This is a genomic window from Streptomyces sp. NPDC019937 (assembly GCF_040631655.1).
Classification (GTDB): Bacteria; Actinomycetota; Actinomycetes; order Streptomycetales; family Streptomycetaceae; genus Streptomyces.
In genome coordinates, this window is record NZ_JBEYAL010000014.1 from 1 (window position 1) to 57671 (window position 57671).

Consider the following 57671-nt stretch of genomic DNA (forward strand, 5'->3'; position numbering starts at 1 on the left):
GTCCTGACGGCCCCGGCGGGCCGTCAGGACGGACCGGCCGCCGCGAACGGCACCTGCGCGGCGGGCTGCGCGGCGGCGGAGGGACGGGCCGGATGGGACCACAGCCCCTGCTGCCGCAGGCGCGGCAGCACGCCCTCGCCGAACCAGTACGCCTCCTCCAGATGCGGATAGCCGGACAGCACGAACTCGTCGATCCCGATCCGGCGGTACTCGGCGATCCGCTCCGCCACCTCCGCGTGGCTGCCGACCAGGGCCGTACCGGCGCCGCCGCGCACCAGGCCGATGCCCGCCCAGAGATTGGGGTGGATCTCCAGCCCGTCCCGGCCACCGCCGTGCAGGGCGAGCATGCGCTTCTGCCCCTCGGACTCGCTGCGCGCCAGCCCCTCCTGCACGGACCGCACGGTCTCCGGATCGAAGCCGTCCAGCAGCCGCCCGGCCTCCGCCCACGCCTGCTCGCTGGTGTCGCGCGTGATGACGTGCAGCCGGATGCCGAAGCGGATCGTACGGCCCTCCTGGGCCGCGAGCCCCCGGATCCAGGCGATCTTCTCCGCGACCTGGGCGGGCGGCTCGCCCCAGGTGAGGTAGACGTCCGCATGGCGGGCGGCCACCTCACCGGCGATGGGGGAGGAGCCGCCGAAGTACACCTCGGGCACCGGATCGGGCAGCCGGGTCAGGGAGGCGTCCGCCACCTGGAGGTGTTCGCCCGCCAGATCCACCGTCTTGCCGTCCCACAGCCCGCGCACGACCTCCAGGAACTCCCCGGTGCGCCGGTAGCGCGCCTCCTTGTCGAGGAAGTCGCCGTACGCCCGCTGCTCATGGCTCTCGCCCCCGGTGACCACGTTCAGCAGCAGCCGTCCGCCGGTCTGCCGCTGATAGGTCGAGGCCATCTGCGCGGCGAGCGTGGGGGAGACGAACCCCGGCCGGAACGCCACCAGGAACTTCAGCCGCTCGGTGTGCTGGCTGACCATCGCGGTCGTCAGCCACGCGTCCTCGCACCACGCCCCGGTCGGCGTCAGCGCCCCGACGAAGCCCAGGTCCTCGGCGGCGCGGGCGATCTGGGTCAGGTAGCCGACGGACGGCGGCCGGTCGCCCCCGGCCGCGGTGACGGGCGTTCCATGGCCGCCGCCGACGACATGGCGGCTGTCGCCGTTGGTGGGCAGGAACCAGTGAAAGGTGAGGGACATGAGCTGCGGCTCCAATCAGGGGCGTTACAGAAGGCCGTGCCGGGGCGGCGGGGTGCCGTTCAGCAGGTAGCGGCCGATGTGCTGGACCTTCCAGCGGGGAGGGTCGTGCAGGGTGTGTGTACGGGCGTCCCGCCAGTGGCGGTGGAGGTTGAGGGAGTCCAGTGCCGAGCGGGTGCCGGACACCTCGAACAGCGCGCTGCCCGCCTCCACCGCCGCGGCGGCCGCCGACACCTTCGCGGTGGCCACGGCGATCGACGCCTCGGCCGCGGTGTCGTCGGTGAGATCCGCGCGGGCGGCGTCCACCGCCCGCGCGGCGGCGGACAGCAGCGCCTCGGCCGACCGCAGCTGGACGGCCAGTTCACCGAAGCGCTGGATGAGCAGTGGGTCCTCGGCGGCCGTCTCGAAGCCGCTCTCGAACCACGGACGGCTCTTGGTGCGGACGAACGCCACCGCCTCCGCCAGCGCGCCCGAGGCGATACCCGCGTCGATGGCCGCGTGCAGCAACTGGGCGACGGCGCCGTGCAGTTGGGGCCCGCGGAAGGTGAGGTGATGCGGTACCACACGGTCGGTGGGTACGGTCACGCCGTCCAGCCGTACGGTGCCGCTGGCGGTCGTACGCTGGCCCATCCCGTCCCAGTCGTCCACCACCGTCACCCCGGGCGCGTGCCGTGGCACGTACGCCACGTACAGCTCCTCGTTGTCTCCGCGCGCCAGCACCGGGATCCAGTCGGCGAACAGGGCGCCGGTGGAGTAGTGCTTGACGCCCGTCAGCCGGTACGAGCCGTCGGGGCGTGGCTCCAGGCGGGTGCGGATGTCCTGGACGTGCTTCGTCCCCGCCTCCGACTGGGCGTTGCCGAACCGCCTGCCCGCCAGCACCTCGGCGAAGAAGAACGCCCGCTGCTCCGGTGTGCCCTGGCGGCGCAGCACATTGACGTACACGAAGTGGCTCTGCGGAATCTGGGCGAGGCTGGCGTCGGCGGCGCCCAGCAGCCGGAACACCTCGGCGAGGGTGGTGGCCGGGACGTCCGCGCCACCGTGCCCGGCCGGGACGGTGATGGCCAGCAGCCCGGACGCGGAAAGCCGGTCCAGCTCGGCGCGGGGCAGCGCGCGGTCCGCGTCACGCGCGGCCGCGCCCGTACGGAACTCCTCGGCGAGCCGCGCGGCCACCTCCAGTGCCTCCGCGTCGTCGGCGATGCGGTGGGCGGTTTCGGGATGCGCGGACATCGGCGTCAGCTCGCCGCCGCGAGCACGGGCCGGTGCCCCAGCGCCACGGAGAACTGGTCGACGACCTGCTCCAGCGCCTCGGCCGCGCCGGGGGCGACGATCACCCCGCCGTCGGCGGTGGCGTCGATGTCCTTGTCGAGCGTGAACCAGCCCTGCACGATGTGCGCGGCGCCCATCGAGGACAGCACCGGCCGCAGCGCGTAGTCGATGGCCAGGACGTGTGCCGTGCTGCCGCCGGTGGCCAGCGGCAGCACGGTCTTGCCCGCCAGCGCGTACTGCGGCAGCAGGTCCAGCAGGGACTTCAGCAGCCCGGAGTAGGCGGCCTTGTAGACGGGGGTGCCGACGACGACCCCGTCCGCCTGCTCGACCAGCGTCCTGGCCCGCACGATGTCCGGATGCCCGAAGTCGGCGCCGAGCAGCGCGGTGGCGGGGATGGTGCGGACGTCGAGCGGGATCACCTCGTGGCCCTGGTCGGTGAGCCGGGCGTCGAGGTGGCGCAGCAGGCGGGCGGTGCGGGAGGTGGCGGAGGGGGAGCCGGAGACGGACAGGACGGTGGCCATGGTGGCCCCTTTCGGGAGGGTGGCGGGCGGTGTGGCGGGCGGGTCAGGCGAGCGCGGGCTCGGTGTCCGGCAGTTGTGCCTCCAGCTCGCGCACCAGCGGCAGCACGCGTTCGCCGAAGTACTCGACCTCCTCCAGGTAGTGGAGGAAGCCGAGGAGGAACAGATCGACGCCGAGCCGCTTGTAGGCGACGATGCGCTCGGCGATCTGCTCGGGGGTGCCGATCAGCCCGGTGCGGAAGCCGTCGTTGTACTGCACCAGGTCCTCGAACGAGGAGTCCTGCCACATGCCCTTGCCGTCGGCGGTGGACTGTCCCGCCTGCCGCACCGCGTCGCGGAAGCCGTGCACGGCGTCGGTGTCGGCCTTGGCGACGATCTCGCGCAGCGTCTCGCGGGCCTCCGCCTCGGTGTCGCGGGCGATGAGGAACGCGTTGAGGCCGAAGCGGGGAGCGGTGCGGTCCGCGGCGGCGGCGGAGGCGTGTACGTCCCGGATCTGCTCGGTGACCCCGTCGACGTCCTTGCCGTTGCTGAAGTACCAGTCGGAGACCCGGCCGGCCATGGCGCGGGCCGCGGTGGAGTTGCCGCCCTGGAAGATCTCCGGATGTGGGCGTCCGGCGCTGTTGAGGGGCTTGGGCTTGAGCGAGAAGTCCCGGATCCGGTAGAAGTCCCCGGCCAGCTCGGCGTGGTCCTCGGTCCAGATCGTGCGCAGCGCGCGGATGAACTCCTCCGCGCGGCGGTAGCGCTCGTCGTGCTCCAGCCACGGCTCGCCGAGCGCGGTGAACTCGCCCTTGAACCAGCCGCTGACCACGTTCACCGCGAACCGCCCGCCCGACAGCTGATCGGCGGTGGCGCCCAGCTTGGCCAGGACCCCCGGATGCCACAGCCCGGGGTGCACGGCGGCGATGACCTTCAGCCGCTGGGTGGCGAGCAGCAGCGCGAGGCTGAAGCTGGTCGACTCGTGCTGGTACTCGGCGCCGTAGCTGGCCATGTACCGCACCTGGCTGAGGGCGTAGTCGAAGCCGCTGTTCTCGGCGAGCACGGCCAGCTCGCGGTTGTAGTCGTAGCCCCAGTCGGTGCGCTGCTCGATGCCGCTGGTGACCAGACCGCCGCTGACATTGGGCACCCAATAGGCGAAACGCAGCGGGTCGTTGGGGAATTGGGCAGGGGGATGTGCGGGCATGGGGAACTCCCGGAACGTGAATACGGGCACGTGGGCGCACGTGAAAACGGCAGCCGCGGCGGGACATGACGCGGGTTATGCGGAAAGGCGGCGGCCGGAAGGAAACAGCCCTGGACCGTGCCTGGTCAGGTCAGGGGTGCTGAGGAAGGGGAGGGGCGGCGACGCGGAAGGAATCGAGGGAAGTCGAGGGATCCGAAACGTTCGCTCAGGCCCGACAGCAACAGGACGCGCTGGAGACACGCGCAAGGTCGACGTGGCGTCGCCGCGTGAGGTCCTGTCGCTTCATGCCATCGATACAAGCAGGGGAAAGTCCGGCAGGTCAAGAAGGCCCGGCCCGGATTCCATATCCCGGACACGCGGACGAAAGCGGCTGGGCCGCGGAAATCCCGTGGCCCAGCCGCCGTTCGCTCGCGTCGTTTCGCCGCTACAGCTCCCGGAGGGCGGGCAGCAGCTGCTTCTCGGCCCAGTCGAAGAAGGGCTCCTGGTGGTCCCCGCCGATCTGGACCAGGGCCACGTCCGTGAAGCCCGCCTCGACGAACGGGCGGAGCTTGTCCGTGAACTCCCCGACGTCATTGCCGCACGGGAGGGACGCGGCCACGTCCTCGGGCCGTACGTACTGCGTGGCGCCCTCGAAGGAGGCCGGGCCCGGCAGCTCGGAGTTGACCTTCCAGCCGCCGCCGAACCAGCGGAACTGGTCATGGGCCCGGGCGATCGCCGCGTCCCGGTCGGTGTCGTACGCGATCGGCAGCTGGCCGATGCGCGGCTTGCCCTCGCCACCGTGCCGCTCGAAGGCGTCCACCAGCTCGGGCTTCGGCTCGGTGGCGATCAGCATGTCCGCCTGCTGCCCGGCCAGCCTGCAGGACGCCTCGCCGGACGCGGCGAGCCCGATGGGCGGCGCCTCGTCGGGCAGGTCCCACAGCTTGGCGGAGTCGACGTCGAAGTGCGTGCCCCGGTGGTTGACGTAGCCGCCCTTGAACAGTGCGCGGATGATCTCCACGGCCTCCTCCAGCATCTCCTGCCGGATGTCGGCCGCCGGCCAGCCGCTGCCCACCACGTGTTCGTTCAGGTTCTCGCCGGACCCCAGCCCCAGCCGGAACCGGCCCTCGGACAGCAGCTGCAGCGTGGCGGCCTTCTGCGCCACCACCGCCGGGTGGTAGCGGACACTCGGGCAGGTCACGAACGTCGTCAGCGGGATCCGCGACGTGGCCTGCGCGGCCGCCCCGAGCACACTCCAGGCGTAGGGGGAGTGCCCCTGGGACTCCAGCCACGGAAAGTAGTGGTCGGACGTCACCGAGAAGTCGAAACCGACCTGCTCGGCCCGGACCACGTCCTCCACGAGCTGACGCGGTCCGGCTTGCTCGGTCATCATCGTGTATCCCCATCGCATGGCTCACGGGTACCGGTTTGCCCCGCTTTCAAACCCGCCTCCCGAGGATGAACGCCAGGCCCCGGCACCCGGGCCCGGATAACCATTTCCCGGAGTGCGATGGCGTGCCAGGGTCGGACGAACTCAGGTCAGGTCGAACTGCCAGCGACGGCACCTGGGTGCCGGACTGGGCCGACACCGAGCCCGACCCCGTGCCGGTGCCCACGATCGGCTGGGTGAGCCGGCACATCGGCTGGTGGTGGAGCGTGACCATCGACCACGCCCGGGGACGGGTGCCCCGGGAGCGCACCGAGATCGTATGGCCGGGGGGCGGGAAGGCGGCCGTCGAGTGGCTGCGGGGCCTGCGCGACGACTGGCTGGCGGTGCTGGACGGGCTCGGTGACGCCGAGCTGGACGCCACCGCCCCGTTCCCCTGGCACCACGATCCGCGGCACACCGTCGCCCACATGGTCGCCTGGGTGAACGCCGAACTCATGAAGAACGCCACCGAGATCGGCCGGCTCCGCCTGCTGCGGGCCGCGTCATGAGCCCGTAGCGCCCCGCTCCGCCGGTCAGCCGTCGTCCCCCATGGTGCCGCCGCCGGAGTTCTTGCGGCTGCGCTTGGACTGGCTGCGCACCACCTCACCCATGCCCAAGGTCACGCTGGACACCGCGCGCACCCAGCGCGGCCCGCCCCGCGCCGCCCACACGACGCAGACACACCCTCCGGCGACGAGCACCAGGACGACGGCCAGGGCGAGCACGATCATGCCCATCACTCTCCTTCTGTTGTGGTGCGCGCCATCTTCTCAGCCCGAGGATGAGCGCATCGCCCAATTGGCGTGCGTGCTGTTCGGCACGCTGCCGTATGCGCTCAGCCCCAACCGTCGAGGGACGCCTGCGCGCCACCGCTGAGGTACTGGGCGAGGGCGCTGCCGGTTGTCGAAGCCAGCAGAGCGGCGGTGGCGGTGATCCACGCATCTCGGAGGTCCGGTCGCTAGCCGGCGTCGAGTTCCCGTGCCGCTGCGGTGTCGTAGGTGGCGCGGGCCTCGGCGATGGCGGAGCGGTGGCGCTCGGCCCAGCTCACCAAGCCGGTGAGCGAGGCGTGGAGTTCCTGGGCCATGGGGGTGAGGGAGTACTCGACCTTGGGCGGCACGGTCGGGTGGACGGTGCGGATGAGCAGGCCGTCCCGTTCCAGTCTGCGCAGGTTGAGGCTGAGCATCCGTCGGCTGATGCCGTTGATGGCACGTTCGAGTTCGGTGAAGCGGACCGGGCCGTGGGCGGCGGCGGTCAGGATGCCGATGCTCCACTTGCCCGCGACGCGGTCGAGTACCTCGGTGACCGGGCAGGCTTCGGTCCTCACCGCGTCCGTAACACGGGTGTTACCGCGTGACATGAATGTGCCTCCTTCCCCTGGGTGGCAAGGTTACCGATGATGAGTGCTGTTACACATCATGCACCTAGGGGGAAGACATGCCTGTTCGTGCTCTCGTCGTCGATCCGTCAGCACCCGCCGCCGTCCGTCTCGCGGAGGTTCCCGAGCCGGTGCCGGGGCCGGGGCAGGTCCTGGTGGACGTATCCCACGCTTCCTTGAACTACGGGGACCTCAACGACGCCCGCTCCGGCCGCGTCCCTGTGGGCGCGGTGCTCGGTTCGGATGCCGCCGGGGTGGTGGTGCGGGCCGCCGCTGATGGCACCGGCCCGGCGGTGGGCTCCCGGGTGGTGGCGCTGACCTCGGGGGCGTTCGCCGAGCGTGTCGCGATCGGTGTGGGTGCGCTTGCCGAGGTGCCCGAGGGATTGGACCTGGCGAGGGCGGTGGCTCTGCCGGTCGCCGGAGTGGCGGCACTGCGCTCGCTGCGGGCGGCCGGGCTGGGGCCGGACAAGAGGGTGCTGATCACCGGGGCCTCCGGCGGGGTCGGCCGGTTCGCCGTCCAGTTGGCGGCGCGGGCCGGCGCCCACGTGATCGCGTCCGTGGGTTCGTCGGCCCGTGGGGAGGGATTGGTCGAGTCCGGCGCGGACGAGGTGCTGATCGGTTTGGAGGGGCTGCGGCGACCGGTCGATGTGGTCATCGACAGTGTCGGCGGCCACCAACTGGTCGCGGCGTGGAATCTGCTCGCTCCCGGGGGCAGTGTGCAGAGCGTCGGCTGGACGTCCGGTGAGCCAGCGGTCTTTCCCCCGTATGCGACCGTCGGCCCGGCCAAGTCGCTGACGTCCTTCGTCATCGAGGGCGACACCGGCCCGGACCTGGCCGTTCTCACCGAGCTCGCCGCTGAGGGGTCCCTCACGATCGAGATCGGCTGGCAGGGCCCCTGGGACCGCTTCGCCGAAGCCGCCGAGGCCCTTCGCGGGCGCCGGGTCTCCGGCAAAGCGGTTCTGCGGGTCGCACGCGGTGACTCCGCACATGATCGTCCGGGCCGGGCCCAGGCCGTGTTTGAGGGAGCGGGTCAGTCTTGGGCGGATAGCTCTTCGGCCAGTTCCATACAGCGCAGGCGGGCGGGGGAGAAGTCGTAGGGCATCTTGCCGGTGGCTTCGAACACGCTCATGGAGTCGGCCTCCCGCCTGCCAGAGCTGAGGTCGGCCCCGTCCTCGCCGTCATCGGCGGTTGCAGGGTGCAATGTGTCCCAGGCGTCGCAGAGGGCATCGTCGTCCTTGCCCAGGCCGGACTCCTCGATGACGGCCTGCAGGGCGCATTCGAAGGCGTGCCGCTCGACGGCCACTTGAGCCACCTGTGGATCATCGACGGCGACGCTGTCATCGAGTGCCTCCTCGGCGTCATCGACGCGGTCGGAATCCTCCCGCAGAGTGGGATGCGTGGCCAGGACGACGAAGCGGGTGGCCTGGACGGCCGCGCCGAGCGGGCCGAAGATCCGCTCGGTGACCAGCAGACTGTCCAGGTCCGCCTGACGTAGGGAGCCCTCGGGCAGGCTCTTGAGGCGTTCGGTGACGAAGTCGGAGAGCAGGCCCATCCGGCTGCCTTCGGTGCGCATCCGCTGCACGGCGGTCCGTTGCCGCCGCACTTCCGCCTCCTGCTCGGCGAGGGTTTCCTCCAACCGCTCCAGGATGCCCGCGATACCGTCTTCGCTGTCCGCACCGGCGGAAGCCATGCCGGTGGTGAAGGCGTTACGGATGTCGTCCAGGGCGATCCCGGCGTCGGCCATTTTGCGAATCCACAGCAGGCGGATCATGTCCTCGTACCCGTAGCGGCGGCGGTCATCGCCGCCCCGCTCAGGCTCGGGGAGCAGGCCGATCGCGTGGTAATGGCGAATCGCCCGTGGCGTGCTGCCGGCGAAGGCCGCCGCGTCACCGATCTTGACCTGGCGGGGTGGCATGAAAGACGCATGCATGAGCAGGGACCTTTCCTCAAGGGATCGGGACGTGAGTCCACCGGACCACATGCCGCTACGGAAGGTGCAACCCCATACCGCACGGCGGCAGGCTGAGGTTCACAGCCACTGATGAATCGCCGCGACCTGAACCGTCGCCTCGAACCGAACCGCAAGTTTGTCAAACCGGGTCGCCACGGCCCGGCGCCTGCGGTTGCGGACCTGATCGACCGGCTCGGGCATCGTGCACCTGATGCCACGTCTGCGCAGGTAGGCGCGATTCGCGCGCGAAGCGTACGCCTTATCGCCTCGCACCCGCAGCGGGCGGCCCACACCCCGACGCTGCCATCTCCGGAACAGTCCATACACCGTCTGCCACGGTTCGTACTCGTACGGCAGGTCCCAGAAGATCCCCTCGCCCCACATCTTGATCATCATCGTGCAGGGCGCGCACGGGAATCCGAACCTGAGACACCCCTAGCCGCCGAGCCGGGCGGAGATGAGAGGGGCCAGGCGGGTGGTGATGGTGCGGTGGCCCTGGTCGTTCGGGTGGACGGAGTCGGAGAGGTCGCCGGCGGCCAGCCAGCCGGTGGTGTCGACGTACGAAGCCCTGGCGTCGGCGAAGGCGGTGACGGCGGCCTTGGTCTCGGTGCCGAAGCGGCCGCTGAAGGTGCGCAGGGCGAAGATCCAGGCGCCCGGGTAGGCGGTGCGGACCTTGCGCAGGAGGCTGGTGTACGACGCCTGGAACTGCGCCGGACTCACGCCGCGCCCCACGTCGTTGGTGCCGAGGTTGATGACCACGGCGTCGGCCTGGTAGCGGGAGAAGTCCCAGGCGGGCGTGGCGGCGTTGGGGTTGAGCTTGGTGAACTGCTGCTCCAGGCTCATCCGGTCGTCCGCCGTGTCGACGAGCGCGGCGCCGCCCTGGGCGATCTGGGTGTGGTCGGCGCCGAGGCGTTCGCCGATGAGCCAGCCGTAGGCGGTGCGGGCGTTCTGGGAGGTGGTGGTGCCGACGGTGATGGAGTCGCCGACGAACTCGATCAGCTTCTTCGGGGCGGGCGGGGCGAAGGTGGTGGCGCCGCTGTCGAGGGTCAGGCCCTGGAAGACCGCGTCGCCGTGGTAACTGCCCGCGATGACCTGGTAGTTGACCTGGAGAGTGTGGTTTCCGGCGGCGAGGGGGGTGGGGGTGAGGTTCACCGTGCCCTTGGCCTCGTCGTAGAAGGTGGCGGGGCCGCCGTCGATGCTGGCCCACAGGTCGATCGCGCCCCGTTGCTTGAGCTTGACGGTGCGGCCGGTGAAGCCGGTGCGGAAGTAGGCGCCCGCCCAGTAGGGGGTGTAGGCGGTGGCGGAGGTCGTGGTGTCCCAGCGGCCGCTGAACTTGATGTTGGGGTCGCCCGGCTGGCCGGGGGCGGCGGCGGACTTCATGGCGGCCGCGCCCAGCTTGGCGCTGATGACGGGGGCCAGGCGGTTCGCGAACTTGGTGTGGCCCGCCTCGTTGGGGTGGCCGTTCCCGTCCTCGTAGTCCGTGCCGTCGGTGAGCCAGCCGCTGGTGTCGACGTACGTCACCTTCGCGTCCCCCGCGCCGTTGCGCGCGCTCACGGCCGCCTTGGTCTCCGCCACGTACCGCTTCTTGAGGGTCTGGACGGCGAAGAGGACAGCGCTGGGGTACTTCGCGCGGATGTCGCGGAGGAGGGCGGTGTACGCCGACTGGAACTCGGGCCCGGTGACGCCGTGCCCGATGTCGTTGGTGCCGAGGTTGATGACGACGGCGTTCGCCTGGTAGCGGGAGAAGTCCCAGTTCTGGTCGCCGGTGGAGGCCGTCTTGAAGAACTGGCCGGCCAGGCCCACGCAGCCGCTCTTCGCGACCAGGCAGTAGCCCGCGCGGGCGATCTGGGTGTGGCGCATGCCGAGCTGTTCGCCGGTCTTCCAGCCGTACGAGTCGAGCGCGAGCCGGTCGGTGAGGGCGCCGGCGGTGATGGAGTCGCCGACGAACTCGATGAGCTTGCCGGGCACGCGCGGGGTGGTGGTGCCCGCGCCCGCGTCGAGAACCAGGCCCTGGAAGACGGTGTCGCCGGAGCGGTAGGACACGCGGAGGGTGTGGGTGCCCTGGGGGAGTGGCGTCGGGGTGAGGTCGACGGTGCCCCTGACGCCCGCGTAGAAGACATCGGCGCCGCCGTCGACGCTGGCGTAGAAGTTCACCGCGTTCCGGGCCTTGACCTTGACCGTCGTCCCGGTGAACGCGGTCTGGAGGTAGCCGCCGGTCCAGTTGGGGACGGCTGCGGTGGCGGAGCCGAGGTCCCAGCGGCCGGTGTAGACGATGTTCGGGTCGCTCACCGAGCCGTTCCCCAGGGCCTTCGCGGGGGTGGCCGGGGCCGCGTGGGCGGTGGTGGCGCTCAGGCTCAGTCCCAGGAAGAGTAGCGACGCGGTCATGACAACCGATAAGAGTCTTCGCATCGGAGGGGGTCCTCTCGCGGCGGGCGTGGGGGGCCGGTCGCCTGGGAGCGCTCCCAGGCGCGGGGTGCGGTCACGATGGAATCGTTGAATCGGTTCAACGTCAAGGTGGAGCGCACAACCCGGGCCGGACCGCCCCCCTCGGCGGCCCGGCCCGGGCTGATGGCCGACGTCCGGCCGGGCGGACTACCAGCGCGGAATGGCCGGGGTCGTCCACTCCGGATCGGCGACGCGCATCGCGGCGGAGTCGTCGCGGTCCCGCATCGTGCCGTCGTCGTCCAGCCAGCGCTGGTGCAGGACGGCGAGCCGGTCACGGTCGAGGTCGACGCCGAGCCCGGGGGTGTCGGTGACGTCGAGACGGCCGTCGCGGAAGGTGAGGCGCTGGGTGATCACGTCCTCGGTCTGCCACGGGTAGTGGCTGTCGCACGCGTAGTCCAGGTTGGGCACGGTGGCCGCGACATGCGTCATGGCGGCCAGGCTGATGCCCAGGTGGGTGTTGGAGTGCATGGACAGGCCGACGCCGAAGGTGCGGCAGATGGCGGCCAGCTCGCGGGTGTTGCGCAGCCCGCCCCAGTAGTGGTGGTCGGAGAGGACGACCTGCACCGCGCCCTTGGTGAACGCCTCCCGGATCTCCCCGAAGGTGGTCACGCACATGTTGGTGGCCAGCGGGACCCCGGCGGATTCGGCGACCTCGGCCATGCCGGGCGTACCGCTGGTCGGGTCCTCCAGGTACTCCAGGACGTCCCGCAGCTCCTCCGCCACGTGCAGGGACGTGGGCACGGACCAGGCGCCGTTCGGGTCCAGGCGCAGCGGCTGGCCGGGGAAGCGCTCGGCCAGGGCGCGGATCGCGGCGATCTCCTGGTCGGGTTCGAAGACGCCGCCCTTGAGCTTGAAGGAGGTGAAGCCGTAGTCGCGGGCGAAGCGCTCGGCCTGCGCCACGACCCCGGCCGGGTCGACGGCCGCGTCCCAGTCGTCGGGCTCACAGGCGACGCCGTCCGGGTGCTCGGCCCAGCGGTAGAAGAGGTACGCGCTGTACTCGACGCGGTCGCGGACCTTGCCGCCCAGCAGCGCGTGCACCGGCAGCCCGGCCGCCTTGCCCCAGGCGTCGAGGCACGCCACCTCGAAGCCGGAGAGGATCGACAGCCGCAGCTTGTCCGCCGTCTGGACGCCGCGCAGGCCGCCGACGTCGACGGAGTTCTCGACCCGGGAGGAGTCCACCGCGACCTCGTTGGCCAGCGTGAAGAGCCCGTTCAGGTCGGTGACGCTGTGCCCGGGCAGCTTCTCGGCCAGCGGGCGGGCCAGGTCGAGGTACTTGGTGTCGCCGTACGTCTCGCCGATGCCGGTCGTCCCGCCCTCGGTGACCACCTCGATGATCAGCCGGGGGGTGTAGGGCTGGTGGACGCCCTGGGTGTTCAGCAGCGGCGGGTCGGCGACGAGGATGGGCGTCAGCCGCACCTCGGCGATGGCCAGATCCTGCGCTTGCGACGTCTGCGTCATCGTGCGGCTCCCACGAGGTCGAGTCCGGTGGTCAGAAGGGCTTCGAGGTCGGCCAGATCGTCCGGGCCGGGGTCGGCGAGCGGTGCGCGCACCGGGCCGACCGGCCGCCCGCGCAGCCGGGCCGCGGCCTTGACCAGCGAAACGGCGTAGCCGGGGACGCGGTCGCGCAGCTCGACCAGGGGTACGTAGAAGTCACGCAGCAGCCGCTCCACCGTAGCGTCGTCGCCGTCGCGCTGGGCGGTGAAGAAGGCGTTCGCGATCTCGGGGGCGAAGGCGTGCACGGCCGAGGAGTACGCGGTGATGCCGATGCTGGCGTACGGGCGGGCCTGGACCTCGGCGGTCGCGGCGCCGTTGAAGAACAGGAAGTCGTCCGGCGCGGCCAGCTTCAGGCGCTGCAGCCGGTCCAGATCGCTGTGCCCGTCCTTGAGGCCGATGACGCCCGGGATCGCGGTCAGCTCGCGCAGGCTGTCCATGGTGAAGGTGACCTGGTCGCGCTGGTACGCGATCAGCGGCAGCCGGGTGCGGGTGGCGATCTGCCGGATCTGCTCGACCAGCCCCGACTGCGGGCCCTTCACCAGGTAGTGCGGCAGGACGAGCGCGGCGTCCGCGCCCGCCTCCTCCGCGATCCGGGCGAACCGGGCCGCCTGCGCCCAGCCGTAGCCGATCCCCGCCACGACCGGCAGCCGGCCGTCGGCCTCCCGGACGGCCGCGGTGATGACCTCGCGGTACTCGTCCTCGTCCAGGGAGAAGAACTCCCCCGTGCCGCACGCCGGGAAGATCGCGCCCGGACCGGTCTCGATCTGCGCCGCGAGGTAGTCGCGGAACGCGGGCAGGTCGAGCGCGGTCGCGCCGTCGCCCTGGTCCCCCTTGGTGTCGGTGAAGCTGGTCAGCGGGAACGAGAGCACGCCGCTCGCCATCCCGTCGCGCAGCCGGGCCGCCGTCGTCGCCGCATCGGCCGTGAGGGCCGTCATCACTCGTCTCCCTATGTAGATGACGTCTACGTATGAAGATAGAGATTAGGAATGTGCACGCGGGGGCGTCAATAGGCGGGACTTCGCCGCCGCGGTCCGGATTACGATGCGCCCCATGGCGGAAACCGGTGGCGTACGCGAAGTGAAGTCGGCGGGCCGCACCGTGCAGCTCCTCGAACTGCTCGCGGCCCGCGGCGACCAGCCCGCCCGGCTGCGGGAGCTGGCCGAGGAGCTGGACGTGCCGCGCAGCAGCATGTACGCGCTGCTGCAGACCTTGATCGACCGCGGGTGGGTGCGTACCGACGTCACCGGCTCGCTGTACGGCATCGGCATCCGGGCCCTGCTGACGGGCACCAGCTACCTCGACAGCGACCCGCGGGTGCGGGCCGCGCGGCCCTACCTGGACGAGGCGTCCGACGCCCTCGGCGAGACCATCCACTTCGCCCGGCTGGACGACGGCGACGTCGTCTACCTCGCCACCCGCGAGTCGCACGAATACCTGCGGCCCTTCAGCCGGGTGGGCCGCCGCCTCCCCGCGTACGTCGGCGCCCTCGGCAAGGCGCTCCTGGCGGAGCGCCCCGACGACGAACTCCCGCTGCCGGAAGGGCCCCTGGAGCCGCTGACCCCCCGTACCCACCGGGACCGGGCCTCCCTGGTCGCCGACCTGGCCCGCATCCGCGAACGCGGCTACGCGGTGGACCGCGAGGAGGGGGTCACCGGCATCGTGGGCTTCGGCTTCGCCCTGCGGTACGACACGCCCGCGGTGGACGCCATCAGCTGCTCGGTGCCGACGGCGCGGCTGGCGGAGGGCCGGGAGGAGCGGATCGTTGCGGTGATGCGGGAGATCCGGGAGAAGATCGAAGCGGTGGTGCCGAGGGCGGGCGGGGCGGCGACGCAGTGGCGGTAGGGGGTGTGTTCCCTCACCCCGCCCCTTCCCGAACCCGGGGGCAGGCCCCCGGACCCCCGTTCCTGAGCCGGGCCCGGTTCCGGGCCCAGCCAGGGCTCCCGGGCTCGGCTCGGGCCTCGGCTTCGGGTCCTGCCGGGCTCCGGGGCGCGGGCTGGGCCTCAGCTTCGGGTCCTGCCGGGCTCCGGGGCTCGGCTCGGGCCTCGGCTTCGGGTCCTGCCTGGCCCCGGGCTCGGCTCGGGCCTCGGCCTCCCGCCGCCCGGCCGTGCCCGGCTGGGCACGGCCCGGCTCCGGGGCTCCCGGCAGTGTCCGCCGGGGACCGAGGCGCCCGCCCTCGTCTCCTGCCCGGGGCGTGGCGTTCGCCTTGGGCGGGGGCTCAGGGATGGCGGCGTTTCAGCATGTCGGCGGCCTTTTCGCCGATCATCATCGTGGTGATGCACGGGTTGACGGCCACCAGGTGCGGCATCGCCGAGCCGTCGGCGACGCGGAGGCCCGTCACGCCCTTGACCCGCAGCTGTGGGTCGAGCGGGGCGGCCGGGTCGTCGGGGGCGCCCATTCTCACCGTGCAGGACGGGTGGTAGACGGTGTTGTGGGTGTCGCGGATGTAGGCGAACAGGTCGTCGTCGGTGTCCACGTCGGGGCCCGGGGCCAGTTCGGCGCCCGCCCACAGGGCCAGCGCGGGGCGGGCGACGATGTCGCGGGCCAGGCGGAGGCCGTGGATCATCACGCGGATGTCGTGGTCGTGGGTGAAGTAGCGGGGGTCGACCCTCGGCTTGTCGCGGAAGTCGCGGGTGCGCAGCCGTACGGTGCCGGTGGAGCGGGCCCGGGTGACGTTGGGGGTGAGGCAGAAGGCGTTCTCGGACGTCGGATAGCCGCGGCGGTAGGTGTTCATGTCGAACGGCACCGAGCCGTAGTGGAACATCAGGTCGGGCCGGTCGAGACCGGGTTCGGTGGCGGCGAAGATGCCGATCTCCCACCACTGGGTGGAGTCGCGGACCATGGGCTGCTCGGCGTTCCACATGATGACGCCCTCCGGGTGGTCCTGAAGGTTCTCGCCGACACCGGGGGAGTCCACGATCACCTCCACGCCCGTCTCGCGCAGATGGTCCGCGGGACCGATGCCGGACAGCATCAGCAGCTTCGGGGTGTCGATGGCGCCGCAGGAGACGACGACCTCGCGCCGCGCGTGCACGGTGTGGGTGTGGATCAGGTCGGGGGCGAGGTAGTCGACGCCGATGCAGCGCCGGTCCGCGTCCAGCAGCAGCCGCTTGGCCTGCAGCCCGGTGCGTACGGCCAGATTGGGGCGGCCGGACATCACCGGATGGAGGTAGGCGACGGAGGCGGAGCAGCGGGTGCCGTCCTCGCGCGCGTTGATCTGGAACCAGTGGGCGCCGCGGACGACCGTCCGACCGGTGTTGAAGGGGGTGAGGGGGATGCCCGCCTCCTCGCACGCCGCCAGCAGCGCCCGGCCGCACGGGTCGTGGGGCGGCACGGTGCGCAGGGTGACCGGGCCGCCGCGGCCGTGGTGGTCCCCGGGCGCGTCGTTGTTCTCCAGCCGTCGGAACAGCGGGTACGTCTCCTCGGCGCTCCACCCCGTACAGCCGCCCTCGGCCCATTCGTCCAGGTCCTCGGCCGGTGCCCAGAAGGCGATGCAGGAGTTGTGTGAGGAGCAGCCGCCCAGCACCCGGGCGCGGGCGTGGCGCAGGAAGCTGTTGCCCTTCTTCTGCGGCTCGACGGGATAGTCCCAGTCGTAGCCGGACTCCAGCAGCGCCATCCACCGGTCCAGCCGCAGGACGCTGTCGTCGCCGACGTCGGAGGGGCCCGCCTCCAGGAGGCACACGGACACCGACGGGTCCTCGCTTAGCCGGGCCGCGACGACCGACCCGGCCGTGCCGCCGCCCACCACCACGTAGTCGAACTCGTCCACGGGCCTGTCCTCCCTCACGGGGTGGCGGCGTGCTCGGCGAGTACGCCGGTGTGCCTGCGCTGCACGCACCAGTAGTAGGCGAAGCCGCCGAGCGCGACCACGCCGATGAACAGGACCGCGCCCCAGCGCAGGTACCAGTGCTGCGGCCCGGTCGCGTTGTAGACCTCGGCGCGCGGCCAGGCGAGGTTGACGGACATCGCGAGGCCCCACAGCACGGCCAGCGCGTTGACCGGCACGCCGAGGCGGCCCAGCGAGAAGCGGCCGGTGGCGGGGCGCCACTGCCCCCTCAGCCGCCGCACCAGCATGGGCAGGGTGACCAGCAGATACGCCACGTAGATCATGATGATCGCGATGCTGGTGACCACCGAGAAGATCTGCGGCTGGTTGATGTTGATGACCAGGATCGCGACCGCCACCAGACCGATGAGGACGGCCGGGAGCACCGGGGTCTGGAAGCGCGGGTGGACACGAGCGAGCCGGGAGCCGCCGGGCAGGTTGTTGTCCCGCGCCATGGCGAACATCAGCCGGATGCCGGCGGTGTGCACGGCCAGCGCGCACACCGTGATCGCGACGACCACGCACCACAGCGTGATCTCGCCCATGGTGTGCCCGAGGGTGGACAGCACCACGTACTGCAAACCGTTCTCGGCCAGCTGTTTCGCGTGCAGGTTTTCCACCGCCATCAGGGCGAACAGCAGGATGAACCCGCCGATGAGGAACGACGCGACGAGCGCCCGCAGGATCGCGCGCGGTGCGTTGCGGCCCGGATCCATGGACTCCTCGCCGAGTGACGACGCCGTGTCGAAGCCGTACATGACGTACGCGGAGGCCAGCGAGGCGGTCAGGAACGCGCCGAAGTAGCCCAGCGACCGCCCCTCGCCGCGGCCCAAGGTGTCCGTCACGACGGACGGGCCACGGGTGAGATGCGCGGCCAGCAGCAGGATCAGCACGATGGCGGCGATCAGCTCGATGGCCACGCCGGCCGAGTTGATACGGGCCATCAGCTTCACCCCGAAGCCGTTCACCAGCGTGGTGAACAGCACCAGGATCGAGCCGAGCACGACCGCGTTGGCCGCCCGCTCCGTGCCGCTGCCACCGTTGCCGATGAACTGGAACCACGAGGAGATCTGCGGCAGCGTGATCTGGTACGCGAGCGCCACCGCCGCCAGCGACACCATCGAGGCGGTCATCATCATCCAGCCGCCAAGCCAGCCGACGTGCGGGCCGCCCAGCAGTTTGGACCAGTTGTAGACCGACCCCGCCACCGGATAGCGCCCCGCCAGCTCGCAGAAGCACAAGGCCACCATCAGCTGGCCGAGGAACACCATCGGCCACGACCACCAGTACGCCGGGCCGCCGTGGGTCACGCCGAAGTAGAACAGCTGGAAGGTGCCGGTGAGGATGGAGATGTAGCTGATCCCGGCCGCGAAGGTGTGGAAGTTGCCCAGCGTGCGCTTGAGTTCCGGCCGGTAGCCGAGTTCCGCGAGCGAATCGTCGTCGTGTGCCGGGGCCTTGCGGGGGCCGGGCCCGGGTGGCTCGGTGGGGTCGGCTGACGTCATTCGAACCACCGCTGCGGGCGGGGCGCGGTGTTGCGCCAGATGTGCTTCGTCTCCTGGTACTCGTGCAGCCCCGCCGGGCCCAGCTCACGGCCGATGCCCGACTGCTTCATCCCTCCCCACTCGGCCTGCGGGACGTACGGATGGAAATCGTTGATCCAGACCGTTCCGGCGCGCAGCCGCGACGCCACCCGGTGCGCCTTCTCCGCGTCCTGCGTCCACACCGCGCCCGCCAGGCCGTACACCGTGTCATTGGCGAGCGCCAGCGCCTCCTCCTCGTCCCGGAACCGCTCCACCGTGAGCACCGGACCGAACGACTCCTCCTGCACCACCCGCATGTCCGGGGTGCAGTCGTCCAGCACCGTCGGCAGGTAGTAGTGGCCGCCCGCGAGGGACGGCTCGTCGGGCGGCGCCCCGCCGCAGCGCAGCACCGCGCCCTCGTCGATGCCCGCCGCCACGTACGACGCCACCTTGTCGCGGTGCGCGGCCGAGATCAGCGGCCCGGTACGGGCGTCCTCGTCGAACGGGCCACCGAGCCGGATCGCCCGGGCGCGGGCCACCACCTCGTCCACGAACGTGTCGTGCAGCTGCTCCTGCACCAGCAGCCGGGCACCCGCCGAACACACCTGCCCGGAGTGCAGGAACACCGCCGTCAGCGCGTAGTCCACCGCCGTGTCGAAATCGGAGTCCGTGAAGACGATGTTCGGGTTCTTGCCGCCCAGCTCCAGGGCGATCTTCTTGACCGTGGGCGCGGCCGCCGCCATGATCCACCGCCCGGTCACCACCCCGCCGGTGAAGGACACCATGTCCACCCGCTCGTCCGTGACCAGCGGCGCGCCCACCGTCGACCCGGCCCCCAGGACGAGATTCGCCGCGCCAGGCGGCACCCCCGCCTCGGCGAGCAGCCGCAGCAGCCCGATCGCGGTGTGGGGGGTCAGCTCGCTGGGCTTGAGGACGAACGTGTTCCCGGCGGCCAGCGCGGGCGCCACCTTCCACGCCGTCTGCAGCAGCGGATAATTCCACGGCGTGATCAGGGCACACACCCCGACCGGCTCCCGCACCACCCGGCTGTCGATCTCCGGACTGCCCGTGTCCAGCACCCGGTCCCCGCCACCGGCGGCGGCCAGATGGCCGAAGTAGCGGAAGCACCCGGCGATGTCGTCCAGGTCGTACTCGCTCTCCGCCAGCCGTTTCCCGGTGTCCAGGGACTCGGCCCGGGCGAGGCCGCTCTTGTCCCGCTCCAGCAGATCCGCGACGCGCAGCAGCAACCGCCCCCGCTCCGCGGCCGCCGTGCCCGGCCACGGCCCGCGGTCGAACGCGTCCCGGGCCGCCGCGACCGCCGCGGCCACGTCCTTCGGCCCGGCCTCGTCCACCGCCGCCACCAGGGACCCGTCCGCCGGGCAGCGGATCTCCCGCGTCTGTCCGTCGAGGGCGGCGGTCCACTGTCCGCCGATGAACAGCTCCGGCATGTTTCCCCCTATGGAGTGGGGTTGCCATGTGTAGAGGTTGCCCGACGGCCCACACACCGAGCGTAAGGGCCACCGGGCGGCTCCGCACGGCGTGCGGACACCGACGGGCCGCCGGCGGGTGCTCCAGGGGGTGTCCGTCGCCTCCCGGAGGGCTGGGACATCACCCGCCACGGCCTCGCCGCCGGCCACATCGACCCCGCCTGGCCACCGGCCCGGGGTGTCCGGGCGGGGGCAGGGGGCGGAGCCCCCCGGTTCGGGTGGGCGGGGTCGGGGAGCCGCACCCCGTGTGGGCGCGTGGCGGGAGGCGGGGAGAATCCTCGGCATGGTGTACGACCCCGACGCGCCCCGCGCCCTCGCCGACGAACTGATCGCCGCCCTCGACCCGTTGCCCTTTCCGCGGCGCATGCGGGAACTGGCCGTGCGGGTGCGGGCGGCCGGCGCGCGGGGGCAACTGGCCGGGCTCGTCGGGGAGCTGGCCGGGCGGGGGACGTACGAGCGGCGGCTCGCCGCCGCGGCGGCCGCGATCGGCGGACGCACCGGCCATCTGGAGACGCTGCTCACCGACCCCGACCCCCTGGTGCGGTGCCACGCGCTGCGGGCCCGGGTCGGGGACGAGGCGCTGGAGGCGGCGTTCGAGGACGCGCCCGCCGCCGTACGGCGCCAGCTGATCCGGGCCGTCGTCGCCCAGCACCGCACCGCGCTCGCCGACCGGCTCGTCGAGCCGCTGCGGGAGCGCTGGGGCGACGCCGAGGCGGCACGGCTGCTGCCGGCGTGCGGGGCGGACACCGTCGCAACGCTGCTGCCCGCGCTGTTCCACGCCGTCGGCAGCTGGCGGCCCCTCACCGCCCGGCACCCCGCCGCCGTCCTCGACGAGGCCGAGCGGCAGCTGACCGCGCTGCCCGCGGCGCTGCGCGCCGACTGGTGGCTGCGGTACGCGCCCGGCGTGGCGCTCGCCGCCCGCGCCGAACCGCACCGCGTGCTGGACCTGCTGGAGCGGCGGTGCCACAGCCCGCTGCCGCCACCGCTACGGCACCGGCTGGGCACACTGGTGGCCGCCGACCCCGGCCGTACGCTCGACCTGCTGCTCACGCCCGAGCACGCCCACCTGCTGCGCGGCCGGGGGCTGGACCGGTCCGTGCTGCGCCGCCTCGTGACGGCCGACCCGCCCGAACTCGACGCGCTGGGCCGGGCCCTGGCGCACGACGCCGAGGCGCTGGCGCGGCTGCTGGCCGCGCTGCCGCCCGCCCGCCGCGCCGCCTTCTTCGACGCCGCCACCGCCGAACGCGACCCCGCCCACGCCGTCCTGGCGCCCGCCGTCCTCGACGCGCTGCCGCGCCCGCGCCGCCAGGCGGAGGCGCGCCGGATGGCCGGGCAGGCGCGCGAGCGCGGCGCACACTGGACCACGGTCCTCGAAGCGGTCGCGTATCTGCCGGTCGAGGAGGCGCACGACGAGCTGCTGGCGGCCACCCGCCGCGCCGACGCGGACGACCGCGCCACCGCCTACCCGCTGCTGATCCGCAACGCCGCCCGCTCCGGCGACCCGGACGCCGTCACCGCGCTGCTGCGGCAGCTGGAACAGCTGCGCAACGAGCAGGACCCGGTGCGCCACGCCGCCCTCGACGCGCTCGCCGCGACCCCGCCCGCCCTTTTCACCGACGACGCCGCCGAACCCCTGGACCGGGTCGCCACCGACGCCATCCAGGCCCGCGACTCCTCCACCGGCACCCGCCGGGCGCTGCGCCGCCTCGCCGTCGCCCTGCTGCGCGAACACGCCGTCACCGGGCGGCGCGAACTGCTCGGCTGGGGCTTGCGCACCATCACCCGGCTCGCGGGCAGCGTCGGCGCCGCCGACCTCGGCCGCCTCGACCGCCGACTGCGGCGCGGCCAGGAACACACCGTCTTCGAGGCGTTGCGCCCCTGGCTGGAGGCGGGCGCCGAACGCGTCGACCACGAGCTGACCTTCGCCCTCGCCCGCTCCCTCGGGCGGCGCGCCCACACCCTGCCCGAGCTGCAGGAACTGCTGTGGCAGGCCATCGCGTTCGGCCGTGGCGCCACCGCCCGCACCGCGATCGCCCTGTGGCTGGAGCCGCCCCGCGAACGGGACACCCGGGTGGCCGAACTCCTCGCCCAGGAACCCTCGGCCGCCGTCCTGCCGCCGGTCCTGGCCGTACTGACCCGGCGCCGCACCGATCTGCTCGACCTCGCCCTCGGCGACACCCCGCCCTACGGCCGCTTCCTCACCCACGGCACCCACTGGACGCCACCCACCGGCCGCGACACCGCCCGCTGGCTGCCCCGTCAACAGGCCGCCGCCGCCCGCCTGTTGGCCCAGGCCGCTGCGGACACCACCCTCCCGGCGGCCGAGCGCGCCACCGCGATCGCCCGCGCCGCGCCGCTCGACGAGGGCACGCCGCTGGTCAGGACGTGGGCCACCGCCGAGGACGTGGTGCTCGCCGAGGCCGCCCTCGCCGCCCTGCCGTGGACCCGCCTCCCCGGCGACGCCCTGCCCCTGCTGCTCGCCCACGCGGGCGGCGACCGCGCGCGGGTGGCGGTGTACGCGGCGGCCCGGGCCGCCCGGTACGTCGCGCCGTCCCGGCTGGACGCGCTCATCCGCGGCGTCCTCGCACCCGACGGCGTCGCCACGGCCGTACCGACCGTCCCGGCCAAGGTCACCAGCCGCAAGCAGGCCGCCCGGCTGGCCGCCACCCACCTCCCGGCCTCCGACGCGGCCACCCTCCTCGCCGACGCCCAGGGGCTCCCCGGCCAGCACCCCGACGTCCAGGCCGTCTGCGTCCGCTTCGCCGCCCGGCTGCTCGGCACCAAACGCGCCTGGGAACTGCTGACCGCAGCCGCCGGCGGGCGCCGCGAACTGCGCCACGCCGTCCTGCGCACCCGGCCGCTCGACCTGCCCGAACTCCACCGCGAGCGCTACGCCCAGCTCGTCCGCGTCGTCTGCGACACCGAGGACCCCGAGGTGGCCGCCTCCGGCCACGCGGCGCTCGCCCGCTGGTCGCCCTGGGCACCGGACGCGGCCGCGCTGCTGGTCGCGGCCGTCACCGACCTCGGCAACCGGACGAGCTGGCGGTCCGCCGCCGACGCCCTGCTCGCCCTCATGGCCGCCGCGCCCGACGGCGCTCACGAGGACAACCCCCTCGCCTGGGCGCTGGCCGCCCTCGTCACCGCCGACGCCCGCACCGGCATGCCCGACGCCGAACCGGACCGCGACCGGCCCGCCCGCCAGCGCGTACGCCATCTGGCCACCCGACTCGCCCAGCACGGGCGGATGCGGCCGCGGGAGACGCGGCGCCACGCGCTCGGCGCCGCCGAACTCCTCGCCGGGTACGAGACGTTCGTCCCCGAGGCCGCCCAGGTGCTCGTCCAGGCCCTCGACCTGGACGCCCGCCCCTCGGCGCTGACCGCCGCGCTCGCCCGCCTCGCCCGGCTGCACGCCTCCCGCCCCGCGCTCGCCGCCCGCACCGCCGACACCCTGCGGGACCGGCTCGGCGCCGCCTCGCGGCCGGGCGGCGGCGAAGCGCTGCTGCGCGCCGCGTGGCAGCTGGAGGAGGACGGCGGCCACGCCGCCGGGCTCTTCGCCGCGGTCCTCACGGGCGTCGGCGGCCCCCGTACGGAATGGGCGGAGCCCTGGCGGGAACGGGTGCGCGAGCTGCGGCGGCATCCGCACCCGGACGTGCGGGACGCGGCGCTGCGGCTGACGACGGCGGGGGAGTAGGGCCTAGGCGTCCCGGCGCCAAGCCCCTTCGGCGTAGTCGTAGATGTACGCGGGGCGGCCCTTGGCACCGCTCGTGCGGAACGGCGCGCCGTCGTCGTCGATCCGCGCCGTCCCGGAGCGGTCCCCGCTCGTCCACTCCAGCTCCAGGTACCAGCTGCAGTCACAGCCCGCCGTACGGGCGTTGACGAGCAGCACCTCCGGGTCCGAGGCCGAGACGCGGTACGGGAAGCGGACGGCGGGGATCGGCTTGCCCGCGTCATTGCCGTCGGTGGGGCGCGCCTGCGGGCGCGCGGCGTCCAGGTCGACGGAGAAGGCGCGCGGGGTGAGGGAGCCGCCGCAGCCGTTCTCCATGGCGAACGACGACCAGGCGAGCGGCGTACGGCGCCCCACGACCCGTACGTGCAGGGCCCGCAGCACGACCGCGGACTCCGCCGCCCGCCCCTGGACCGTCACCTCGACGTTGGTCGTCCCGCCGTGCACCGCGTCATGGGCTGCGGCCCAGGCCGGGGCGTCCTGCTCGGTGGGCGGCGGGGCGACGTCGGCGGGCGGCCGGTCGATGAGGTACCGGTGGTCGCAGCCGTTCTCCCAGACGTGGGAGCGGGTGCTGAGGGTGAGGGGCAGGCGCGCGCTGCCGCTCCCGGGCGGACGGGACGCGCCGGGCGCGGCCGCCGTTCCGCCCTCGCGCCGCCCCGGCTCTTCGCCGTGCGGCGCGCCCGGCTTCGGCCCGTCGCCGGACACCTCGCGGTCCAGATGGCCGCGGGCGGTGGGCCCGGCGGTGGGCGGGCGCGTCGCGGGCGCCTTCGGCGTCGCGCTCGCCGCCGGGGGCGAGGCGGCGGTGTGGCGCCGCGGTTGGGTGGTGCCGGGCGACGACCGCACCTCGACCGCCGTGACGGCGAGCACGACGACGGCGGCCGCGCCCGCCACCAGCGCCCACGGCCGGGCCCGCCAGGGCGCGCGGACCGCCGCGGTGTCGCCCGGGACGGCCCGTAACCGCCCCCGCGCCGAGCCGCCCCTCGCCTCGGCCCGCCCGCCTGCCCGCGCAGCCCCGGCCGCCCGCCGTGCCCGAGCCGCCGCCCTGGCCCGCCCGGCCGTGGTGTGCCTGGCTCCGGTCGGCCCGGGGCGGCTGCCTCCGTCGGCGTCCGGCGCCGCGCCGAACTGCCCGGCATCGGCGGCCGGCTTGGCGCCCGGCGCCCGGCGCCCGGCCGTACGGCGCGTCACGTCGCCGGGGCGAGGGCGGGCCGGGCTCGGCGCTGCCGCCCCGGCATCGTCGCCTCGCTCGGCGTCTGGCGCCCTGCGTTCGGTCGGCCGTCCCCCGGGGCTACGGCGTGCCGCGCCGCCGGGGTGGGGGTGGGCCCGCCCGGCGCTGTCGCCGCCGAACCGGCCGGCCCCCGGCCCCTCTGCCCCCTCCCCACCGGAGGCGGGCACGGCCTCGGCCGGGCCGTTGGGCGTACCCAGCGCCGCGCCCGACGGGCCGGGCTCGTCCGCCGCGGCCGGGGTGCCCGGCGCGGGGCCGCGGCCGCGGGGGCCGGCGGCGGGCGCCCGCGTCGTCGCGCGGCTCGCGTCGGCGAGGAGCCAGCGCCGGTGGAGGGCCATCTGTTCGTCCGGGGTCGCACCGCAGAGGCGGGCGAGGCGCTCCACCGGGGCGTAGTCCGCGGGGACCGCGTCGCCCTTGCAGTAGCGGTGCAGCGTGGACGTGCTCACGTGCAGGTGCGTGGCCAAGGCCGCATAGCTGCGGCCCGAGCGCTCCTTCAGCGCGCGCAGGCTCTCCGCGAACTCCTCGACCGCATCGGCTCCGCCCACCGGCCCATCCCCCTCCTCGGCCGCCTCGGCCCGCCGCGCCATTCCGCGGGCGCGTCCCAGGATGCCGTCGTATCCCCAAGTCAGCGTACGTGCAGGCATTCCGGCGTCCCGGATGCCACGCCTGCCGTAGCGGTCGCGGCGCGGCGCGGCGCACGCTCGTCACACCGACGCACACCCCTCGGCGAAGCGAGGAACCCTTCCATGCCCATGTCTCCGCACACCCTCCGCACCGCCGCCCTCGGCGCGCTCACCGCCGCCGCCCTCATGGCCGGGTCCACGGCCGCGACAGCGGCCCCGGCGGCCCCCGGCGCGCCCGGCCACCTCGTACCGAAGGAGCTGCCCCCGCACCCGTCGTCCGACTGGTACGCGAGCGACGTCACCCCGGGGCTGCCGGAGGACGCCCCGTTCTGCGTCGAGAACACGCTCCCCTCGGCCGGGGCCACCCATCGGACCTTCTGGACCGAGTACGACACGACCGCGACCCAGATCGTGGTCGAGGCCGCCACCGTGGACGCCGCGCGCAAGCTCGCCGCGGCGGCCGGGAAGAAGGTACGGAACTGCGCCGCCGACTGGCGGCGCGACCACCCCGAGGGCTCGGCGTCCTGGCGGGACTACGGCACGCTCCCCGCCGAGGACGGGGCCCACGTGTACGGCGTCCACACCTCGTACCCGGACTCGGAGCCGGGGATCCACCTGTACGGGATCGGGCGCGACGGGCGGACCGTCACCGTCGCCGCGTGGGGCGAGATGGGGGGCTACGCGCAGGCACCGGTCGACGCGTTCCGGCGGACGACCACCACGGCGGTGGTGAAGCTGTACCACCCGTAATGACCCGGAGGGCCGGAGGGGTGCGCGTCGCCGCCGCCGGGGGAGGGCACACGCCCTAGGGTCGGTGCACCCGCCCGACCGGATCACGCCCGGAGGATCCCGTGCCGAACGGTTCGCTCTCTCTCGCCGCCACGCTCTACCTGCTCGCCTTCGACCCGGGCACCGGCAAGCCCGTCACGCACGTGGGCTGTCTCGTCCAGGCCGGGGCGCTCACCGAACTCGCCCAGCGCCAACTGCTCGTCGACGCGAAGGGGCGGCCCAAGCCGCTGCCGGACGCGCGGACCGGGGACCCGGCGCTGGACGGGCTGCTGGAGCTGATCGAGGAGTCACGGCCGCGCACCTGGGGGAGCTGGGTGGGGCATCAGCCGCAGCTGACCGAGCGGGCCGTACGGGACCAGCTGCGGGCGGCCGGGTATCTGCGCACGACCACGCGGCGGGTGCTCGGCCTGTTCCCGGTCAGGGAGTACGGGCTGGAACGGCCGGAGCTGGTCGCGGGGATGCGGGACGAGGCGGTGCGCGTCCTGCACGGGGGACGGCCCGCGGCCGAGGTGTCCGAGCGGGACGCGGCACTGATCGCGCTCGCCGCCGCGGGCGGGGTGACGACCGTCGTCACGCATGAGGACCTCGACGCGCACCGGCAGCGGATCGCGGAGCTGGAGGCGCGCGGCGGCGCGCCGGGGGCCGCGCTGGAGGGCGTGGTCGACCGTGTGCGGGCGGGGCTCGCCGCCGCGGTCGCCACGGCGCTGTCCGCGGCGGCCACCGCCACGACCACGACCACCGACTGACCCGGTTATCCGGCGAAAGGGAGTTTTCTCTCAGGCTTTCTCTCGGGCTCTCTCTCAGGCGGCGTCTCTGAGCAGCGATGCCAGCCCGTCGTCCAGGTCCAGCCCACCGCCCTCGGCGCCCTCGGGCACCACCGCGTACGAGCGGCCCAGGAACCGCCGCAGGTCGCCGGTGTCGAACTGCACCATGGCCATGCCCTCGGGCGCGTGGAACTCCAGCACGGTGCGCTGCGTCCCGCACGGCCACATCTGCACGTCCCCGCTGCCCGCGGGTCCGCGCAGTCCGGCCGCGAGCAGTTCGCGCCCGAAGGTCCACTCCACGGCGGAGCCGTCGAGGGACGCGGTGGGCGGGAAGGAGACGCGGACGGCGAACGGGTCGTCGCGTTCGTAGCGCAGGCATGCCGGGATGGCGCGTGCTTCCGGGGTCGACGCGATGAGGTGAGCCTGGACTGCTTGGTCGATGACAGTGGTCACAACGCCTGCTCCCTTGCGATTGCGATCGGTGCGGGTCCTCGCCGTCTCTACGTCCATAAGACGTACGGGCCGACGGGGCAGTGCACCCGCGTGCGGCGTGACGTGCGTCACGACTGGTTTTTCGGGGGGACATACGGCATTTAGGCTTGCCAAATCCATGCACGGTCTCGGGTGCCGTGCGGAGCTGTTACAAAACTTCCGCCGCACTCCGCTCGCCCGAGGCACCCACCCCAGGGGTTGTTCCACCATGACGATGCGTCCCGCGGCGCTGGATGCGGCCGCGTATACCCGGCTGTACGAATCCGAATATCCACGACTTGTCGGGTACGCCCGCACCCTCACCGGCAACCCCTGGACGGCGGGAGACCTCGTCGCCGAGGCGCACTTCCGCGTCTGGCGGCGGCTGCGCACCGGGGAGTCCATCGACGCCGACGCCGCACCGGGCGAACTGACGAGCGCCGTCCGCGGGCTCGCCGTGGCGTCGGTGAACTGGGGCCCGCCGCAGCAGGCCTCGCTCCTCGAACCGCTGATACGTGTCCTCGGCGAGCTGCCGCAGCGCTGGGTCACGGCGCTCTGGCTCGCCGAGGCGGAGGACCTGCCGCCGGAGGAGGCGGCCCGTCGTACGCGCAGCACCGCCGAGGCCGCGGCCACGCTGGTGGAGCGGGCCCGGGGAAGCCTGCGCCACGAGTTCCTGCGCGCGCAGCCCGGTACCCCGGCGAGTGCGGCCTGCGGTGGTCACTGGGACGGTATGCCCGGCCATGTGCTGGGCACGGACGACCCGCACCAGGCCGAGCGGATCGCGGTGCACATCGACGGCTGCCCGGACTGCCGGTCCCGGATGGAGCGGCTGGTGGCGGCCGACGGCCGGCTGGCCGCGCTGACCGGCCCGGCGCTGCTGGCGCTGTACGACCGGGGCACCGCGCCGTACCTGCGGCCGCTGGCCGCCGCGGGCGGCTGGGCCGCGACGGGGGCCGCCGCGGCGGGCGCCGGGACCGCTGGGGTGGGCGGTCCGGCGACCGTGCCGATCGGCGGTGCGCACGCGGCTCCGGCGAACGGCCCGCTCGTCTCCGGCCGCCGCTCGATGCGCCACCTGATGCACGGGCGAGTGCGCGAGGCGGGACCGGTCGCGGTGGCGGTGGCCGGGGCCGGGGTGCTGTTCGTCGCGGGCGCGGCGGTCATGACGGGCCTGGCCCTCACCAACGGCGGCGCGGCCGAGGCCGGGCAGCCGGCGGCGGCGTCGGCTCCGAGCCACAAGTCGGCCGACTCCTCACCTTCGTCGGGTTCGTCCGCTACCGACGCCACCGATGCCGCGTCGCGCACGCCGGACGCGCCGCGCGCGAACGGCAAGGGTGAGGCGTCCCGGAGCAGGCCGTCCACGAAGGCACCGGGTCCGTCGGACGTGCCGTCGAGCGCGGTGTCCCCCTCGCGGTCCACGGCGCCGTCGTCCGCTCCGTCGGACCCGTCGTCCTCGCCCTCGGGGAAGCCGACGACGCCGTCGAAGCCGACCAAGTCGCCCAACCCGTCCGAATCCGGGTCGACTCCGACATCCAAGCCCACCTCCGAGCCCACGTCCAAGCCCTCGTCGCCGACGCAGGACCCGACGAGCGGCGGCGGAGGCAACGGTGGCGGCGGCACGGCGGACCCGCAGGGGACGCCGGGCCAGCCGGACACGCCGACCTCGGCGGCCACCGACGACTCGCAGAACTGCTTGTCGCTGCTGGTCCGGCTCTGCGTGAACGACTGACCCGGTACGGCTGACGGCCGGTCGGCGGCGCCCCCGGAATTCCCGGGGGCGCCGCCGCGCGTTCGGGCGCCTGCCGCCCCGGGCGATATGCGGGCGAGGCGATATGCGGGCGTTATGGACGGCGTACCGCCCATGGGCTAGCTTCCACCCCCATGACGCACAGGGGGATCATGGGCATGATGAGACGCGTGGCCGCCGCCGGGCTCTGCGGGGCGGCGCTCGCCGCCGCCCTCGCCGCGCCCGCGCAGGGCCGGCCGGCGGGTGCCGAGGTACGCGCCGGATGGCGCCTGAAGGACAGCGGCACCGACGCCCGCTTCCGGGGACTCGTCGCCGTGAGCCGCCGGACCGCCTGGGCCGCGGGCACGAAGGGCACGGTGCTGCGGACCCGCGACGGCGGGCGCACCTGGCGGAACGTGTCCCCGCCCGGCGCGCAGGGGCTGGAGTTCCGCGACATCGAGGCGTTCGGGGCGCGGCGCGCGGTGGTGCTGGCCATCGGCGAGGGCGAGGCGTCGCGGGTCTTCCGTACGGACGACGGCGGCGCCACCTGGAGCGAGACCTTCCGTAACCCCGATCCGCGCGCCTTCTACGACTGCCTGACCTTCTTCGACGCCCGCCACGGCCTCGCGCTGAGCGACCCGGTCGACGGCAAGTACCGCGTCCTCGCCACCGGTGACGGCGGCCGCACCTGGCGCGTCCTGCCCTCCGGCGGGATGCCCGCCGCGCAACCGGGCGAGGCCGCGTTCGCCGCGAGCGGGCAGTGCCTGGTGAGCGCCGGGCGCCGGGACGCGTGGTTCGCCACCGGCGGCGCCACCACCGCCCGGGTCTTCCACACCGCCGACCGCGGCCGCACCTGGACGGTCGCCGACGCGCCGCTGCCCGCCGGTGACCCGGCCCGCGGCGTCTTCGCCCTCGCCTTCCGCGACGTACGCCACGGCCTCGCCGTCGGCGGCGACTACCGCCCCGGCCAGCCGTCGCCGCGCGCGGCCGCGGTCACCGCGGACGGCGGCGCGGCCTGGACCCCGGCCACCGAGCCCCCGCCCGCCTACCGTTCGGGCGCCGCCTGGCTCCCGTACGCCCACCGCGCCGCCCTCGCGGTCGGCCCGACGGGCACGGATGTGACGGCGGACGGCGGCCGCACCTGGCGCACCCTCGACTCCGGCTCGTACGACACGGTGGACTGCGCCCCGGACGGCGGCTGCTGGGCGTCGGGGGAACAGGGCCGCATCGCCCGCCTGGAGCCGATCAGGTAGCGACATGCCGCCCCACAACACCCGTAGCGCGGGCCCGGTGGCTTCCGGCCGTCGGGCCCCGCCCCGGGCGGCCGGGCGGTGGCCGGTGAATCCGGCCCAAGCGGCTTCGGGGTGCGGCTCGATGCTGCGGGGGCGTCCCCGGGAATTCCGGGGGCGGTGGTCCGGCGGCACAGGGGCCGGGGTGGTCCTCGGGGGCGGGGAGAGGAATCACCGGTAGCGTGGCCGGTCATGACGAGCGCCATCGATCCCCGCTATGAACTCCCGCGCGACTGGCCCACGACCGAGGCCGAGGCGACCGCCGTGCAGGAGCGGCTGCGGGGGTCCGTCCGCGCGGAGGGCGGGGCCGTGCCCGCCCCGGGCGGCGGGGCCGGGGCGGTCGTCGGGGTGGACGTGGCGTACGACGACGAGCGGGGCGTGGTCGCGGCGGCGGCCGTCGCGCTGGACGCCCGTACCCTCGCCGTCCTCGGGGAGACGACGGCGGTCGGCCGGGTCACCTTCCCGTATGTGCCGGGGCTGCTGGCGTTCCGCGAGATCCCGGCCGTGCTGGACGCGCTCGGCGCCCTCGACCGGCTCGGCCACCGCCCCGATGTCGTGGTCTGCGACGGCTACGGCATCGCCCACCCCCGCCGCTTCGGGCTGGCCAGCCATCTGGGGGTGCTCACCGGTCTGCCGACGATCGGCGTCGCCAAGAATCCCTTCGCCTTCCGCCACGACCCGCCCGGCCCGCGCCGTGGCGACTGGACGCCGCTGCTCGACGGGGATGAGGAGGTCGGCCGGGCGCTGCGCACCCGGGACGGGGTGAAGCCGGTGTTCGTGTCCGTCGGCCACCGGGTGACCATCGAGGACGCCTGCGCGTACACCCTCCATCTGGCCCGGGACTACCGGCAGCCCGAGACCACCCGCCGCGCCGACGCCCTGTGCCGCCGCGCCCTGGCGGACACCCTCTAGCCGACGACCCGCCGCGTCTCGGCCACGAAGCAGCCGAACTCGACGCAGCGCACGTGCACCACGGCCACCTCGGGGTCCGCGTACAGCTCGGAGAGGGTCTCCTCGCACGCCCGCTGCCCGACGCCGGTCAGCAGCCGGCCGCCGAGGATGGTGCCCGTCGCGGAGTAGGCGCGCAGCACCCGGTGGTCGCCCCATATGCCGGACGGGAAGCCGGGGCCGGTCCAGCCGTCGCACTCCTCGGCGTGGAGGAAGACCGGCCCCTGCTCGTCGTACGGGCCGGGCTCGGCGCCCGTCTCCCCGGCCCAGCGGCGCAGCGGGGCGTAGGAGACGAGGGCGATGGTCTCGCCCGGCCGGCTGCGGCCCAGGCAGCAGCGCAGTGGGCTGTTGCCCTCCTCGTCGTCCACCACCATGCGCGGCGGGTTGCCCGCGTCGTCCCGGATCCGCAGGTGCTTGGCCACCTCGGGCGCGATGGCCCGGATCTCATATGCGTGGTTGTCGCTCATGCCTCTCATCGTCGCCCGTGGGCCCCGCGCCGGCTGGCGCTATTCGGACGGGGCGCTCGGCGCGGGCGTACTTGACAGGGCGCTGGTGCTCCGTCAGATTCGCCCCAAAACATAGGACGTCCGACGTCCATATTGCCCCAAAAGGAAGGCAGGTCCTGATGAGTCTTCCGGCTCCGCTCACCGGCGTCGTCCCGCCCCTGTGCACCCCCCTCACCCCCGCCGGCGAGGTCGACACGGCCTCCCTCACCGCCCTCGTCGAGCGGCTGGTCGACGCGGGTGTGAGCGGCCTGTTCGCGCTCGGGTCGAGCGGTGAGGCCGCGTACCTGGGTGACGGCAGGCGCCGTACCGTCCTGGAGACGGTGGTCGGGGTGGCGGCCGGGCGGGTGCCGGTGCTCGCGGGAGCGATCGACATGGCGACCGAGCGGGTCGTGGACCATGCCCGTGGCGCCGCCGCGCTGGGCGCGGACGCGATCGTGGCCACCGCGCCCTTCTTCACCCGCACCCATCCGGTGGAGATCGCCGACCACTTCCGGCGGGTGCGCGAGGGCGCGGGGCTGCCGGTGTTCGCGTACGACATCCCGGCCTCCGTCCACTCCAAGCTGACGCCCGGGACCGTGCTGCCGCTGGCCGCCGAGGGCACGCTCGCCGGGCTCAAGGACAGCAGCGGCGACGACGGCGCGCTGCGGCGGCTGCTGGTGGAGGCCCGCCGTCGTGGCCTGCTGGAGACCTTCTCCGTGCTCACCGGCTCCGAACTCGCCGTGGACGGCGCCCTGCTGGCCGGTGCCCACGGTGTGGTCCCCGGTCTCGGCAACGTCGACCCGGCGGGTTTCGTACGGCTCTACCGGCACGCCCGCGCGGGCCGCTGGGACCGGGCCGCGGCCGAACAGGACCGGCTGGCGGCGCTGTTCGCCCTCACCGACGCCGGTGACCCGGCCGCGATGGGCGGCAGTTCCTCGGCGCTCGGCGCGTTCAAGGCGGCGCTGCATCTGCTGGGCGTCATCGCCTGCCCGGCGACGGCCGCCCCGCAGGTGCCGCTCGGAGGCGATGCCGTGAAGACGGTGCGCCAACTGCTGGAAGAGGGAGGGCTGTTGTCGTGACGGCAGAGGCGTCGCACACGCCCTGGTACCGCGAGGTCTCCGGGCGGCAGTGGAAGTCGCTGTTCGCCGCCTGGATCGGCTATCTGCTCGACGGTTTCGACTTCGTGCTCATCACCCTCGTACTCACCGAGATAGCCGACGAGTTCGACTTGGGCACGGCGTCGGCGGCGAGCCTGGTCTCGGGGGCGTTCATCACCCGCTGGCTCGGCGGGGCGCTGCTCGGGGCGATGGGGGACCGGTACGGGCGCAAGCCCGCGATGATCGCCAGCATTCTGCTCTACTCGCTGGGCACCTTCGCGTGCGGCTTCGCCTGGAACTACTTCAGCCTGTTCTCCGCCCGCCTTCTGATTGGCATGGGCATGGCTGGCGAGTACAGCGCGAGCGCGACGTACGCCCTGGAGAGCTGGCCCGCCGGCTTGCGCAACCGCGCCTCCGGCTTCCTGATCTCCGGTTACGCCGGCGGCACGATCATCGCCTCCGAGCTGTACAAGTGGGTCGTACCGCACTGGGGCTGGCGCTGGATGTTCTACATCGGCGTCCTGCCGGTGTTCGTCGCGCTGTGGGTGCGGCGCGCGCTCCCGGAGGCGGGGGACTGGCGCGCGGAGGTGGCCGCGTCCGGCGCCGCCCGGCCGAACCCCTTCCGCCCCCTGTTCACCGGCCGCCGCGGATATCTCAACGCGGCCCTGGCGGTGGCCGCGAGCGCCGCGCTGTTCTGCGTCTTCACCCCGCTGGGGGAGGGCTGGCGGTGGCCGCTGTCGCTGCCGGCGGCGGGCGCGCTGCTCGCCTTCGCCGCCCAGCTCGGCGGACGGCGCGGCTGGCTGCTGTACGTGGCGCTGATGTGCACGGTCTTCTGCGCCTTCCTCTACAGCTGGCCCATCCAGGCGCTGCTGCCCACGTACCTCAAGACGGAGTTGGGGTACGCGCCCTCCGAGGTCACCGACGCGATGTTCTACGCGGGCTTCGGCACGATGGCCGGATGCTGGCTGGCCGGGTTCGCCGGTGACCGGATCGGCACCCGGCGGGCGTACGCGTACACCCTGCTCGCCTCGCTGTGCTTCGTCTTCCCGGTGTTCGCCGTGCGGGACACCCTGGTGGGTCTGGGGGTGCTGCTGTTCTGTCTGCTCGCCCTGAGCCAGGGGATCTCCGGCATCCTGCCGAAGTACATCGCGGGCCACTTCCCCACGGAGAACCGCGCCGCGTCGCTCGGCTTCGTCTACAACACCGGCGCGCTCGGCGGCGCGGTGGCCCCGGTGCTGGGCGCGCGCCTGGCGGAGGGCATGCCGCTCGGGCAGGCCCTGGCGGTGCTGACGTCCGGTCTGACGCTGGTGGTGATCGTGCTGGTGGGAGCCGATGTGCCGCGCCGGCTGGGCCGTCTGGTGGACCCGGGGCTCACCGGCGACCAACTGCTGCGGGAGCGCCCGCTTGCCGCGGACACGCCGGGCTGAACCCCGCGCCCCGGGTGGGGGCTTGTGGAATGAGGGGTGCGTTCTTAGCATCGGCGGTGTTACAGCAGTGGTGTCACAGAGGCTGAGGACGGACCCGGATGGCGGCGGCAGCAGACGTGGGCGGAGCGACGGGGCACGGGCCACTGGCCGGGGTGCGGGTGGTGGAGCTGGCCGGGATCGGCCCGGGGCCGTTCGCGGCCATGGTGCTCGCCGACCTGGGCGCCGATGTCGTACGGGTCGACCGGCCCGGCCGCCCCGGGGGCCTGAAGATCGACCCGGCGTACGACCTCGCCAACCGCAACAAGCGCTCCGTCCTGCTCGACCTGAAGTCCGAGCGCGGCCGGGACGCCGCGCTCGGCCTCGTGGAGCGGGCCGACATCCTCATCGAGGGCTACCGCCCCGGCGTCGCCGAGCGGCTGGGCCTCGGCCCCGACACCTGCCTGGACCGCAACCCCCGGCTCGTCTACGGCCGGATGACCGGCTGGGGCCAGGACGGCCCGCTCGCCGCAACGGCCGGGCACGACATCGGCTACATCGCCATCACCGGCGCGCTCGGCATGACCGGGGAGGCCGACGGCCCGCCGGTGGCGCCCGCGAACCTGCTCGGCGACTACGCGGGCGGCTCGCTCTACCTCGTCATCGGCGTCCTCGCCGCCCTCCAGCACGCCCGCTCCGGCGGCACCGGGCAGGTGGTGGACGCGGCGATCGTGGACGGCACCGCGCATCTGACCGCCGTCCTGCACGGCATGATGGCGGCCGGCGGCTGGCGGGACCGGCGCGGCAGCAACCTCCTCGACGGCGGCAGCCCCTTCTACGGCACCTACGAGACCGCCGACGGCGGCCACATGGCGGTGGGCGCGCTGGAGCCTTCGTTCTACGCCGAGTTCATCGACCTGCTCGGGGTCGCCGACCAGGCGCCCAACCGCCGCGACGTCCACAGCTGGGACCGGCTGCGCGACGTCATCGCCGCCCGCTTCAAGGAGCGCACCCGCGAGGAGTGGACGGAGGTGTTCGCCGGGTCGGACGCCTGTGTCTCGCCCGTCCTGTCCCTGCGCGAGGCCCCCCGCCACCCGCAGCTCGCCGCGCGCGGCACCTTCGTCGACGAGGCGGGCATCACCCAGCCCGCGCCCGCCCCGCGCTTCTCCGCGACCCCCGGCCGGGTGCGCGGCGGCCCCGCCCGTCCCGGCGCGCACGCCGCCGACGTGGCCCGCGACTGGGGCGTACCCGAGGTGCTGCCGACGACGCCCACCGACCCGGCCTCCTGATCCCCCCGAAAGGCAGCAGACTTGAACCCTCCCCCAGCTGACGCAGGGGGCTTCCTGGCTCAGGAAGCCCCCTGCTCCGTAGGGGCTCGATTCCTCCCCCGCCTGAAGGCAGGGGCACCCTCGAAGGAGACCAGGTGAGCACCGAAGCGTACGTGTACGACGCCATCCGCACCCCGCGCGGACGCGGCAAGGCCGATGGCGCCCTGCACGGCACCAAGCCCGTCGACCTGGTCGTGGGCCTCATCCACGAGATCCGGCGGCGCTTCCCCGAGCTGGACCCGGCCGCGATCGACGACGTGGTGCTCGGCGTCGTCAGCCCGCTGGGCGACCAGGGCTCCGACATCGCCAAGGTCGCGGCCATCGCCGCGGGGCTCCCGGACACCGTCGCGGGCGTTCAGGAGAACCGCTTCTGCGCCTCGGGCCTTGAGGCCGTCAACCTGGCGGCGGCGAAGGTCCGTTCGGGATGGGAGGACCTGGTGCTGGCGGGCGGCGTCGAGTCGATGTCGCGCGTGAAGATGGGCTCCGACGGCGGCGCCTGGTTCGCCGACCCGATGACCAACTACGAGACCGGCTTCGTCCCCCAGGGCATCGGCGCCGACCTCATCGCCACCCTCGGCGGCTTCACCCGCCACGACGTGGACACCTTCGCCGCGCTGTCGCAGGAGCGGGCGGCCCTGGCCTGGAAGGAGGGGCGCTTCGACCGCTCCGTGGTCCCGGTCCGCGACCGCGCCGGGCTGACCGTCCTCGACCGCGACGAGCACATCCGCCCCGGCACCACCGCCGAGACCCTGGCCGGGCTCAAGCCGTCGTTCGCCGCGATCGGCGAGGCGGGCGGCTTCGACGCGGTGGCGCTGCAGAAGTACCACTGGGTGGAGGCCATCGACCACGTCCACCACGCGGGCAACTCCTCCGGCATCGTGGACGGCGCGGCCCTGGTCGCCATCGGCAACCGCGAGACCGGCGAGCGCTACGGGCTCACGCCCCGCGCCCGCATCGTCTCCGCCGCCGTCTCCGGCGCCGACCCGACCATCATGCTCACCGGCCCGGCCCCCGCCTCCCGCAAGGCGCTGGCCAAGGCCGGGCTGACCATCGACGACATCGACCTGGTCGAGATCAACGAGGCGTTCGCCGCGGTCGTGCTGCGCTTCGCCGACGACATGGGGCTCGGCCTGGACAAGATCAACGTCAACGGCGGCGCGATCGCCATGGGCCACCCGCTGGGAGCCACCGGGGCGATGATCCTCGGCACGCTGGTGGACGAGCTGGAGCGGCGCGGCGAGCGGTACGGGCTGGCGACGCTGTGCGTGGGCGGCGGCATGGGCATCGCGACGGTGGTCGAGCGGCTGTAGCCGGTGCCGGCGGGTCTTTCCCCCACCCCGCCCTTCCCGAACCGGGGGTCCAACCCCCGGACCCCCGGGCTCTGCCCCGAACCCCCGGCCCCGTGCGGCGGAGCCGCGACGGGCTCGGGGGCGGGCGGGAGCCGGGGCAGCCCGCGTCCGGTCGTCGTCCGCAACCAACTTCCCACCCGCTTCCGTTTCCCCTCGCCCCTGGAGACCGTGAGATGAGCAACCCCGCCACCGCCTCGACCATCCGCTGGGAGCAGGACGACGACGGCGTCGTCACCCTCGTCCTCGACGACCCCGGTCAGTCCGCCAACACCATGAACGCCGCCTTCATCGCCTCCCTCGACGCGATCGCCGACCGGCTGGAGGCGGAACACGACGCGATCCGCGGCGTCATCGTCACCTCCGCCAAGAAGACCTTCTTCGCGGGCGGCGACCTCAAGGACATGATCACGCTGGGGCCCGACCAGGCCCAGCGGGCGTATCTGACGAACCTGCGCATCAAGCGCGGGCTGCGCCGTATCGAAACCCTCGGCAAGCCCGTCGTCGCCGCCATCAACGGCGCGGCGCTCGGCGGTGGTTTCGAGATCGCGCTCGCCTGCCACCACCGGATCGCGCTCGACACCCCCGCCTCCCGGATCGGCTTTCCCGAGGTCACGCTCGGCCTGCTGCCGGGCAGCGGCGGCGTCGTCCGCTCGGTGCGGCTGCTGGGCGTCGCCGACGCGCTGCTCAAGGTGCTGCTCCAGGGCACCCGGTACGCCCCGCGCCGGGCGCTGGAGGCGGGGCTGGTGCACGAGGTCGTGGACACGCCGGAGGAGCTGCTGGCCCGGGCGCGGGCCTTCATCGACGCCCACCCCGAGTCGCGGCAGCCCTGGGACGAGAAGGGGTACCGCATCCCCGGCGGGACCCCGGCGGACCCGAAGTTCGCCGTCAACCTCCCCGCCTTCCCGGCCAACCTCCGCAAGCAGCTGAACGGCGCCCCCTACCCGGCGCCGCGCAACATCCTCGCCGCCGCCGTCGAGGGCGCGCAGGTCGACTTCGAGACGGCGCAGACCATCGAGGCCCGGTACTTCACCGAGCTGGTCGTCGGCCAGACCGCCAAGAACATGATCCAGGCGTTCTTCTTCGACCTCCAGGCGGTCAACTCCGGTGCCAACCGGCCGCAGGGGATCGAGCCGCGCACGGTCCGCAAGGTCGCGGTGCTGGGCGCCGGGATGATGGGCGCGGGCATCGCGTACGCCTGCGCCAAGGCGGGCATCGAGGTCGTGCTGAAGGACGTCTCCGAGGAGGCGGCGGCCAAGGGCAAGGCGTACGCGGAGGGGCTGCTGGCCAAGGCGGTCGCCAAGGGCCGTACGACAGAGGCCCGGCGCGACGCGCTGCTGGCGCTCATCACCCCGACCGCCGACCCGCGCGCCCTCGCCGGCTGTGACGCCGTCATCGAGGCGGTCTTCGAGGACCCGGCGCTCAAGCACAAGGTGTTCCAGGAGATCGAGCCCGTCGTCGCACCGGACGCGCTGCTGTGCTCCAACACCTCCACCCTGCCGATCACGATGCTGGCGGAAGGGGTGGAGCGCGCCGATGACTTCATCGGGCTGCACTTCTTCTCGCCCGTCGACAAGATGCCGCTGGTCGAGATCATCAAGGGCGAGCGCACCGGGGAGGAGGCGCTGGCCCGCGCCTTCGACCTGGTGCGGCAGATCAGCAAGACGCCGATCGTCGTGCATGACTCCCGCGGCTTCTTCACCTCCCGCGTCATCGGCCACTTCATGAACGAGGGCGTGGCGATGGTCGGCGAGGGCATCGACCCGGCCTCCGTCGAACAGGCCGCCGCCCAGGCGGGCTACCCCGCCAAGGTGCTCTCCCTGATGGACGAACTCACCCTGACCCTCCCGCGCAAGATCCGCGAGGAGACGCGGCGCGCGACGCTGGAGGCGGGCGGCACGTGGGAGCCGCACCCGGCGGACGCCGTCATCGACCGCATGGTGGAGGAGTTCGGGCGCCCGGGGCGCGGCGGGGGAGCGGGCTTCTACGACTACGACCCGGCCACCGGCAAGCGCCTGGGGCTGTGGCCGGGGCTGCGCGAGCACTTCGGTGGCACCGGCACCCGGATCCCCTTCGAGGACATGAAGGAGCGCATGCTCTTCAGCGAGGCCCTCGACACGGTGCGGCTGCTGGAGGAGGGCGTGCTGACGTCCGTCGCCGACGCCAACATCGGCTCGATCCTGGGCATCGGCTTCCCCGGCTGGACGGGCGGGGTGCTCCAGTACATCAACGGCTACGAGGGCGGCGTGGCGGGCTTCGTGGCCCGCGCCCGGGAACTCCAGGCGGCGTACGGGGAGCGGTTCGCGCCGTCGCCGCTGCTGCTGGAGAAGGCCGAGCGCGGCGAACGCTTCACGGACTAGGGGGTGTCGTGTGGATCAGGTTGGATCAGCGAGCGGCGTCTGGTGCAGGGGGCACCTCCCAGCGGTAGCTGGGGGAGCCTCGCAACCCGCGGGAGGAGAGCGCAGCGGCGCTGCGTGCGACGAGCGCGGGGCCGCGAGGTGCCGCCCGCCGCGGCAGCGGCTGATGTCACAGCGGCGTCGGGAGCCCGGCATGATCCACACGACACCCCCTAGCGTCTCGGCCCGCCATGGTCGCACCGATATCTGGCGGATATCGGTGCGACCATGGCGGGATATGACGGTGGATGACGCCGTGCCGAGGGGGTGGACTGTCCCCATGAACAATGATCAATCCGGCACCCTCTACGTCCTGGTCCACGGCGCCTGGCACTCCTCCTGGCAGTGGGCGGCCACCCAGCGCGCCCTGGCCGGGCTCGGCGCGGCGAGCCTCGCCGTCGATCTGCCGGGGCACGGCTTCGACGCGCCGCTGCCCTCGGGCTTTTCAGACCCCGGCCAGCCGGGCTTCACGACCGAGAAGTCCGCGCTGGCCGGGCTGACCCTGGAGGAGTGCGCCGGGGCCGTCGTCTCGGCGCTGCGCGCGGTGCGCGGCCACCGCAGGGTGGTCCTCGTCTCGCACAGCGCCGGTGGCGTCTCCGCCTCCCTGGCCGCGGAGCGGGCTCCCGAACTCGTCGACGAGCTGGTCCATCTGTCGTCCGTGGTGCCCGCCGGGCGCCCGCGGTTCAGCGACTACATGGCGGCCCCGGAGCAGGCCGCGACCACCCGCGGCCAAGGGCTGGTGGTGGGCGACCCGGAGGCCATCGGCGCGTTCCGGATCAATCCGCTGTCCGCCGATCCGGAGTACGCGGAGGAGCTGCGGCTGGCGTACTACCAGGACGTGCCCGCCGGGTCCTTCGCCCGCTGGCGCCACGCCCTCAGCCCCGATATGCCGTTCGCGATCCCGACCACACCGGTCGCCCTGACACGGGAGCGGTGGGGCAGCATCCCCCGCACCTTCATCCGGTGCGCCGAGGACCGGGCCCTTTCGCCCGCGGTGCAGGACCTGATGATCGCGGAGGCCGACGCGGCGATGCCGGACCACCCCTTCACCGTGCGGACGCTGCCGGGCAGCCATTCGCCGTTCGCCGCCCGTCCCGCCGAGCTGGCCGCCGCCCTCGTGGGGGCCTGAGAGCGCCACGGGACGGGCGCGCTCAGCCGGCGTCGTCCGTCCCGTACCAGGCCCGCAGCTCCTGCTTCATCGACCGCTGAAACGCGATCACCAGCGCCTGCACCACCAGCGGCTGCATGTCCGCCGACAGCGACTTCTTCGCCGCCACCCGCTCCGCCCCGCCGCCGGACTCCGGCTCCCGCTCCGGGCCCCACACCTCGTCGCGGAAGAGCCGTCCCAGCTCGCGGGCCACGGAGCGGCTGTGCTCCAGGACGACCGTATGGGCCGCCAGTATCGTCTCCAGGTCGATCGGTACGTCCAGCAGCCGCAGCCCCAGGTGCAGCACTCCGGGGTCGACGCGGAACACGTCCGGCCGGTCCGTGCGCTCCAGCGCGTGGAGGGCGGCCAGCCGGTCGACGTCCTCGTCGATCAGCTCGCGCCCGGCCCGCCGGGCCAGTTGCTCGCGGGTCGCCTCCTCGGGTGCCTCGGGGGCCCACGAGGCGACCAGGGCGCGGTGGATGGCGAGGTCGTCCGCGCTCAGGTCCGCCGGGAGCTGCCGCAGATAGCGCTCGATGGCGGACAGGGTCATGCCGTGGTGCTGCAACTCCTCGATGAGGGCGAGCCGCGACAGGTGCCCGGGCCCGTAGTGGCCCACCCGGCGCGGGCCGATGGCGGGCGGCGGAAGCAGGCCGCGGGTGCCGTAGAAGCGGATCGTGCGGACGGTCACCCCGGCCCGGGCCGCCAGCTCGTCGACGGTGAGGGTCGGTTCCTCACTGGCCGGCCCCTCGCTGGCCGGCCCCTGGTTGTCGGGGGTGGTCATGGGCGCGCCTCGCTCTCCCGTGTGCTGCCCGGTCGGGTGCATCAGTATTGCTGTCTCATCATCACTGTGAAACCTTCCCGCCTCATCTGATCGCACAGAGATCCGTCCGCACCGTTGACGCTCTCTTTACCCGGCCAATAGCGTGCATCGCTGTTCAGCTGTGTTGGTTTACTTGCGAATATGTGAGGTGAGGTCGGATTGGGCACGGTACGCGGCAAGTACGGCACACGACTGATCGCGGTGGCGGCGGCCATGGCCACCGCCCTCGGAGCCGCCCTCACCACGGCGGACAGCGCCGCCGGAAGAGCGCCGGACGCGGGCAAGTTCCCCGCCGACGTCCACAGTTACCTCGAGGACCCGGAGCGGACGGGCGAGGGCCAGGAGCCCCCGCACACCCGGCTGAAGCCCACCGGGCCGGACGCGAACAAGTGGCAGCGCAGCCTCGACGGCAGCTGGCGGTTCGCCCTCGCCGACAAGCCCGAGGACGCGCCGAAGGGCTTCTGGGAGGAGGACTACGACGCGTCCTCCTCCCAGGGATTCCAACGCGTGAAGGTCCCGCACACCTGGCAGACCGACGACCTCGACCACCCCATCTTCCGCAACATCGACGGCGAGATGGTGCCCGAGAACCCCCCGAAGGTCCCGCGCGACGTCAACCCCACCGGGGCGTACCTCAAGGACGTCCAGGTGCCGAAGAGCTGGGACGGGCGGCGCCAGGTGCTCCGCTTCGACGGGATGACCTCCGGCGCTTTCGTCTGGGTCAACGGCTCTTACGTCGGCTACGACCAGGGTGGCTACGTCCCCGCCGAGTTCGACGTGACCGACTATCTGCGGCCCGGCCACAACCGCGTCGCCGTCCAGCTGCACCGCTGGAGCGCCGGCTCGTACCTGGAGGACTACGACCAGTGGCGCTTCGCGGGCATCTTCCGCTCCGTGTCGCTGTACTCCACCCCCAGGACCCGGATGGAGGACGCGTACGTCACCACCGACCTCGACGCCGACTACCGGGACGCCACCCTGCGCGCCGAGGTCGACATCGCGCGCGCCGAGGGCGGTGAGCAGGGCGGGCAGCGGGTCACGGGCGTGCTGTACGACCCGCGCGGCCGCGAGGTGCGGCGGCTGTCCGCCGAGGAGACGGACGGCAAGGCCGAGCTGACGGCGGAGGTGAAGAACCCCGCCAAGTGGTCGGACGAGACGCCGAACCTGTACCAGCTCGAGCTGACGCTGCGCGACGCCGACGGCAAGGTGACCCAGACCGTCCGGCAGAGCGTCGGCTTCCGCGAGGTCGAGGTCAAGGACCAGCAGCTCAAGCTCAACGGCAAGCGCGTCCTCATACGCGGCGTCAACCGCGCCGAGACCGACCCCACCACCGGCCGGCACGCCACCCGGGAGCGCATGGAGCAGGACGTACGGCTGATGAAGCGGCTGAACGTCAACGCCATCCGTACCTCCCACTACCCCTCGGACCCCTACCTCTACGAACTCGCCGACCGTGAGGGCATCCTCATCGACGACGAGATGGAGGCCGAGACCCACAGCTTCGAGAACTGCCCGGACCAGTGCCTCGCCGAGAAGCCCGAGTGGCAGAAGGCGTTCCTGGAGCGCCACCAGGGCATGGTCGAGCGGGACAAGAACCACCCCAGCGTCATCATGTGGGACACCGGCAACGAGGCCGGGCTCGGCAAGGCGCACTACGCCATGGCCGAGTGGACGAAGAAGAACGAGCCGACCCGGCCGCTGTACCACCAGCCCAACCGGCCCGACGGCGACGCCCCCTTCGCCGACATCGCGGGACCGCGCTACGCCACGCCCGCCAAGCTGGAGGAGAAGGCCAAGACCTTCACCAAGCCGATCGTGATGGGCGAATACGCGCACGCGATGGGCAACAGCCTCGGCAACTTCCGGGAGTTCTGGGAGGTCATGCGGAAATACCCCAGGGCCCAGGGCGGCTTCATCTGGGACTGGGCGGAGCAGAACATCAAGCGCCCCCTGATCACCACCCCCGACTCCTCCGGCAACCGCATCGCCGCCGCCCTCTCCGGCAAGCCGGAGGTCGTGGACGGCCACAGCGGCAAGGCGCTGTACCTCTCCGGCCTGGACGACTTCGTCGAGACCTACCGCGATCCGAAGCTGGACCTGACCGGCAAGGCGGTCACCCTCGACGCCCAGGTCAAGCCCGCCGAGCCGTTCACCGGCGACTTCACCATGGTCAGCAAGGGCGACCAGTACGTGCTGCGGATGAAGGACGCCGACACCCTGGAGTTCACGATCACCAGCGAGGGCAAGCCCCGCACGGTGACCGCGGACGTACCGGAGGGCTGGACCGGCGCCTGGCACCGCGTCACCGGCACCTACGACGGCAGCGCCTTGCGCCTGTACGTCGACGGCAAGCAGCTCGCCGAGACCGCCTGGAGCGGCCGTATCGACTACACCGGCTACGACCTCGGCGTCGGCCGCAACGCCGACACCATGGAGGACGGCTACCCCGGACGCACCGCCAAGGGCACCATCGACCAGGTCCGTGTCTACGGCACGGCGCTCGGCGCGGCCCGGCTCGCCGCCGGTGACGACCCGAAGCGGGACGCCCTGATCGCGCTGGACTTCGACACCTTCCAGCGCAAGGGCGACTACCTCTCCTACGGCCTCTACGAATCCGGGGTCGACGGCCTGGTCACCGCCGACCGCACGCCGGAGCCGGAGACCGCCCAGCTCGCCTGGGTGCAGGCGCCCATCCGGATCACCGACGCCGACGCTCGCACCGGCAAGGTCGAGGTCACCAATGAGCGCGTCTTCACCGGCACCTCCGATCTGCGCCTGCGCTGGAAGGTGACCGAGGGCGCGAAGACCGTCGCGAGCGGCACCCGGGCCCTGGACGTCGGGCCGGACGCGAGCGAAGAGGTCCAGCTGCCCGCCCCGCCCGCGAACCCCGGCGGCTACGAGCGCTACCTCACCGTCCAGGCGGTCACCGCCCACGACACCGACTGGGCGAAGGCCGGACACGTGGTGTCCTTCGGGCAGTTCGCGGTCGGCGGGACGAAGGTCCCCGAGCCGGAGCGCGCTCGTACGGGCGACGCCAAGGCCACCTCGTCCGTCAAGGGCGACACCGTCGAGGTCACCGGCTCCGGCTTCCGCTACACCTTCGACACGAAGAAGGGCACGCTCACCTCGATGCGCGCGGGCGGCCGCGAACTCCTCACCTCAGGACCCGAACTCGACGTCTGGCGCGCCCCGATCAGCAACGAGCGCTCCGACTGGGGCACAGCCGAGGGCAAGCAGTGGCGCTCCCTCGGCCTCGACCGACTGCGCGCCACCGTCGTCGGCACCAAGGTGACCCCGGGCGACGACGGCACGGTCACCGTCGCCTTCACCACCAGCGTCACCCCGCCCGAGGCGACCAACGCGTCCTTCGACCAGACCATGACGTACCGGATCGACGGCTCCGGTGAGATCGGTATCCGGCACCAGGTCCAGGCGCGCGACGAGGCCGCCAAGCTGTCGTATCTGCCGAGGGTGGGCATGAAGCTCAAGGTGCCGGAGCGGTACGACACGTTGCGGTGGTACGGCCGCGGGCCGGTCGAGAACTTCAACGACCGCAAGGACGGCACGCCCATGGGCGTCTGGTCCTCCTCCGTCGAGGACCAGTACGTGGAGTACCTGAAGCCGCAGGACCACGGCAACCACGACGATGTGCGCTGGGCCTCGCTCACCGACGGCAGCGGCGGCGGCCTGCTGGTCTCGGGCGACCTGGAGGTGGGCGCGAGCGCGTACGACGACCTCGACCGGGCCGCGTACCCGCACTTCCTGGGGCGCAACGACGGCTGGAACACCCTGCACGCCGACCACGCCGTCACCGGTGTCGGCGACACCCCCAACCCGGTGCGCGACCAGTACCGGGTCAAGGCCGACAAGCGTTACGACTACACCCTCACGCTCCGCCCGCTCACGGCGGACTGACCGCGAACGCCCCCGTCCGGTGCGCGCGCACCGGACGGGGGCGTCGTCTCACCTCTCGGAGTGTCACTTCTCGGAGTGCGCCGCCTGGATCTTCTGCCAGGACTTCGGCCGCGCCGGCGCCTTCGCCACGCTCAGCTGCGCCCCCTTCGCCCGCTCCGCCGCCGGCTTGGACGGGGTGAACAGCCAGGTGTCGAAGAACGCGGCCAGCGGCTTGCCGGACACCTTCTCGGCGTAGGCCACGAAGTCCTTCACCGAGGCGTTGCCGTACCGGTGCTCCGTCGGCCACCCCTTCAGGATCGCGAAGAAGGCCTTGTCGCCGACGCGGTTGCGCAGCGCCTGCAGCGCCAGCGCGCCCCGGTCGTACACCGCCCTGTGGAACTGGTTCGCCGCCCCCGGATCGCCCGGCTCGACCTTCCAGTACGGGTCGTCGGCCGGGTAGGAGGCGTACGTGTAGTCCGCCAGCTCCTGCGCCGTGCCCTCACCCTCCTTCTCCGACCACAGCCACTGCGCGTAGGTCGCGAAGCCCTCGTTGATCCAGATGTCGCGCCAGTCCTTCAGCGAGACGCTGTCGCCGAACCACTGGTGCGCCAGCTCGTGCGCGACCACCGACACGTTCGAGCCGTTGGCGAACTTCTTCGGGCTGTAGAAGGGCCTGGTCTGGGTCTCTATGGCGAATCCGGCGGACACGTTCGGCACATAGCCGCCCAGCGCCTCGAAGGGGTACGGGCCGAAGACCGTGGACTCCCAGTCGGCGACCTCGGCCGTCCGCTCGACGCTGGCCCGCGCCGCGCCCGCGGTGTCGCCGAGGTCCTTGCTGTAGGCGTTGACGACGGGCAGCCCGTTCGCGGTGGTGTCCGTCGTGATGTCGAACCTGCCGACCGCGAGCGTGGCCAGATAGGTGGCCTGGGGCTTGGCCGAGCGCCAGTTGTAGCGGGTCCAGCCCAGCTGCGACGTGCTCGACGTCAGCACGCCGTTGCTGATGGCCTGCGTACCGTCCGGCACCGCCACCGAGACGTCGTACGTGGCCTTGTCCAGCGGATGGTCGTTGCTCGGGAACCACCACCACGCCGACTCCGGCTCATTGGCCGCGACCCCGCCGTCCGGCGTCCGCTGCCAGCCGGTGAGGCCCCCCACCTCCGCCTTCGACGGGGTGCCGCTGTAGCGCACCACGACGGTGAAGGAACGGCCGGAGTCCAGCGCCGCGGCGGGGGTGATCTCCAGCTCATGGTCGCCGGTCCTGGTGAACGCCGCCTTCTTCCCGCCCACCAGCACCTCGCGCACATCGAGCGCGAAGTCGAGGTTGAAGCGGGACAGATCCTGCTTCGCGGTGGCGACGATGGTCGCCGTGCCCTCCAGGCCGTCCGTCTTCGGCTGGTACTTCAGCCGCAGGTCGTAGTGGGAGACGTCGTAGCCGCCGTTGCCGTACGAGGGGTAGTAGGAGTCCCCGATGCCGGGCGCGCCGGGCGCCGGTTCGGCCGCCGAAGCCGGGATCGTCAGCAGCAGGCAGGCCGCGGCCGCGCCCGGGACGATGAGTCTGTGGTGACGCACGATTCCTCCAACTCGTAGGGGAGAACGATCCATAAGGGAGAAACGATCACTCGCGACCCTATGTACTCCCCGTGCGCACTTCACGTCCATCCGTTACCCGACATGTAATCGACATCCAGCCGCCACACGCGCCCCGGGTGACCGTCCGCCCTCTTCTGCCCGGGAGTTCACTCGCGCTACCGTCCGGCCGTGCTGCTACGTAGGCGGAAACCCCGCATCCACCGGGTCAGGCACCTCGTCCCGGCGGTCACCGCACTGGTGGCCGCCATCCTCTTACCGCTGTCTCCCCTAGGCACCGCACCGGCCCACGCGGCCCCGGTGCGGGAGAGCAGACCCGTCTATTCGTACGACGACGCCCTACGCGAATCCGTCTGGGTGGACACCAAGCTCGACGGCGACGCGGACGGCAGGACCGACCGGGTCGCCGTCGACATCGTCCGGCCGCGCGAACCCGCCCGGCAGGGCCGCAAGATCCCCGTGATCATGGACGCCAGTCCGTACTACTCCTGCTGCGGACGCGGCAACGAGAGCCAGACCAAGACCTATGACGCGGACGGCAAACCGGTCCTGTTCCCGCTCTTCTACGACAACTACTTCGTCCCGCGCGGCTATGCCACCGTCCTCGTCGACCTCGCCGGAACCAACCGCTCCGACGGCTGCGTCGACATCGGCGGCCGCTCCGACATCCAGTCCGCCAAGGCCGTCGTCGACTGGCTGAACGGCCGCGCCACCGGATACAGCGCCGCGACCGGCGGCACGCGCGTCACGGCGTCCTGGAGCAACGGCCGCACCGGCATGATCGGCAAGAGCTACGACGGCACCATCGCCAACGGCGTCGCCGCCACCGGCGTCAAGGGCCTGAAGACCATCGTGCCCATCGGCGCCATCTCCTCCTGGTACGACTACTACTTCGCCAAGGGCGCCGCCCTCTTCGGCTCGGGCCCCGACGGGCTGGCCGACGCCGTGGAGAGCGACGCCGCCCACGGGCGCTGCGCCGCCGTACAGAAACGTCTCGTCGACGGCGCCCCCCGCGCCGGCGACTGGACCGGCCTGTGGAGCGCCCGCGACTACGTGCCCGACGCCCGCAAGGTGCGCGCCAGCGTCTTCGCCGTCCACGGGATGCAGGACCTCAACGTCCGCACCAAGCACCTCGGACAGTGGTGGAACGCGCTCGCCGACGCGGGCGTGGAGCGCAAGATCTGGCTGTCGCAGACCGGGCACGTCGACCCGTTCGACTTCCGGCGCGGGGAGTGGGTCAGGACCCTGCACCGCTGGTTCGACCACCAGCTCCTCGGCATCGACAACGGCATCGAGCGCGAGCCCATGGCCGATGTCGAACGCGCCCCCGACCAGTGGTCCACCGACCGCGTGTGGCCCCCGTCCGGCACCCGGCGGACCACCCTGCGCCCGGCCCCCGGCACGACCCCCGGGGTGGGTGTCCTCGGCACCGAGCGGGCCCGGCCCGGCTCAGTCGCGGCCTTCACCGACGACCCCCGGCTGAGCGAGACCGACTGGGCCGCCGACATCGACCGGCCCACCCCCGCCAAGGCGGGCTTCACCACGCCGCCGCTCACCAAGGACCTGCGGCTGTCCGGCTCCGGCACCGTGACGGTCACCGCCACCCCCTCCACCACCAGCGCCCATCTCTCCGCCGTCCTGGCCGACCTCGGCCCCGACACCATCCGCGACTACGGCGGGGCGGGCGAGGGCATCGTCACCCTCGACGACCGCACCTGCTGGGGGAGCAGCACGGCGGGCGACAGCGCCTGCTTCAAGGTGACCGCGGCCGACACCAAGACGGTCGACTCCACCGTCTTCAGCCGCGGCTGGGCCGACCTCGGCCACTGGGCCGACGCCCGCAAGGGCCGCCCGCTGACCCCCGGCAAGCCGTACACCCTCACCCTCGACCTGGCCGCCACCGACCATGTGATCCCGGCGGGCCACCGGCTGGGCCTGATCATCGCCGGTACGGACGCCGGGCTCCTCGAACCGCCCACCACCACCCCCCGGTTGACCCTCGACCTCAGCCGCACCTCGGCCCGCCTCCCGCTCGTCGGCGCCCTGCGGGCCGACGGCGCCGCGCCCGAGGCCGCCCGGGAACCCCTGCGCCGCGGCATCCGCACCCCGCACCTCGACGCACCTCTGCCGCACCGCTGACCCGCCACGTACGTCCCCGGTGAGGCGCCCGCGCCCGGGCGCCTCACCCGTCCCTCACCACAGGAGGCCCGCACCGTGTTCTCACCCGCCCCCCTCATCCGCACCGCCACCGCCTGCGGCGCGCTCACCGCGCTGCTCACCGGATCGTTCCTGACCGGCCCCGCGCGGGCCGAACCGGGGGCGCCGCCGCGCACCGGATTCGAGACCAGCAAGGGCGCCCGCTGGACGACGCAAGCCCAGGAGGCGGACTTCCTCGCCGCCGTCGACCGGGCCAGCGGGCGCGTCGCCGTCGACACCATCGGCACCACCGCGCAGGGCCGCCCCCTCAACCTGGTGCGGATCGGCGCCCCCGCGGCGCCCGCCGACGCCGCCCGGGCCGCCCGCGGCAACTCCCTGCTGCTCATCTGCTCCCAGCACGGCGACGAGCCGTCGGGCCGCGAGGCCTGCCTGACCACCATCCGCGACCTCGCCTACGCCAAGGACCCGGGGACCCGCCGTTTCCTGTCGCGTACGAACGTCCTCGTCGTGCCCACCGCCAACCCCGACGGCCGGGCCGCCGACACCCGCGGCAACTCCCAGGGCACGGACATCAACCGCGACCACATCGCGCTCACCACCGCCGAGTCCCGCGCCATGGCGCGCGTCATCCGCGACTGGCGGCCGGACACCGTCTACGACCTGCACGAGTACGGGGCCACCGTCCCGTATTACATGAAGGACCTGCTGGCCCTGTGGCCGCGCAACCTCAACACCGCCGCCCCCGTGCACCGCGAGGCGCGCACCCTCTCGGACACCTACGTGCGCCCGCACGCCGAGGCCGCGGGATTCTCCACCGGCGTCTACGGCATCTGGACCGACCCCGAGACGGGCGAGCCGGTCAAACAGGTCGCGGGCGACGGCCAGGAGCGCATCCTGCGCAACACCGCCGGGGTCAAGAACAGCGTCGGACTGCTCGTCGAGACCCGTGTCGACCCGCTGACCGACGCCGAGAAGGCCGACCCCGCCGTCAACAACACGCGCCGGGTGGGCTCCCAACTCGCGGCGCTCAAGGGCGCGTTCGGTTTCGTGAAGGAGCGGCGCCCGCGGATCGAGGCCGCCACGACCGCGGCCCGGCTCTCCGGCTACGCGGACCGGGGCCCGGTGTACCTCGGCGGCGCCGACAACGACCCGGCCGAGAAGGGCGACATCCTCCAGGACCCGCCGTGCGGCTACCGGCTGGACGCCGCGCAGTACGACGACGTACGGGATGAACTGGCCCTGCACGGCATACGGACGAAGACCCTCCCGGGCGCCGGACACGACGTCCTCGTACCGCTGCGGCAGCCGCTGCGGGCCCTCGTCCCGCTGCTGCTCGACGGCCGCGCGGACTACCACCTCACCGCAGGTCAGCCCGTGAACACGTGCTGAAACGGCGGGAGTCGTCCTGACATACGTATCCGACTACTGGGTAGCCGCATCGTCGACCCATTAAACCCAGTGAAAGGTTCATGCGTGACGGAGACACAGAAAGACACGGGGGACGTAAGAAGCGACCCTCCGGTCACGGCAGACCTTCCCGGTAGTCCCGACCCGACTCCGGCTCCCCAGACCGACCGCGTGGTGTTCGGCGTATCCGCCGGACTCACCCTCGCGTTCGTGATCTGGGGAGCGCTGTTCACCGACACTCTCGAGAGCGTCTCGGACAGCATGCTGTCCGGACTGATCCACAACGGTGGCTGGGCGTTCATCCTCGCCGCCACCGGCTTTGTGATCTTCGCGCTGTGGCTGGCGATGAGCCGCTACGGCAAGATCACGCTCGGGAAGGAAGGCGAGGACCCCGAGTTCAAGACCGTCTCATGGGTCGCGATGATGTTCAGCGCGGGCATGGGCATCGGCCTGATGTTCTACGGGGTGAGTGAGCCGCTGGCGCACTTCGTCACCCCGCCGCCCGGCACCGACCCGGGCACCGCGGCCGAGAAGATGCAGGTCGCCATGTCGACGACACTGTTCCACTGGACGCTCCACCCGTGGGCGATCTACGCGGTCGTGGGCCTCGCCATCGCGTACAGCACCTTCCGCCGCGGCCGCCGTCAGACCATCAGCGCCGTCTTCACCCCGCTGATCGGCAGCAGGCACGCCAACGGCGCGGGCGGCCGCGTCATCGACATCCTCGCGATCTTCGCCACCCTCTTCGGCTCCGCCGCGTCCCTCGGACTCGGCGCGCTCCAGATCGGCAGCGGTGTCGAGGTGCTGGGCTGGAAGAGCAACGTCGGGACCGGGCTGCTGGTCGCCGTGATCGCGGTCCTCACGGTCGCGTTCATCGCCTCCGCCGTCTCGGGCGTCGCCAAGGGCATCCAGTGGCTGTCCAACATCAACATGGTGCTGGCGCTGTTCCTCGCCGTGTTCGTCTTCGTCGCCGGCCCCACGATCATCATCCTCGACCTGCTGCCCACCTCCATCGGCAGCTACATCGGTGATCTGCCGCAGCTGGTGGGCCGCACCGAGGCGACCGGCGGCCAGACCGTCGCGAGCTGGCTGAGCGACTGGACGGTCTTCTACTGGGCCTGGTGGATCTCCTGGACGCCGTTCGTCGGCATGTTCATCGCGCGGATCAGCCGCGGCCGCACCATCCGGCAGTTCGTCGGCGGCGTCATCCTGGTGCCGAGCACCGTCAGCCTGATCTGGTTCGCGATCTTCGGCGGTTCGTCGATGAAGCTCCAGGCCGCGGGCAAGCTGGGCAAGGAGACCACCCCGGAGGGCCAGCTGTTCGGCGTGCTCGAGCAGTACCCGGTGGCGAGCATCATGAGCGTCATCGTGATGATCCTCGTCGGCATCTTCTTCGTCTCCGGCGCGGACGCCGCCTCGATCGTCATGGGCACTCTCTCGCAGAAGGGCTCCTTCGAGCCGAGCCGCTTCGTCGTCATCTTCTGGGGCGTGGTCACGGGCGCCGTCGCGGCCGTGATGCTGCTCGTCGGCGGCGGCGGTGACGACGCGCTCACCGGCCTGCAGAACCTGACGATCCTGGTGGCCGCACCGTTCACCCTGGTCATGGTCGGGCTGTGCTGGGCCCTGTTGAAGGACCTGCGCCGCGACCCGCTGATCGTGCGCGGCGAGAAGGGCGAGGAAGCGGTCGAGATGGCCGTCATCGCCGGACACGAGAAGTACGACGGCGACTTCGAGATCCGCATCGGCCCGGCCGCCCCCGCCGAGAACATCGACGGAGCCGCCGGAACGGGCGAGGCCGAGGCCGCCCCCGCCGCCGACGGCCGGGTCGGCGCGAGCGACACCCGCTAGCCCGGCCCGCTCCGGCACCGCCACCCGGGGCCTGTCGACACCGCACCCGGTGCGACGACGCCCTCTCGCCGGACCCCCGCCGACGCCCCGCGCGTCCCGGCCCGGGGCTCCGGCGAGAGGCGGTAGCCTTCCCCCTCCTGGGGGCCTCGCGCGGCGGTCTCCGGGCCGTCGCCGACCACGACCGGTTCGGGGCCCACCGCCCCTGCGGTCAGCCACTCGCGTGCGCGGGGGCCCGTGCCGGATCGCGGCCCCGCCGCGCGGGTGCTCGACGCGGGACGCCGCGATCCCCGCGCCGTCCGGGCCGGGGCGGGGAAATCGCCGGGCCCGCGCCGCACGGCGGCGGTTAGGATCGGGCGCCTGATGACTGCCACTCTCGTCGCCAAGGACCTGGCCGCCGGACACGGTGACCGCACCCTCTTCTCCGGGCTCGATCTCGTCGTCGCCCCGGGCGAGGTCATCGGCCTCGTCGGGGTCAACGGGGCCGGGAAGTCGACCTTGCTCCGGCTGCTCGCCGGGCTCACCGAGCCCGAGCAGGGCGCCATCCGGATCAGCCCGCCGCACGCCACGGTGGGGCACCTCCCGCAGGAGCCGGAGCGGCGGGCGGGGGAGACCGTACGGGGGTTCCTGGCCCGCCGCACCGGCGTGGCCGCCGCGCAGGCCGACCTCGACGCCACCACCCAGGCCCTCGCGGACGGCGCGCCCGGCGCGGACGACGCGTATGCCGTCGCCCTGGAGCGCTGGCTCTCGCTCGGCGCCGCCGACCTCGACGAACGCGCCGACGAGGTCGCCGCCTCCCTCGGGCTCGACATCTCGCTCGACCACCCCATGACCGCCCTCTCCGGCGGCCAGGCGGCCCGCGCAGGCCTCGCCTCGCTGCTGCTCAGCCGGTACGACGTCTTCCTGCTCGACGAGCCGACGAACGACCTCGACCTCGACGGGCTCCAGCGCCTCGAGACGTTCGTCGGTGGGCTGCGCGCCGGTACGGTGCTCGTCAGCCACGACCGCGAATTCCTGGCCCGTACCGTCGACAAGGTCCTCGAACTCGACCTGGTCCAGCAGCAGGTGAACCTCTACGGCGGCGGCTACACCGCCTACCTGGAGGAGCGGGAGACCGCCCGCCGGCACGCCCGCGAACGCTACGAGGAGTACGCGGACACCCGCGCCGGCCTGGAGGCCCGGGCCCGCACCCAGCGCGCCTGGATGGACAAGGGCGTCAGGAACGCCCGCCGCAAGGCCACCGACGGCGACAAGATCACGCGCAACGCCCGCATCGAGTCCACCGAGAAGCAGGCCGCCAAGGCGCGCCAGACCGACCGGCTGATCGAGCGGCTGGAGACGGTCGAGGAGCCGCGCAAGGAGTGGGAACTGCGGATGGAGATCGCCGCGGCACCGCGCTCGGGCGCGGTCGTGGCGACCCTGCGCGGGGCCGAGGTGCGGCGCGGCGAATTCCACTTCGGCCCGGTCGACCTGCAGATCGACTGGGCCGACCGGATCGCCGTGACCGGCGCGAACGGCTCCGGAAAGTCCACCCTGCTGGCCGCCCTCCTGGGCCGCCTCCCCCTGGACGAGGGCCAGGCGTCACTCGGACCGGGAGTGGTGGTGGGCGAGGTCGACCAGGCCCGCGCCCTGTTCTTCGGCAGCGAGGCCCTGCTGGACGCCTTCGGCGCGGCCGCGCCGGACCTGGCGCCCGCGGACGTACGGACCCTGCTGGCCAAGTTCGGCCTCAAGGCCGCCCACGTGCTGCGCCCCGCGTCCACCCTGTCCCCGGGCGAACGCACCCGCGCGGCCCTGGCCCTGCTCCAGGCCCGAGGCGTCAACCTGCTGGTCCTGGACGAGCCCACGAACCACCTGGACCTGCCCGCGATCGAGCAACTGGAGTCGGCCCTGGCCTCCTACCAGGGCACGCTGCTCCTGGTCACCCACGACCGCCGCATGCTGGAAGCGGTCCACACCACCCGCCGCCTCCACGTAACCGAGGGCCGAGTCACCGAGCCCTGACCCCGCCGAAGACGGCCCCGGCCCAGCGCTTCCGGGCCACCCTGCCCAGCCGACTCGCCACCCGAGGCCCGCAGCCCGGGCCGCCGCCCCGTCCCGGGTCCGGGTACGGCCCCAGTTGGTTCGGCTTGCGGGGCCTCGGAACCGGGTCCGGGCGCTCCCCCCGCCGCGCCCCGCCGGGGGGCCCCCCCCCTCCACCCCCCCGCGGGGGGGCCCGCGGCCTGCCCCCCGTTCGGGTTTGGGGGGGGGGGGGCAACACCCCCCCCCGCCCCCGGCAACGGCTACCGCTTCTTGGGGTCCAGCAGCCCCGCCCGCCGCAGCGCGTCCGCCATCGCCCCGTTGGCGGGAGCCGCGTCGCGTCCGCCTCCGCCGCGCTGGCCGCCGCGCGAACCGCGACCGCCGCCCTGGCCGCCCTGGCGCTGCTTGGGGGCGGAGCGGCGGGGCCCGCCGCCCTGCTCGGAGCGGTCCGAGCGGTCGGAACGGCCGCCCCCACCGGCAGCGGCCTCGTCGTCCAGCCGCAGCGTCAGCGAGATCCGCTTGCGCGGAATGTCCACGTCGAGGACCTTCACCCGCACGATGTCACCCGGCTTCACCACATCCCGCGGATCCTTGACGAACGTCTTGGACATCGCGGAGACGTGCACCAGCCCGTCCTGGTGGACCCCGACGTCCACGAACGCCCCGAACGCGGCCACGTTCGTGACGACGCCCTCCAGGATCATCCCGGACGCCAGGTCGCCGATCTTCTCGACGCCTTCCTTGAAGGTCGCCGTCTTGAAGGCGGGGCGCGGGTCGCGGCCCGGCTTCTCCAGCTCCTTCAGGATGTCGGTGACGGTCGGCAGACCGAAGGCGTCGTCCACGAAGTCGTCCGGCCGCAAGCCGCGCAGCGTGGCCGTGTTGCCGATGAGTGAGGCCACATCGCCGCCCGCGGAGGTGACCATGCGGCGCACCACCGGGTAGGCCTCGGGGTGGACGCTGGAGGCGTCCAGCGGGTCGTCACCGCCGCGGATGCGGAGGAAGCCCGCGCACTGCTCGTACGCCTTGGGGCCGAGCCGGGCCACGTCCTTGAGGGCCTTGCGGCTGCGGAAGGGCCCGTTGGTGTCGCGGTGGGCGACGATGTTCTCCGCGAGCCCGGCGCCGATGCCGGAGACCCGGCTGAGGAGCGGGGCGGAGGCGGTGTTGACATCCACCCCGACACCGTTCACGCAGTCCTCGACCACCGCGTCGAGCGAGCGCGACAGCTTCACCTCGGACAGATCGTGCTGGTACTGACCGACCCCGATCGACTTCGGATCGATCTTGACCAGCTCGGCCAGCGGGTCCTGGAGCCGCCGCGCGATCGACACCGCACCGCGCAGCGAGACATCGAGGTCCGGCAGCTCCTGGGAGGCGAAGGCGGAGGCGGAATACACGGAGGCGCCCGCCTCGGAGACCATCACCTTGGTCAGCTTCAGCTCCGGGTGCTTGCCGCACAGCTCGCCCGCGAGCTTGTCGGTCTCCCGGGACGCCGTGCCGTTGCCGATGGCGATCAGCTCGACGTCGTGCTCCCGGGCCAGCTTGGCGAGCCGGTCCAGCGACTCGTCCCACTTGTTGCGCGGGACGTGCGGATAGATCGTGTCGGTCGCGGCCACCTTCCCGGTCGCGTCGACGACGGCCACCTTCACGCCGGTACGGAAGCCGGGGTCGAGACCCATCGTGGCGCGGGTGCCGGCCGGGGCGGCGAGCAGCAGATCGCGGAGGTTGGCGGCGAAGACGCGCACCGCCTCGTCCTCGGCGGCCTGCCGCAGCCGCAGCCGCAGGTCGATGCCGAGGTGGACCAGGACGCGGGTGCGCCAGGCCCAGCGCACGGTGTCGGCCAGCCACTTGTCGGCCGGGCGGCCGCGGTCGGCGATGCCGAAGCGCTGCGCGATGGACCGCTCGTACGAGGTGGGGCCGGGGTCCTCGGAGGGCTCCTCCGGCTCCAGGGTGAGGTCCAGGACCTCTTCCTTCTCACCGCGGAACATCGCCAGCACCCGGTGCGAGGGCAGCTCGGTGAAGGGCTCGGCGAAGTCGAAGTAGTCGGCGAACTTGGCGCCGGCCTCCTCCTTGCCCTCCCGCACCTTGGTGGCGACCCGGCCGCGCGACCACATGCGCTCGCGCAGCTCACCGATGAGGTCGGCGTCCTCCCCGAACCGCTCGGTGAGGATCGCCCGCGCGCCCTCCAGCGCGGCGGCGGCGTCCGCGACGCCCTTCTCGGTGTCCACGAACGCGGCGGCCGCCGCCGTGGGCTCCACGGTCGGGTCGCCGAGCAGCCCGTCGGCGAGCGGTTCGAGACCGGCCTCGCGCGCGATCTGCGCCTTCGTGCGGCGCTTCGGCTTGAAGGGGAGGTAGATGTCCTCCAGCCGGGCCTTGGAGTCGGCGGCGAGGATCTGCGCCTCCAGTGCCTCGTCCAGCTTTCCCTGCGACCGCACCGATTCGAGGATCGCGGCGCGCCGCTCCTCCAGCTCACGCAGATAGCGCAGCCGCTCCTCCAGGGAGCGCAGCTGCGCGTCGTCGAGCATTTCCGTCGCTTCCTTGCGGTAGCGCGCGATGAACGGCACGGTAGAGCCGCCGTCGAGCAGCTCGACGGCGGCCTTGACCTGCCGTTCCCGTACGCCGAGTTCCTCGGCGATCCTGCCTTCGATGGACGTCGTCACGATCACGCTCCGCTTTCGGTCTGCACTGCATCTGCATTGTGGCAGGTGGCACTGACGAAGCGGTCACGGACGACGTGTCCGGCGGGCCCCGGAGGGGGTCCGAGGGCTCGTACGGGGCTCAGATGTGCCTGCGGCGGCCCGCGCCGCCCGCCGTGTCGGCGGCCCCGCCGAACAGCCGGGCAATGGCACGGAACGGCAGCGTCACCACCGTGGCGATCGTGGATCCGATGGCGCGGAGCACATCGGCGACAGCACGCAACACTTCATGCCTCCCATCGGGTCGCGAGCGGTTCGGCAGCCGCCTCCGGGCGCCGCACGTACGCGGAGCACGGGCACTCGCCGGCGTGCGCGGCGCGCGGTTGGGCGCCCGGTGAAAGGGCGGCCGATCACTCGTCAATCGGGTATCCCCCCTCGCCCCGCGCAAACCCGCGTCCCGGGCGCCGTCAGCGCTTGCCGGCGCCGTCAGCGCTTGCCGAGGAGATCCGCCGGGAAGGCGCCCGCCTCCAGGGCCCGCGTGGTGAACGCCCCGGCCAGCTCCGTCAGCCGGGCCACCCCTGCCGCGCCCAGGTGCTCGTACGGGGCGGCGTCGAGGCGGTCCGTGTCGTCCTCCAGGGACTCGCGCAGGTCGAGGCCCGCCCGCGTCAGCTCGCCCGCCTCGTCGAGCAGCCCGCGCTCGCGCAGCCGGTCCTGTCCGGCGGCCAGCTCCTCGGCCGTCCAGCCACGGGTCGCCAGGAGCCACTTCGGGGACATGCCCTTGCCGGTCGCCGCATGGCTGACCATGGCCTCCACCCCGTCCAGCCCGGCGGCGACGAGGGTCAGCAGATGGGTGTCGCCGCGGTGCTCGCGCAGCAGCGTGGCGGCGTGCCACAGGGCCAGGTGCGGGGCCTC

General features: G+C 73.1%; 41 protein-coding genes and 2 pseudogenes (1 of these 43 running past the window's edge). 20 read left to right on the forward strand and 23 right to left on the reverse strand.

The window, feature by feature from the left end; genetic code table 11:
- Nucleotides 1–23: 23 nt before the first annotated feature.
- The 5 genes from ABZ562_RS15870 to ABZ562_RS15890 all read right to left on the reverse strand — a co-directional run bounded on the left by ABZ562_RS15870 (nucleotide 24) and on the right by ABZ562_RS15890 (nucleotide 5532).
- A complete protein-coding gene (locus ABZ562_RS15870) occupies nucleotides 24–1184 on the reverse strand; it encodes an LLM class flavin-dependent oxidoreductase (protein WP_361478905.1) in 1161 nt (386 codons plus the stop codon).
- Between the two features lie 24 nt (nucleotides 1185–1208).
- Nucleotides 1209–2408 (reverse strand): SfnB family sulfur acquisition oxidoreductase, encoded by a 1200-nt coding sequence (locus ABZ562_RS15875; protein WP_361478908.1) that lies wholly within the window; start codon nucleotides 2406–2408, stop codon nucleotides 1209–1211.
- A gap of 5 nt (nucleotides 2409–2413) precedes the next feature.
- Nucleotides 2414–2968 (reverse strand): NADPH-dependent FMN reductase, encoded by a 555-nt coding sequence (ssuE, locus tag ABZ562_RS15880; protein ID WP_361478911.1) that lies wholly within the window; start codon nucleotides 2966–2968, stop codon nucleotides 2414–2416.
- A gap of 43 nt (nucleotides 2969–3011) precedes the next feature.
- Entirely contained in the window at nucleotides 3012–4145 is a 1134-nt protein-coding gene (gene sfnG, locus ABZ562_RS15885) for a dimethylsulfone monooxygenase SfnG (protein ID WP_361478914.1), read from the reverse strand.
- Nucleotides 4146–4569: 424 nt separating this feature from the next.
- Nucleotides 4570–5532, reverse strand: a complete 963-nt coding sequence (locus tag ABZ562_RS15890) for an LLM class F420-dependent oxidoreductase (protein ID WP_361478917.1) — start codon at nucleotides 5530–5532, stop codon at nucleotides 4570–4572.
- A gap of 146 nt (nucleotides 5533–5678) precedes the next feature.
- Here ABZ562_RS15890 and ABZ562_RS15895 point away from each other — a divergent pair.
- A pseudogene (locus tag ABZ562_RS15895) lies at nucleotides 5679–6059 on the forward strand (DinB family protein); the annotation flags it as partial.
- Between the two features lie 24 nt (nucleotides 6060–6083).
- Here ABZ562_RS15895 and ABZ562_RS15900 read toward each other — a convergent pair.
- Together ABZ562_RS15900 and ABZ562_RS15905 are read right to left on the reverse strand one after the other, a co-directional pair.
- Complete coding sequence (locus ABZ562_RS15900) at nucleotides 6084–6287, reverse strand: hypothetical protein (RefSeq protein ID WP_361478920.1); 204 nt, start codon at nucleotides 6285–6287, stop codon at nucleotides 6084–6086.
- A gap of 221 nt (nucleotides 6288–6508) precedes the next feature.
- A complete protein-coding gene (locus ABZ562_RS15905) occupies nucleotides 6509–6907 on the reverse strand; it encodes a helix-turn-helix domain-containing protein (RefSeq protein ID WP_361478923.1) in 399 nt (132 codons plus the stop codon).
- 77 nt (nucleotides 6908–6984) lie between these two features.
- Between ABZ562_RS15905 and ABZ562_RS15910 the strand changes: the two genes are divergently transcribed.
- Nucleotides 6985–8022, forward strand: a complete 1038-nt coding sequence (locus tag ABZ562_RS15910; RefSeq protein WP_361478926.1) for a zinc-binding dehydrogenase — start codon at nucleotides 6985–6987, stop codon at nucleotides 8020–8022.
- On the opposite strand, the gene ABZ562_RS15915 is transcribed toward ABZ562_RS15910, so the two are convergent.
- From ABZ562_RS15915 to ABZ562_RS15935, 5 genes and pseudogenes are all read right to left on the reverse strand, one after another.
- The gene (locus ABZ562_RS15915) at nucleotides 7956–8855 is read right to left on the reverse strand and encodes a MerR family transcriptional regulator (RefSeq protein WP_361479337.1); all 900 of its coding nucleotides are present in this window, start codon (nucleotides 8853–8855) and stop codon (nucleotides 7956–7958) included. The genes ABZ562_RS15910 and ABZ562_RS15915 overlap by 67 nt on opposite strands.
- Nucleotides 8856–8954: 99 nt before the next feature.
- Nucleotides 8955–9140, reverse strand: a pseudogene (locus ABZ562_RS15920) (IS5/IS1182 family transposase); the annotation flags it as partial.
- Between the two features lie 171 nt (nucleotides 9141–9311).
- A complete protein-coding gene (locus ABZ562_RS15925; protein WP_361478929.1) occupies nucleotides 9312–11261 on the reverse strand; it encodes a GDSL-type esterase/lipase family protein in 1950 nt (649 codons plus the stop codon).
- Between the two features lie 207 nt (nucleotides 11262–11468).
- Nucleotides 11469–12779, reverse strand: a complete 1311-nt coding sequence (locus ABZ562_RS15930) for a glucarate dehydratase family protein (protein WP_361478931.1) — start codon at nucleotides 12777–12779, stop codon at nucleotides 11469–11471.
- On the reverse strand, nucleotides 12776–13750 hold the full coding sequence (locus tag ABZ562_RS15935) for a 5-dehydro-4-deoxyglucarate dehydratase (protein WP_361478934.1): 975 nt from the start codon (nucleotides 13748–13750) through the stop codon (nucleotides 12776–12778). Before ABZ562_RS15935 ends, ABZ562_RS15930 begins: the two co-directional genes overlap by 4 nt.
- A 115-nt stretch (nucleotides 13751–13865) precedes the next feature.
- On the opposite strand from ABZ562_RS15935, the gene ABZ562_RS15940 reads away from it, so the two are divergent.
- On the forward strand, nucleotides 13866–14657 hold the full coding sequence (locus ABZ562_RS15940; protein ID WP_361478937.1) for an IclR family transcriptional regulator: 792 nt from the start codon (nucleotides 13866–13868) through the stop codon (nucleotides 14655–14657).
- 373 nt (nucleotides 14658–15030) lie between these two features.
- Here ABZ562_RS15940 and ABZ562_RS15945 read toward each other — a convergent pair whose 3' ends face one another.
- Genes ABZ562_RS15945 through ABZ562_RS15955 form a run of 3 tightly spaced genes read right to left on the reverse strand, consistent with a single transcriptional unit; the run spans nucleotide 15031 to nucleotide 19606 of the window.
- Nucleotides 15031–16581, reverse strand: coding sequence for a GMC family oxidoreductase N-terminal domain-containing protein (locus ABZ562_RS15945; protein ID WP_361478940.1), 1551 nt, complete (start codon nucleotides 16579–16581; stop codon nucleotides 15031–15033).
- Between the two features lie 14 nt (nucleotides 16582–16595).
- A complete protein-coding gene (locus ABZ562_RS15950) occupies nucleotides 16596–18140 on the reverse strand; it encodes an amino acid permease (protein ID WP_361478943.1) in 1545 nt (514 codons plus the stop codon).
- Nucleotides 18137–19606, reverse strand: coding sequence for an aldehyde dehydrogenase family protein (locus tag ABZ562_RS15955; RefSeq protein WP_361478946.1), 1470 nt, complete (start codon nucleotides 19604–19606; stop codon nucleotides 18137–18139). The genes ABZ562_RS15950 and ABZ562_RS15955 overlap by 4 nt, the downstream gene beginning before the upstream one ends.
- A 322-nt stretch (nucleotides 19607–19928) precedes the next feature.
- Between ABZ562_RS15955 and ABZ562_RS15960 the strand changes: the two genes are divergently transcribed.
- A complete protein-coding gene (locus tag ABZ562_RS15960) occupies nucleotides 19929–23336 on the forward strand; it encodes a hypothetical protein (protein WP_361478948.1) in 3408 nt (1135 codons plus the stop codon).
- Nucleotides 23337–23339: 3 nt separating this feature from the next.
- On the opposite strand, the gene ABZ562_RS15965 is transcribed toward ABZ562_RS15960, so the two are convergent.
- Nucleotides 23340–25235 (reverse strand): helix-turn-helix domain-containing protein, encoded by a 1896-nt coding sequence (locus tag ABZ562_RS15965; RefSeq protein WP_361478951.1) that lies wholly within the window; start codon nucleotides 25233–25235, stop codon nucleotides 23340–23342.
- A gap of 102 nt (nucleotides 25236–25337) precedes the next feature.
- Between ABZ562_RS15965 and ABZ562_RS15970 the strand changes: the two genes are divergently transcribed.
- Together ABZ562_RS15970 and ABZ562_RS15975 are read left to right on the forward strand one after the other, a co-directional pair.
- The gene (locus tag ABZ562_RS15970; RefSeq protein ID WP_361478953.1) at nucleotides 25338–25964 is read left to right on the forward strand and encodes a hypothetical protein; all 627 of its coding nucleotides are present in this window, start codon (nucleotides 25338–25340) and stop codon (nucleotides 25962–25964) included.
- A gap of 101 nt (nucleotides 25965–26065) precedes the next feature.
- Nucleotides 26066–26749, forward strand: coding sequence for a GPP34 family phosphoprotein (locus ABZ562_RS15975; protein WP_361478956.1), 684 nt, complete (start codon nucleotides 26066–26068; stop codon nucleotides 26747–26749).
- A gap of 54 nt (nucleotides 26750–26803) precedes the next feature.
- On the opposite strand, the gene ABZ562_RS15980 is transcribed toward ABZ562_RS15975, so the two are convergent.
- A complete protein-coding gene (locus ABZ562_RS15980; protein WP_361478959.1) occupies nucleotides 26804–27220 on the reverse strand; it encodes an SsgA family sporulation/cell division regulator in 417 nt (138 codons plus the stop codon).
- Nucleotides 27221–27467: 247 nt separating this feature from the next.
- Between ABZ562_RS15980 and ABZ562_RS15985 the strand changes: the two genes are divergently transcribed.
- The 3 genes from ABZ562_RS15985 (at nucleotide 27468) to ABZ562_RS15995 (ending at nucleotide 31162) form a co-directional block, all read left to right on the forward strand.
- On the forward strand, nucleotides 27468–28964 hold the full coding sequence (locus tag ABZ562_RS15985) for a sigma factor (RefSeq protein WP_361478962.1): 1497 nt from the start codon (nucleotides 27468–27470) through the stop codon (nucleotides 28962–28964).
- A gap of 170 nt (nucleotides 28965–29134) precedes the next feature.
- Entirely contained in the window at nucleotides 29135–30214 is a 1080-nt protein-coding gene (locus ABZ562_RS15990) for an oxidoreductase (protein WP_361479340.1), read from the forward strand.
- Nucleotides 30215–30442: 228 nt separating this feature from the next.
- Entirely contained in the window at nucleotides 30443–31162 is a 720-nt protein-coding gene (locus tag ABZ562_RS15995; protein WP_361478965.1) for an endonuclease V, read from the forward strand.
- Here ABZ562_RS15995 and ABZ562_RS16000 read toward each other — a convergent pair.
- Nucleotides 31159–31665 carry a DUF1203 domain-containing protein gene (locus ABZ562_RS16000; protein WP_361478968.1) on the reverse strand — a complete coding sequence of 169 codons (507 nt, stop codon included), beginning with the start codon at nucleotides 31663–31665 and terminating at the stop codon, nucleotides 31159–31161. The two genes, ABZ562_RS15995 and ABZ562_RS16000, sit on opposite strands and share 4 nt — an antisense overlap.
- Before the next feature lie 158 nt (nucleotides 31666–31823).
- Here ABZ562_RS16000 and ABZ562_RS16005 point away from each other — a divergent pair, with 158 nt between their 5' ends.
- The 6 genes from ABZ562_RS16005 (at nucleotide 31824) to ABZ562_RS16030 (ending at nucleotide 40382) form a co-directional block, all read left to right on the forward strand.
- Nucleotides 31824–32762: a dihydrodipicolinate synthase family protein gene (locus ABZ562_RS16005; protein ID WP_361478971.1), complete on the forward strand. Its 939-nt coding sequence runs from the start codon at nucleotides 31824–31826 to the stop codon at nucleotides 32760–32762.
- A complete protein-coding gene (locus tag ABZ562_RS16010; RefSeq protein WP_361478974.1) occupies nucleotides 32759–34207 on the forward strand; it encodes a sialate:H+ symport family MFS transporter in 1449 nt (482 codons plus the stop codon). Before ABZ562_RS16005 ends, ABZ562_RS16010 begins: the two co-directional genes overlap by 4 nt.
- 98 nt (nucleotides 34208–34305) lie before the next feature.
- On the forward strand, nucleotides 34306–35472 hold the full coding sequence (locus ABZ562_RS16015) for a CaiB/BaiF CoA-transferase family protein (protein WP_361478977.1): 1167 nt from the start codon (nucleotides 34306–34308) through the stop codon (nucleotides 35470–35472).
- Between the two features lie 134 nt (nucleotides 35473–35606).
- Nucleotides 35607–36821 carry an acetyl-CoA C-acetyltransferase gene (locus ABZ562_RS16020; RefSeq protein ID WP_361478980.1) on the forward strand — a complete coding sequence of 405 codons (1215 nt, stop codon included), beginning with the start codon at nucleotides 35607–35609 and terminating at the stop codon, nucleotides 36819–36821.
- Nucleotides 36822–37033: 212 nt separating this feature from the next.
- Nucleotides 37034–39217, forward strand: a complete 2184-nt coding sequence (locus ABZ562_RS16025; RefSeq protein WP_361478983.1) for a 3-hydroxyacyl-CoA dehydrogenase NAD-binding domain-containing protein — start codon at nucleotides 37034–37036, stop codon at nucleotides 39215–39217.
- Nucleotides 39218–39533: 316 nt separating this feature from the next.
- Nucleotides 39534–40382, forward strand: a complete 849-nt coding sequence (locus tag ABZ562_RS16030; protein WP_361478986.1) for an alpha/beta fold hydrolase — start codon at nucleotides 39534–39536, stop codon at nucleotides 40380–40382.
- Between the two features lie 22 nt (nucleotides 40383–40404).
- On the opposite strand, the gene ABZ562_RS16035 is transcribed toward ABZ562_RS16030, so the two are convergent.
- Nucleotides 40405–41181 carry a MerR family transcriptional regulator gene (locus ABZ562_RS16035; protein WP_361478989.1) on the reverse strand — a complete coding sequence of 259 codons (777 nt, stop codon included), beginning with the start codon at nucleotides 41179–41181 and terminating at the stop codon, nucleotides 40405–40407.
- A gap of 198 nt (nucleotides 41182–41379) precedes the next feature.
- Here ABZ562_RS16035 and ABZ562_RS16040 point away from each other — a divergent pair, with 198 nt between their 5' ends.
- Complete coding sequence (locus tag ABZ562_RS16040; protein ID WP_361478992.1) at nucleotides 41380–45135, forward strand: glycoside hydrolase family 2 TIM barrel-domain containing protein; 3756 nt, start codon at nucleotides 41380–41382, stop codon at nucleotides 45133–45135.
- A gap of 63 nt (nucleotides 45136–45198) precedes the next feature.
- On the opposite strand, the gene ABZ562_RS16045 is transcribed toward ABZ562_RS16040, so the two are convergent.
- Nucleotides 45199–46716 (reverse strand): M1 family metallopeptidase, encoded by a 1518-nt coding sequence (locus ABZ562_RS16045; protein ID WP_361478995.1) that lies wholly within the window; start codon nucleotides 46714–46716, stop codon nucleotides 45199–45201.
- Between the two features lie 156 nt (nucleotides 46717–46872).
- On the opposite strand from ABZ562_RS16045, the gene ABZ562_RS16050 reads away from it, so the two are divergent.
- The 4 genes from ABZ562_RS16050 (at nucleotide 46873) to ABZ562_RS16065 (ending at nucleotide 54111) form a co-directional block, all read left to right on the forward strand.
- Entirely contained in the window at nucleotides 46873–48840 is a 1968-nt protein-coding gene (locus tag ABZ562_RS16050; RefSeq protein WP_361478998.1) for a Xaa-Pro dipeptidyl-peptidase, read from the forward strand.
- A 132-nt stretch (nucleotides 48841–48972) separates the two neighbouring features.
- Nucleotides 48973–50247: a M14 family metallocarboxypeptidase gene (locus ABZ562_RS16055; RefSeq protein WP_361479343.1), complete on the forward strand. Its 1275-nt coding sequence runs from the start codon at nucleotides 48973–48975 to the stop codon at nucleotides 50245–50247.
- A 189-nt stretch (nucleotides 50248–50436) separates the two neighbouring features.
- Entirely contained in the window at nucleotides 50437–52113 is a 1677-nt protein-coding gene (locus ABZ562_RS16060; RefSeq protein WP_361479001.1) for a BCCT family transporter, read from the forward strand.
- Nucleotides 52114–52473: 360 nt separating this feature from the next.
- Nucleotides 52474–54111, forward strand: a complete 1638-nt coding sequence (locus tag ABZ562_RS16065) for an ABC-F family ATP-binding cassette domain-containing protein (protein WP_361479004.1) — start codon at nucleotides 52474–52476, stop codon at nucleotides 54109–54111.
- Between the two features lie 278 nt (nucleotides 54112–54389).
- Here ABZ562_RS16065 and ABZ562_RS16070 read toward each other — a convergent pair whose 3' ends face one another.
- The 3 genes from ABZ562_RS16070 to ABZ562_RS16080 form a co-directional block, all read right to left on the reverse strand.
- Nucleotides 54390–56783, reverse strand: coding sequence for a Tex family protein (locus ABZ562_RS16070; RefSeq protein ID WP_361479007.1), 2394 nt, complete (start codon nucleotides 56781–56783; stop codon nucleotides 54390–54392).
- A gap of 118 nt (nucleotides 56784–56901) precedes the next feature.
- Nucleotides 56902–57045, reverse strand: a complete 144-nt coding sequence (locus ABZ562_RS16075; protein ID WP_361479010.1) for an LPFR motif small protein — start codon at nucleotides 57043–57045, stop codon at nucleotides 56902–56904.
- A gap of 200 nt (nucleotides 57046–57245) precedes the next feature.
- A protein-coding gene (locus tag ABZ562_RS16080; protein WP_361479013.1) for a hypothetical protein crosses the window boundary here: on the reverse strand, nucleotides 57246–57671 show its 3' end. Its footprint extends 438 nt past the window's final position; only the last 426 of its 864 coding nucleotides appear in the window; its start codon lies beyond the right edge, outside the window; the stop codon is at nucleotides 57246–57248.

Bases quoted from the DNA above. Each gene is read 5' to 3' on its own strand.
- ABZ562_RS15870 (WP_361478905.1), bottom strand. From the start codon at position 1,184: ATGTCCCTCACCTTTCACTGGTTCCTGCCCACCAACGGCGACAGCCGC.
- ABZ562_RS15875 (WP_361478908.1), bottom strand. From the start codon at position 2,408: ATGTCCGCGCATCCCGAAACCGCCCACCGCATCGCCGACGACGCGGAG.
- ssuE (WP_361478911.1), bottom strand. From the start codon at position 2,968: ATGGCCACCGTCCTGTCCGTCTCCGGCTCCCCCTCCGCCACCTCCCGC.
- sfnG (WP_361478914.1), bottom strand. From the start codon at position 4,145: ATGCCCGCACATCCCCCTGCCCAATTCCCCAACGACCCGCTGCGTTTC.
- ABZ562_RS15890 (WP_361478917.1), bottom strand. From the start codon at position 5,532: ATGCGATGGGGATACACGATGATGACCGAGCAAGCCGGACCGCGTCAG.
- ABZ562_RS15900 (WP_361478920.1), bottom strand. From the start codon at position 6,287: ATGGGCATGATCGTGCTCGCCCTGGCCGTCGTCCTGGTGCTCGTCGCC.
- ABZ562_RS15905 (WP_361478923.1), bottom strand. From the start codon at position 6,907: ATGTCACGCGGTAACACCCGTGTTACGGACGCGGTGAGGACCGAAGCC.
- ABZ562_RS15910 (WP_361478926.1), top strand. From the start codon at position 6,985: ATGCCTGTTCGTGCTCTCGTCGTCGATCCGTCAGCACCCGCCGCCGTC.
- ABZ562_RS15915 (WP_361479337.1), bottom strand. From the start codon at position 8,855: ATGCATGCGTCTTTCATGCCACCCCGCCAGGTCAAGATCGGTGACGCG.
- ABZ562_RS15925 (WP_361478929.1), bottom strand. From the start codon at position 11,261: ATGACCGCGTCGCTACTCTTCCTGGGACTGAGCCTGAGCGCCACCACC.
- ABZ562_RS15930 (WP_361478931.1), bottom strand. From the start codon at position 12,779: ATGACGCAGACGTCGCAAGCGCAGGATCTGGCCATCGCCGAGGTGCGG.
- ABZ562_RS15935 (WP_361478934.1), bottom strand. From the start codon at position 13,750: ATGACGGCCCTCACGGCCGATGCGGCGACGACGGCGGCCCGGCTGCGC.
- ABZ562_RS15940 (WP_361478937.1), top strand. From the start codon at position 13,866: ATGGCGGAAACCGGTGGCGTACGCGAAGTGAAGTCGGCGGGCCGCACC.
- ABZ562_RS15950 (WP_361478943.1), bottom strand. From the start codon at position 18,140: ATGACGTCAGCCGACCCCACCGAGCCACCCGGGCCCGGCCCCCGCAAG.
- ABZ562_RS15955 (WP_361478946.1), bottom strand. From the start codon at position 19,606: ATGCCGGAGCTGTTCATCGGCGGACAGTGGACCGCCGCCCTCGACGGA.
- ABZ562_RS15960 (WP_361478948.1), top strand. From the start codon at position 19,929: ATGGTGTACGACCCCGACGCGCCCCGCGCCCTCGCCGACGAACTGATC.
- ABZ562_RS15965 (WP_361478951.1), bottom strand. From the start codon at position 25,235: ATGCCTGCACGTACGCTGACTTGGGGATACGACGGCATCCTGGGACGC.
- ABZ562_RS15970 (WP_361478953.1), top strand. From the start codon at position 25,338: ATGCCCATGTCTCCGCACACCCTCCGCACCGCCGCCCTCGGCGCGCTC.
- ABZ562_RS15985 (WP_361478962.1), top strand. From the start codon at position 27,468: ATGACGATGCGTCCCGCGGCGCTGGATGCGGCCGCGTATACCCGGCTG.
- ABZ562_RS15990 (WP_361479340.1), top strand. From the start codon at position 29,135: ATGGGCATGATGAGACGCGTGGCCGCCGCCGGGCTCTGCGGGGCGGCG.
- ABZ562_RS15995 (WP_361478965.1), top strand. From the start codon at position 30,443: ATGACGAGCGCCATCGATCCCCGCTATGAACTCCCGCGCGACTGGCCC.
- ABZ562_RS16000 (WP_361478968.1), bottom strand. From the start codon at position 31,665: ATGAGCGACAACCACGCATATGAGATCCGGGCCATCGCGCCCGAGGTG.
- ABZ562_RS16005 (WP_361478971.1), top strand. From the start codon at position 31,824: ATGAGTCTTCCGGCTCCGCTCACCGGCGTCGTCCCGCCCCTGTGCACC.
- ABZ562_RS16015 (WP_361478977.1), top strand. From the start codon at position 34,306: ATGGCGGCGGCAGCAGACGTGGGCGGAGCGACGGGGCACGGGCCACTG.
- ABZ562_RS16025 (WP_361478983.1), top strand. From the start codon at position 37,034: ATGAGCAACCCCGCCACCGCCTCGACCATCCGCTGGGAGCAGGACGAC.
- ABZ562_RS16030 (WP_361478986.1), top strand. From the start codon at position 39,534: ATGAACAATGATCAATCCGGCACCCTCTACGTCCTGGTCCACGGCGCC.
- ABZ562_RS16035 (WP_361478989.1), bottom strand. From the start codon at position 41,181: ATGACCACCCCCGACAACCAGGGGCCGGCCAGCGAGGGGCCGGCCAGT.
- ABZ562_RS16045 (WP_361478995.1), bottom strand. From the start codon at position 46,716: ATGGATCGTTCTCCCCTACGAGTTGGAGGAATCGTGCGTCACCACAGA.
- ABZ562_RS16065 (WP_361479004.1), top strand. From the start codon at position 52,474: ATGACTGCCACTCTCGTCGCCAAGGACCTGGCCGCCGGACACGGTGAC.